The 47,539-nt window shown below is 54.7% G+C and carries 42 protein-coding genes (1 of these 42 only partly in view); 31 read left to right on the top strand and 11 right to left on the bottom strand.

Annotated elements, in window-relative coordinates; translation table 11 throughout:
- From CPA50_RS17375 to CPA50_RS17365, 3 genes are all read right to left on the bottom strand, one after another.
- Positions 1–400 (bottom strand): electron transfer flavoprotein subunit beta/FixA family protein (locus CPA50_RS17375; RefSeq protein ID WP_143750764.1); only part of this gene is annotated, 400 nt, incomplete at its 3' end.
- A gap of 143 nt (positions 401–543) precedes the next feature.
- Positions 544–1,653 (bottom strand): DcaP family trimeric outer membrane transporter, encoded by a 1,110-nt coding sequence (locus CPA50_RS17370; RefSeq protein WP_096783785.1) that lies wholly within the window; start codon positions 1,651–1,653, stop codon positions 544–546.
- A gap of 211 nt (positions 1,654–1,864) precedes the next feature.
- Complete coding sequence (locus CPA50_RS17365; RefSeq protein WP_096783784.1) at positions 1,865–2,887, bottom strand: LysR family transcriptional regulator; 1,023 nt, start codon at positions 2,885–2,887, stop codon at positions 1,865–1,867.
- Positions 2,888–3,152: 265 nt separating this feature from the next.
- On the opposite strand from CPA50_RS17365, the gene CPA50_RS17360 reads away from it, so the two are divergent.
- From CPA50_RS17360 to CPA50_RS17315, 10 genes are all read left to right on the top strand, one after another.
- Positions 3,153–4,292, top strand: a complete 1,140-nt coding sequence (locus tag CPA50_RS17360) for an acyl-CoA dehydrogenase family protein (RefSeq protein ID WP_096783783.1) — start codon at positions 3,153–3,155, stop codon at positions 4,290–4,292.
- Positions 4,293–4,368: 76 nt separating this feature from the next.
- On the top strand, positions 4,369–5,817 hold the full coding sequence (locus tag CPA50_RS17355; RefSeq protein WP_096783782.1) for a 3-oxoacyl-[acyl-carrier-protein] synthase III C-terminal domain-containing protein: 1,449 nt from the start codon (positions 4,369–4,371) through the stop codon (positions 5,815–5,817).
- A gap of 28 nt (positions 5,818–5,845) precedes the next feature.
- Positions 5,846–7,045, top strand: a complete 1,200-nt coding sequence (locus CPA50_RS17350) for an acetyl-CoA acetyltransferase (RefSeq protein ID WP_096783781.1) — start codon at positions 5,846–5,848, stop codon at positions 7,043–7,045.
- Between the two features lie 78 nt (positions 7,046–7,123).
- Positions 7,124–8,791, top strand: a complete 1,668-nt coding sequence (locus CPA50_RS17345) for an acyl-CoA dehydrogenase family protein (protein WP_096783780.1) — start codon at positions 7,124–7,126, stop codon at positions 8,789–8,791.
- A gap of 91 nt (positions 8,792–8,882) precedes the next feature.
- The gene (locus tag CPA50_RS17340) at positions 8,883–9,803 is read left to right on the top strand and encodes an SDR family NAD(P)-dependent oxidoreductase (protein ID WP_096783779.1); all 921 of its coding nucleotides are present in this window, start codon (positions 8,883–8,885) and stop codon (positions 9,801–9,803) included.
- An 82-nt stretch (positions 9,804–9,885) separates the two neighbouring features.
- Positions 9,886–10,743: a MaoC/PaaZ C-terminal domain-containing protein gene (locus tag CPA50_RS17335; RefSeq protein WP_096783778.1), complete on the top strand. Its 858-nt coding sequence runs from the start codon at positions 9,886–9,888 to the stop codon at positions 10,741–10,743.
- A gap of 19 nt (positions 10,744–10,762) precedes the next feature.
- Positions 10,763–11,989 (top strand): CoA transferase, encoded by a 1,227-nt coding sequence (locus CPA50_RS17330; protein ID WP_096783777.1) that lies wholly within the window; start codon positions 10,763–10,765, stop codon positions 11,987–11,989.
- 57 nt (positions 11,990–12,046) lie between these two features.
- Positions 12,047–13,177 carry a CaiB/BaiF CoA transferase family protein gene (locus CPA50_RS17325; protein ID WP_096783776.1) on the top strand — a complete coding sequence of 377 codons (1,131 nt, stop codon included), beginning with the start codon at positions 12,047–12,049 and terminating at the stop codon, positions 13,175–13,177.
- Between the two features lie 41 nt (positions 13,178–13,218).
- Entirely contained in the window at positions 13,219–14,016 is a 798-nt protein-coding gene (locus CPA50_RS17320; RefSeq protein ID WP_096783775.1) for an enoyl-CoA hydratase/isomerase family protein, read from the top strand.
- A gap of 42 nt (positions 14,017–14,058) precedes the next feature.
- The gene (locus tag CPA50_RS17315; protein ID WP_202971785.1) at positions 14,059–15,612 is read left to right on the top strand and encodes an acyl-CoA synthetase; all 1,554 of its coding nucleotides are present in this window, start codon (positions 14,059–14,061) and stop codon (positions 15,610–15,612) included.
- Positions 15,613–15,665: 53 nt separating this feature from the next.
- Here CPA50_RS17315 and CPA50_RS17310 read toward each other — a convergent pair whose 3' ends face one another.
- Positions 15,666–16,445: an enoyl-CoA hydratase-related protein gene (locus tag CPA50_RS17310; RefSeq protein WP_096783774.1), complete on the bottom strand. Its 780-nt coding sequence runs from the start codon at positions 16,443–16,445 to the stop codon at positions 15,666–15,668.
- A 198-nt stretch (positions 16,446–16,643) separates the two neighbouring features.
- Between CPA50_RS17310 and CPA50_RS17305 the strand changes: the two genes are divergently transcribed.
- The 10 genes from CPA50_RS17305 to CPA50_RS17260 all read left to right on the top strand — a co-directional run bounded on the left by CPA50_RS17305 (position 16,644) and on the right by CPA50_RS17260 (position 27,671).
- Entirely contained in the window at positions 16,644–17,714 is a 1,071-nt protein-coding gene (locus CPA50_RS17305) for a C4-dicarboxylate TRAP transporter substrate-binding protein (protein ID WP_096783773.1), read from the top strand.
- Positions 17,715–17,873: 159 nt separating this feature from the next.
- On the top strand, positions 17,874–18,311 hold the full coding sequence (locus CPA50_RS17300; RefSeq protein WP_096783811.1) for a PaaI family thioesterase: 438 nt from the start codon (positions 17,874–17,876) through the stop codon (positions 18,309–18,311).
- 147 nt (positions 18,312–18,458) lie between these two features.
- Positions 18,459–19,526, top strand: a complete 1,068-nt coding sequence (locus CPA50_RS17295) for a C4-dicarboxylate TRAP transporter substrate-binding protein (RefSeq protein WP_096783772.1) — start codon at positions 18,459–18,461, stop codon at positions 19,524–19,526.
- Between the two features lie 110 nt (positions 19,527–19,636).
- Positions 19,637–20,713: a C4-dicarboxylate TRAP transporter substrate-binding protein gene (locus CPA50_RS17290; protein ID WP_096783771.1), complete on the top strand. Its 1,077-nt coding sequence runs from the start codon at positions 19,637–19,639 to the stop codon at positions 20,711–20,713.
- Between the two features lie 127 nt (positions 20,714–20,840).
- A complete protein-coding gene (locus CPA50_RS17285; protein WP_096783770.1) occupies positions 20,841–21,440 on the top strand; it encodes a TRAP transporter small permease subunit in 600 nt (199 codons plus the stop codon).
- Positions 21,440–22,786 (top strand): TRAP transporter large permease, encoded by a 1,347-nt coding sequence (locus CPA50_RS17280; protein ID WP_096783769.1) that lies wholly within the window; start codon positions 21,440–21,442, stop codon positions 22,784–22,786. Before CPA50_RS17285 ends, CPA50_RS17280 begins: the two co-directional genes overlap by 1 nt.
- A gap of 22 nt (positions 22,787–22,808) precedes the next feature.
- On the top strand, positions 22,809–24,404 hold the full coding sequence (locus tag CPA50_RS17275; protein ID WP_096783768.1) for a class I adenylate-forming enzyme family protein: 1,596 nt from the start codon (positions 22,809–22,811) through the stop codon (positions 24,402–24,404).
- A gap of 180 nt (positions 24,405–24,584) precedes the next feature.
- Positions 24,585–25,745, top strand: a complete 1,161-nt coding sequence (locus CPA50_RS17270) for an acyl-CoA dehydrogenase family protein (RefSeq protein WP_096783767.1) — start codon at positions 24,585–24,587, stop codon at positions 25,743–25,745.
- A gap of 25 nt (positions 25,746–25,770) precedes the next feature.
- A complete protein-coding gene (locus CPA50_RS17265; protein WP_179397260.1) occupies positions 25,771–26,871 on the top strand; it encodes an acyl-CoA dehydrogenase family protein in 1,101 nt (366 codons plus the stop codon).
- Positions 26,872–26,888: 17 nt separating this feature from the next.
- Positions 26,889–27,671, top strand: coding sequence for an enoyl-CoA hydratase/isomerase family protein (locus CPA50_RS17260; protein ID WP_096783765.1), 783 nt, complete (start codon positions 26,889–26,891; stop codon positions 27,669–27,671).
- Positions 27,672–27,743: 72 nt separating this feature from the next.
- On the opposite strand, the gene CPA50_RS17255 is transcribed toward CPA50_RS17260, so the two are convergent.
- The 6 genes from CPA50_RS17255 to CPA50_RS17230 form a co-directional block, all read right to left on the bottom strand.
- Positions 27,744–28,709, bottom strand: coding sequence for an NAD(P)H-dependent flavin oxidoreductase (locus CPA50_RS17255; protein WP_096783764.1), 966 nt, complete (start codon positions 28,707–28,709; stop codon positions 27,744–27,746).
- Positions 28,710–28,745: 36 nt separating this feature from the next.
- Positions 28,746–30,173, bottom strand: coding sequence for a hypothetical protein (locus CPA50_RS17250; RefSeq protein ID WP_096783763.1), 1,428 nt, complete (start codon positions 30,171–30,173; stop codon positions 28,746–28,748).
- Positions 30,170–31,312 (bottom strand): acyl-CoA dehydrogenase family protein, encoded by a 1,143-nt coding sequence (locus tag CPA50_RS17245; protein ID WP_096783762.1) that lies wholly within the window; start codon positions 31,310–31,312, stop codon positions 30,170–30,172. Before CPA50_RS17245 ends, CPA50_RS17250 begins: the two co-directional genes overlap by 4 nt.
- 39 nt (positions 31,313–31,351) lie before the next feature.
- Positions 31,352–32,533, bottom strand: coding sequence for an acyl-CoA dehydrogenase family protein (locus CPA50_RS17240; RefSeq protein ID WP_096783761.1), 1,182 nt, complete (start codon positions 32,531–32,533; stop codon positions 31,352–31,354).
- A 74-nt stretch (positions 32,534–32,607) separates the two neighbouring features.
- A complete protein-coding gene (locus CPA50_RS17235) occupies positions 32,608–33,291 on the bottom strand; it encodes a nitroreductase (RefSeq protein WP_227519706.1) in 684 nt (227 codons plus the stop codon).
- Positions 33,292–33,417: 126 nt separating this feature from the next.
- Entirely contained in the window at positions 33,418–34,200 is a 783-nt protein-coding gene (locus tag CPA50_RS17230) for an IclR family transcriptional regulator C-terminal domain-containing protein (protein ID WP_096783760.1), read from the bottom strand.
- Positions 34,201–34,342: 142 nt separating this feature from the next.
- On the opposite strand from CPA50_RS17230, the gene CPA50_RS17225 reads away from it, so the two are divergent.
- The 6 genes from CPA50_RS17225 (at position 34,343) to CPA50_RS17200 (ending at position 41,231) form a co-directional block, all read left to right on the top strand.
- Positions 34,343–35,464, top strand: coding sequence for a C4-dicarboxylate TRAP transporter substrate-binding protein (locus tag CPA50_RS17225; RefSeq protein WP_096783759.1), 1,122 nt, complete (start codon positions 34,343–34,345; stop codon positions 35,462–35,464).
- 75 nt (positions 35,465–35,539) lie between these two features.
- On the top strand, positions 35,540–36,745 hold the full coding sequence (locus CPA50_RS17220) for a CaiB/BaiF CoA transferase family protein (protein ID WP_096783758.1): 1,206 nt from the start codon (positions 35,540–35,542) through the stop codon (positions 36,743–36,745).
- Between the two features lie 15 nt (positions 36,746–36,760).
- Positions 36,761–37,759: an NADPH:quinone oxidoreductase family protein gene (locus CPA50_RS17215; RefSeq protein ID WP_096783757.1), complete on the top strand. Its 999-nt coding sequence runs from the start codon at positions 36,761–36,763 to the stop codon at positions 37,757–37,759.
- Between the two features lie 11 nt (positions 37,760–37,770).
- Positions 37,771–38,274 (top strand): TRAP transporter small permease, encoded by a 504-nt coding sequence (locus CPA50_RS17210; RefSeq protein WP_179397259.1) that lies wholly within the window; start codon positions 37,771–37,773, stop codon positions 38,272–38,274.
- The gene (locus CPA50_RS17205; protein ID WP_096783755.1) at positions 38,271–39,578 is read left to right on the top strand and encodes a TRAP transporter large permease; all 1,308 of its coding nucleotides are present in this window, start codon (positions 38,271–38,273) and stop codon (positions 39,576–39,578) included. Before CPA50_RS17210 ends, CPA50_RS17205 begins: the two co-directional genes overlap by 4 nt.
- A gap of 312 nt (positions 39,579–39,890) precedes the next feature.
- Positions 39,891–41,231: a hypothetical protein gene (locus CPA50_RS17200; RefSeq protein WP_096783754.1), complete on the top strand. Its 1,341-nt coding sequence runs from the start codon at positions 39,891–39,893 to the stop codon at positions 41,229–41,231.
- On the opposite strand, the gene CPA50_RS17195 is transcribed toward CPA50_RS17200, so the two are convergent.
- Positions 41,215–42,174: a LysR family transcriptional regulator gene (locus CPA50_RS17195; protein ID WP_096783753.1), complete on the bottom strand. Its 960-nt coding sequence runs from the start codon at positions 42,172–42,174 to the stop codon at positions 41,215–41,217. The genes CPA50_RS17200 and CPA50_RS17195 overlap by 17 nt on opposite strands.
- A 164-nt stretch (positions 42,175–42,338) precedes the next feature.
- On the opposite strand from CPA50_RS17195, the gene CPA50_RS17190 reads away from it, so the two are divergent.
- The 5 genes in view from CPA50_RS17190 to CPA50_RS17170 are tightly spaced (at most 48 nt apart) and all read left to right on the top strand, a layout consistent with a single transcriptional unit that may run on beyond the window.
- Positions 42,339–43,175, top strand: coding sequence for an itaconyl-CoA hydratase (locus tag CPA50_RS17190; RefSeq protein ID WP_096783752.1), 837 nt, complete (start codon positions 42,339–42,341; stop codon positions 43,173–43,175).
- Positions 43,176–44,339, top strand: coding sequence for an acyl-CoA dehydrogenase family protein (locus CPA50_RS17185; protein ID WP_096783751.1), 1,164 nt, complete (start codon positions 43,176–43,178; stop codon positions 44,337–44,339).
- A 25-nt stretch (positions 44,340–44,364) separates the two neighbouring features.
- Complete coding sequence (locus tag CPA50_RS17180) at positions 44,365–45,570, top strand: CaiB/BaiF CoA transferase family protein (protein ID WP_096783809.1); 1,206 nt, start codon at positions 44,365–44,367, stop codon at positions 45,568–45,570.
- 27 nt (positions 45,571–45,597) lie between these two features.
- Positions 45,598–46,413, top strand: a complete 816-nt coding sequence (locus CPA50_RS17175) for an HpcH/HpaI aldolase/citrate lyase family protein (RefSeq protein ID WP_096783750.1) — start codon at positions 45,598–45,600, stop codon at positions 46,411–46,413.
- Between the two features lie 48 nt (positions 46,414–46,461).
- Positions 46,462–47,539 carry the 5' portion of an HlyD family secretion protein gene (locus tag CPA50_RS17170; RefSeq protein WP_096783749.1) on the top strand. The gene runs 35 nt beyond the window's last position, so only the first 1,078 of its 1,113 coding nucleotides appear in the window; its start codon is at positions 46,462–46,464; its stop codon lies beyond the right edge, outside the window.

Here is a 47,539-nt window from a genome sequence, read left to right as displayed (position 1 = left end):
GTGCAGCCAGCATCTGGCCAGTCTGGTTGTTATCGGAATCAATGGACTGTTTACCGAGAATGACCAGTTTCGGCTCTTCTTTCTCAACAATGGCCTTAAGCAACTTGGCCGCTTCAAGAGACTGAACCTCTTCGTCGGTTTCCACGTGGATACCACGGTCAGCGCCCAATGCCAGAGCGGTACGGATTTGCTCCTGGCAGGCCTTGGGGCCAATGGATACCACTAGGATTTCGTTAGCAACACCTTTTTCCTTTAGGCGAACCGCTTCTTCAACAGCGATTTCGCAGAATGGGTTCATTGCCATTTTTACGTTGGCGAGATCAACACCAGTATTATCCGGCTTGACGCGGACCTTTACGTTGTAGTCGATTACTCGTTTAACCGCGACCAGAACCTTCATCTGAGCCTCCGTTGAAAGTGCAGGGCGGAACCAGGCCTCCCTCGGTTACATTTTCGGGATGCTGCTGTCAGGGGCAGCTCCCGGCGGAATTTGCATATAAGGGCCCGGATTCTGCTAATCCGGGCCTGAAGACTGTGTACTGATCAGAAGTTATACTGGGCAGCAAACATGATGCGGTTGGCATCGTCATCGGTGCCATTAACGCGATCGGTGTACCAGTTGCTGAGTTCCACACCCATTTTCACGTTCTTTATCGGAACCCACTGGTAATTTACCAGGATGTTGCGGTTGGTTTCGGATTCTCCACCCACGGCAAGTCCATCAGCCAGAGCGTCATCCCAGTCTACCTTGGTCATGCCTACAACCGCGTTGATGCTGCTGCCTGCGTTCATTTTGAAACTGACGCCCAGGCTGCCGCCGTAACCAGAAATGTTTTCCAGGTTTCCGGTTCCATCAAGGTAAGCATCATCGGCGTTGGACTGGTACAGGTATTTATTGGCTCCGTTGGTGTAATTGACGGCACCCTGCAAAGTAACGCTGTCGCCCAGGGCGATCTTGCCTGCTGCGAAGGCTGCATAGGCAATGGCGGAGTCATCCGAAATACCATTGTCATGGGAATTCTGTTTTGTCAGACCTGCAACCGAGAAAGCACCGCCATCAAACTTTGATTCATAGCGGGCAGTCAGAGCCGGTGAACTGTCCTTGGCGACCATGCCATTACCGGAGTTCAGATCGCCTTTGGGGTCTTCCACAGAAAACGACATCTTTCCAGTGGTGTAACGCACCTGGGCCTGGCGGTGTTGAAGGCCAGCGTTACCGGCAGGGCCCTGGAAATCCAGCACGGAAGTGTTGCCGACAAAACTGGTGTAGTTGGACCAGGTCTGACCCGCCAGAATGCCGTTATACGCGCCGTAAGCATGGCGCAGGCGGAAAGTACCCGAGTAGAAATCGCCTTCTACATTTAATTTGACGCCATCAGGATTCTTCAGGCGGATACCGATACGGCTCTGGTTTGCACTGGCACCAAAGTGACCTGTGGCAGATGAGCCTGCGATTTTGGAGAAATGACCTTCCTGAGCGGGCCCCGCAATGTTCTCGTCGATGTCGTAGGTCATGTTCAGGCGGGTGTAACCGTAGATGCTTGCATCTACATCGCCAGCCTTGAAACTGATGGCAGATGCCTGGCTCGCCATTCCGAATGCGAGAACCGCCGTTGCTGCTTTTACTGCCAGTGCTAGTTTATACGTGGACATAGGGAGTACCTGTCTCAGATATTTTTGTTGGAATTATGTCCGCTGGCCCGGGTTTTTCTGATTTCTGCCCTGGTGCCTGCGGTGTCGCTCGCCGTTGCACGGCAGGAAACACGCTAGCAGCGGATAATGCCTCCAACAATTATCTATATTCGATAAGTCCTATGCGTCCACGGTATACCATGAGTTTGCCTTCCGCCCAGGCTGGTGCGAATTACTCGAGAATTTCCTGCACGTCACTGGTGTTCCCGGCTTTACCGGTTTCGCTGGCCGACTGTTTTATGTCTTTGGGATTAAAAAGAAGCTCGCCTTTCCAGGTGCCCGCTTTTACCTGTTCGGCCACCTGCTGCATGATGATTTCCGCCAGCTTTGTTGTGGCCACAGAGGAGGGCAGGTCAGTGGGTGTGACAAGGGACAGGGTGCGTTTGATTTCCGGGGACACAATGGGGACGGCGACGACTTCGTTGCGCTGAGTCATGTCATGAACGGCGGCTGATGAAAGGATGGTGTAGCCCAGGCCGCGACGCACCATGTCGGTCAGCATAGGCCATGCGCTGACTTCCAGGGCAAGGTTGAGGCTTTTTTTCCGGTCTGCCGCCTGTTTTTCCATGGCCACCCGCAGACCGTGTTTTTCTTCCGGCATGACCAATGGCAGGTCCAGCACTTCTTCAAGTGTGATCTCGGAGCGGTTAGACACCTTGGTGTTGGTTGGCGAAATCAGATAAAGCCGTTCCTCTATCAGCGGCCGGTATCGCAGGTTTTTGTGGTTGCTGTGGTGATAGGTGATGGCAATGTTAGCCCGGTGTTGCATGACCATCTGTTGCAGGGTGCCGCTCATGGCGGACCGGACTGCAAGATGGACCTGAGGGAATTGTTTGCGGTATTGCTCAACGATGGTGCCTGAAAAGCTGTGGGTTACCGTTGGTAGCAAGCCCAACACAACCTGGCCAGTAACCTCGCCTGCGACGGCGGTGACGTCCGCCTGGGTTCGTTCCAGACTCTGCAGCAGTGTCCTGGCTCTTTCGTAGAGCAGTTCACCGGCGGCTGTGAGTACTACGCCGCGCCCGTGGCGGACAAAAACGTCTACATTCAGGGCTTCCTCCAGCATGCGGATCTGGCGGCTCAGTGCTGGTTGCGCCACGAACAGTTTTTCGGAGGCGCGACTGAAACTGCCAGTATCGGCAACGGTGAGAAAGGTGTTGAGCTGGCGCAGGTCGATATTGAGGTTGAAGGCCATGAGGGGGTCTCTTCTATAACATTAAAGTATTCATTTTTCTTACTCTATATCACTTTTATCAGAAAGGCATAAGGATAATTGCGCTCTCAAGCTATGCTCAAATAAGATGGCAGATATAAAAAGTATATAATTGCTGTAGTTTTTCCTTGCTGATACGGTTGTTCATATCCGGTTTCCCCGCGCATTGCGGGCTCCGCTGCATCCTGCTTTGGGTGACTTAAGTTCGGAATCACACCTGATCAAACGTATTAAAGAGGGAAATTTTATGCAAAACCGTTCTATCTATAGCAGCGATCACGAGCTGTTCCGAGCGAACGCCCGCCGGTTTTTCCGCGAAGAGCTTGAACCTAATATCGAGCAGTGGGAAAAGGACGGCATCGTACCCAAAGCATTCTGGCGCAAGGCGGGTGAGAACGGTTTTCTGTGCTGTGGCGTGCCTGAAGAATACGGTGGACCTGGAGCCGACTTCCTCTACAACATGGCGCTGTCAGAGGAAACTGGATACGCCATAGGTGGAGCCAGTGTCGGTTTTTCGGTGAGTGCAGATATTGTCGCTTACTACCTGATGAATGCAGGTACTGAAGACCAGAAGCGCCGGTGGCTGCCGGGGATGGTTTCAGGTGAGGTGATCGCCTCAATCGGTATGACCGAACCCGGAGCCGGCAGTGATCTCAAGGCGATCCGTACCTCGGCTGTCCGTGACGGTGATGAGTACGTCATCAATGGCCAGAAAACCTATATCACCAACGGGCAAAACTCAGATTTTGTTCTGCTGGCATGTGTCACTGAGCCTGGTAAGGGTGCCCGTGGCATCAGCATGATCATCGTAGAAGCCGATCGCCCGGGCTTTGAGCGCGGCCGCAATCTGGACAAAATTGGCCAGAAAGCCGCAGATACCTCTGAAATGTTTTTTCAGGATGTTCGTGTCCCTGTCTCCAACCTGGTGGGCCGGGAAGGTGAGGGCTTTACCATGATGATGCGTGAGTTGCCCCGCGAGCGAATCACCATAGCCTGCCGTGCCCAGGCTGAAGCCCAGCGCGCTTTTGATGTCACTAATGCCTATGTTAAAGAGCGCAAGATGTTTGGGCAGGCACTGGCAGATTTTCAGAATACCCAGTTCACTCTGGCTGATATCAAGACCAATCTGGAAGTTGGCTGGGCCTTTCTCGATCAGTGCATCAAAAAATGTGCGGAAGGCACCCTGACGCCGGAAGAAGGTGCTATGGCCAAACTGTGGACCACCGAGAACGAAGGTGTGATGGTCGATAAGTGTCTGCAGTTATTCGGCGGCTACGGCTACATGAGTGAGTACCCGATTGCCCGCATGTTTGTCGACGCCCGCGTTCGCCGTATTTATGGCGGAGCCTCCGAAGTCATGAAGCTGGTTATCGCCCGCTCTCTCTAATCCGGCTATTAATCTGGCAATTCCGGCTATCAATATGAGTTGCCGGAATTGCATAACAAGAAAGGAAGGAAATCACATGTCTGGTATTACCGCCTACGGTGCCTACATTCCCCGGACCCGCCTGTTGAAGTCTGCCATTGCTGATGCCAATGACTGGTTTGATGCCAGTCTGCGCGGCCTGGCCAAGGGTGAACGTAGTGTCTGCAACTGGGACGAAGACACTATCACCATGGCTGTTGAGGCCGGTCAGGACTGTTTGTCAGCTCTGGGAACGGCCGATGTCAATTCCCTGTATCTGGCATCGACCACTCTGCCATTCCTTGACCGCCAGAACTCCGTTGTCGCAAGCCAGGCGCTGAATCTGGGGAGCAGTCTGCGCACTATGGATGTTGCCGCTTCCCAGCGTGCTGCAACCTCTGCGCTGATCTCCATGCTGGAAGCTGGCGCTTCTGCCAGGGGCAACGCTCTGTTGCTTGCCTCCGAGCACCGTCGCAGCAAGTGTGGCTCCCGTGCCGAGATGCTGTGGGGTGATGGCGCTGCAGCTATCGCAGTTGGAAATGAAGATGTGATTGCCGAGTACCTGGGCAGTGAAACCTACGTGACCGATTTTGTAGACCACTACAGGGGTGAAGATTCCACCATCGACTACGAGTGGGAAGAGCGCTGGATCCGTGACGAAGGTTATATGAAAAGTGTGCCACTGGCGGTATCACGCCTGCTGGAAAAAACCGGTGTGAAGGCTTCCGAGATTGCTCATTTTGTACTGGCTTCTGATCAGGCCCGTACCCCGGCTGCGGTTGCCAAGGCTATAGGAATTGCTGCAGATGCTGTTGCAGATAACCACATTGGTGGCATAGGTGTGACCGGCGTGGCTCACCCTGTTCTGCTGCTTACCAGCGTGCTGGAGAAAGCCAAAGCCGGTGATCTGATTCTGCTGACCGGGTTTGGTCAGGGCACCGACGCGGTGCTGTTGCGGGCAACTGATGCTATCGCAGGCAAGCGTCCGAAAACTGGTTTTGGTGGCGCTCTGGCCCGCCGTCGTGAAGATACCAACTACAACAAGTTCCTCAGTTTCAACAATCTGGTGGATCGTGAGGTTGGTAAGCGCGGAGAGCTGGACAAGCAAAGCTATCTGGCGGCCATGTATCGCCGCAAGGACCTGCTGACCGGATTCATCGGTGGTAAATGCCGCAGCTGCGGCACGGTTCAGATTCCCAAGGAAAAATACTGTGTTAACCCTGAATGTGGCGCCCTGGACAGCCAGGATGATCACCCGATGGCAAAGGCTAAAGGGCGTGTGATGACCTGGACGGCTGACCGCCTGACGTTTGACTGGAATCCGCCTGCCTACTTCGGCCTGGTGGAGTTTGAAGGCGGCGGTCGACTGATGATGGACTTCACCGAGGTGGAGCCTGGTGGCATGGATACAGGGGTTGAGGTTTCCTTGCACTTCCGTATCCGGCAGTTCGATAACCAGCGGGGATTCCGGAAATACTTCTGGAAGGCTACCCCGGTCCAGCAATAACACACGCAGCGAATACAGGTGAATAAAAATGGCTAGTGGAATCAAAGATAAGGTAGTGATCCTCGGAATGGGGTGCAGCAAATTTGGTGAGCGTTGGGATATGAGCCCGGCTGATCTGATGTCTGAGGCATTTGAAGAAGGGCTGGCTGATGCGGGTATCGAAAAGGGCCAGATTCAGATGGCATGGTTTGGTGCCGGTATTGATGCGTCCAATGTTGGTTCCAGTGCAATGCCTTTGTCCATAGCACTGCGTTTGCCGAATATTCCGGTGACCAAGGTCGAGAACATGTGTGCGACCGGAACTGAGGCATTCCGCGGTGCAGTCTATGCCGTAGCATCCGGTGCCTGTGATATCGCCCTGGCTCTGGGTGTGGAAAAGCTGAAGGACGTTGGCTACGGAGGCTTGCCCCAGCGTACTCGCGGTGTTGAAAACGATATGTACTGGCCGAACCTCTCTGCGCCAGGCGCCTTCGCCCAGCTTGCCAGTGGTTACCGCGCGAAGTATGGCATTGAAAAAGCTGACCTCAAGCGGGCCATGGCTCATATCTCCGTGAAGAGTCACGCCAATGGCGCAAAGAATCCCAAGGCCCACCTGCAGCGTGAAATCACTGAAGAGCAGGCTATCAATGCACCCTATATCGCGGAGCCCATTGGTCTGTATGACTGCTGTGGTGTAAGTGATGGTGCTGCCTGCGCCATCGTCTGCACGCCGGAAATTGCCCGGGCCCTGGGCAAGGCAGACCTGGTTTCCGTCAAAGCCCTGCAGTTGGCGGCTTCCAACGGTGAAGAGGCTGGCTTCAGCAAGTGGGACGGTTCATATCTGCAAACAACCCGGGTCGCTGCCCAAAATGCATACAACGAGGCTGGTATCAGCAAGCCACGTGAAGAGATCGACATGACAGAGGTGCACGACTGCTTCTCGATTACCGAACTGGTCACCATGGAAGACCTCCAGCTCTCCGATGACGGTCAGGCTGTTTGGGATGTGCTTAACGGTGACTTTGATGCGGACGGCCGGATTCCCTGCCAGATTGATGGCGGCCTCAAGTGTTTTGGTCACCCGATTGGTGCCTCGGGCATGCGGATGATCTATGAAAATTACCTGCAATTTCATGGTCGGGCAGGTGAACGCCAGCTGAAGAATCCGCGACTGGCTCTGAATCACAATCTGGGAGGCTTCCCGCACCAGAATATCTGCAGTATCTCGATTATCGGCCGGTACGAGTAGAGCTGTTTATCCGGGGCAGAGCACTGAAGGGTCTGCCCGGTCATTTTCACAGAATTCAAAGAGTCAGGAAGGTTTAGCATGAGTCTCGGTGAACAGACAGCAGCTCTTGAACTTGCAGACAGTAGCGTCAACACGGTTGAGCCGTTTGTCCGTCGGGCACTGAAGAATCTCAGGGTGGCCTGCACGGTGAATGGCAAGCTGGATGGGAAGCTGTTGGACGATCATCAACTGGGCTGTTACGAGCTTGCCTTCTGTACCGCTGAACTGGGCGCCGCCCGCGAGCTGTGCTCATACGCACGCAAGCTTGGAGATGTCGATCACGTTGCAACAGATACTGCTCTTGCGTTCACCGCTGAAGCGGTTGGTTCGGTTCTCCAGCGCCTGGTTACCCGGGCAGCGGATCTGGGCCTGGATGTTGTGGAAGTGTCTGCACTCTACGGAGCAACTGCCATCCGCAACATGAGTGCCCGCTACGGCAGTGCTGAGTTTCTCGCCGGTATTGGTACAGCTGTTACCGAGCGTGGCAGCAGTCGCCTGCCGAGCCTGTTGAGCGAAGACAAGGAAATGGTCCGTGACATGTTTGCACGCTTTGGTGCTGATGTGGTTGCACCACTGGCGGAGGAAATCCACCGCAAGGACCTCGATATTCCTGATGACATTCTCAGCCAGGCCGCAGAACTCGGTTGTTTTGGTATCAGCATCCCGGAGCGTTTCGGGGGGCTGCAGCCAGACGACCATGACGACAGTCTTGGCATGATTGTGGTTACAGAAGAGCTTTCAAAAGCTTCTCTGGGTGCTGCGGGTTCCCTGATTACCCGTCCGGAAATCGCTGCCAAGGCGTTGTTGCAGGGGGGCACACCAGCTCAGCAGGAAACCTGGTTGCCGCAAATCGCATCAGGCGAAAAGTTGTGCGCCATTGCTATTACCGAGCCGAACTACGGCTCTGATGTTGCATCTCTTGGGCTCCGGGCCACGCCAGTGGACGGAGGCTGGGTGCTCAATGGCAGCAAAACCTGGTGTACCTTTGCCGGCAAGGCCAGCCTGCTGCTGACCATGGCCCGTACCGAGTCCGATTCTGCGCTGGGGCACAAAGGGCTGAGTCTCTTCCTGGTAGAAAAGCCGCCTGCTTCCGGTCATGAATTTTCTCACCGGCAGCCCGGAGGCGGGGTGATTCAGGGCAAGGCGATTGCCACCCTGGGTTATCGCGGTATGCATTCCTATGATGTTTTTTTCGAGGATTACTTCGTACCTGCTGACCGACTGATTGGTGAGGAAAATGGCCGTGGTAAAGGCTTCTATTTCACCATGGCCGGCTTCTCAGGTGGCCGTATCCAGACCGCAGCGCGGGCTACCGGAGTTATGCAGGCAGCCTTCGAGAAGGCCTTGAGTTACTCCCGTGAGCGCAAGGTGTTTGGTAGCCCTGTGGGTGACTATCAGCTTACCCGGGTAAAACTCGGGAGGATCATGGCAACCCTGACGGCATCCCGCCAGTTCAGCTATGCGGTTGCGCGCATGATGGACGATGGAGCCGGGCAGATGGAAGCGAGCCTGGTCAAGTTGTTCAGCTGTCGTGCTGCCGAGTGGGTTACCCGCGAAGCGATGCAGATTCATGGAGGCATGGGGTATGCCGAAGAAACCGCGGTGAGCCGCTATTTCGTCGATGCCCGGGTGCTGTCTATTTTTGAGGGTGCCGAAGAAACCCTCGCGCTTAAAGTTATTGCAAGAAACCTGGTGAGTAACGCCTGAATGGTGGACGTACCAGATTCGATTTCCCCGCAGTGTTTCACTGCACCAATAAATCAATAATCAGACAATAAGAGACCTGTAGGAGGGTGTCATGAGCGATAAAAAACTTCTGGAAGGCAAAGTCATCGTGGTTACCGGAGCCGGCCGTGGTATTGGCCGTGCGACTGCACTGATGCTGGCAGAAAAAGGTGCCAGAGTGGTGGTTAACGACATCGGTGGTAACGCTGATGGTTCTGGTAACGATGCCACCCCGGCCCAGGAAGTGGTAAACGAAATCAAGGCTGCAGGCGGCGATGCCGTTGCCAACTTTGACAGCGTGACGTCCTGGGAAGGTGGTCAGAAGATTGTACAGTCGGCCATCGATACCTTTGGTCGTCTTGACGGTGTAATCAACAATGCCGGCAACCTGCGCGACGTGATTTTCCACAAGATGACCGAGGAAGATTTTGACGCAGTGCTTGCGGTACACCTGAAGGGAACCTTCAACGTAAGCCGTGCTGCAGCGCCGATTTTCCGAGAACAGGGCAGCGGTACTTTCGTCAACATGACGTCCACCTCCGGTTTGATTGGCAACTTCGGTCAGGCCAACTACGCTGCCGCCAAAATGGGTATCGTTGGGCTGTCCAAATCCATGGCGCTGGACATGCAGCGTTTCGGGGTAACTTCTAACTGTATCGCTCCGTTCGCCTGGAGCCGTCTGATCGGAACTATTCCTACAGACGACGAAGCTCAGAAGGCGCGTGTAGCCAAGATCCAGCAGATGACACCAGACAAGATCGCCACTCTGGCAGTGTCCCTGTGCAGCGACCAGGCCAAGAACGTGACAGGCCAGATCTTCGGTGTGCGTAACAACGAGATCTTCCTGTTCTCCCAGCCACGTCCGTTCCGCGCTGCTCACACGTCTGACGGCTGGACCCCTGAGACGGTTCTGAGCAGGGTGTTGCCTGCCTTTGAAGCGGATTTTTATCCCCTGAGCCGCTCTGCGGACGTATTCAGCTGGGATCCGTTCTGATCTCTGTCTGACCCCGGAACAGTATCCGGCCTGTTGGGGCCGGATACCTGGCCTATACAGTAATAATAAAAGGAGCGCCACGGTGGCCATCGATTACGATAAGCTGATGAACCGCAAGTTCGAGCGTCTTGAGCACACCTATACCGAGAAAGACACCATCCTCTATGCTCTGGGTGTGGGGCTGGGTATTGATCCGCTTGATGAAGACTGTCTGAAATTTGTCTACGAAGATGGCCTGAAGGCTATGCCGAGTATGGCCAATGTGCTGGCATACCCTGGTTTCTGGGCAAAAGAGCCGGACACCGGGATCGACTGGGTGAAGATTCTTCACGCAGGCCAGGAAATGATCATACATAAACCCCTGCCTGCCTCGGGCACGGTTGAAGCTACGACTAAAATGAACGAAATCGTCGACAAGGGCGAGGGCAAAGGTGCCCTGATCCTGTCAGAACGAACCGTTCGTGATGCTGCCACTGGTGAAGATCTGTGTACCCTGATCAGCACAACCATAGCCCGGGGTGACGGTGGTTTTGGTGGCCCATCAGTACCCTCGCCCAAGCCAGATCCGATTCCTGAGCGTGAAGCAGATCTGATCTGTGATCTGCCAACTCTCCCCATGTCGGCACTGATCTACCGGTTATCCGGAGATTACAACCCGCTGCATGCTTCCCCGTCGGTAGCAAAATCTGCAGGCTTCAAAGCGCCTATCCTGCATGGACTGTGCACTTTCGGGGTGGCTACACATGCCATTCTGAAGTCTCTGTGCGATTACGATCCAGCCAGGTTCCATCGCATCCGGCTTAGATTCTCATCTCCGGTTTACCCGGGAGAAACTATCCGCACTGAAATATGGCGCAACGGCAATGAAGTAGCCTTCCGCTGCCGTGTGACCGAGCGGGATGTCGTGGTGATCAATAACGGTTACGCCGAAGTCAGCTGACAGTCAGGAACTGAATAACATGCAGAACATTCTTTCAGGGCTTCGTATTGTTGAAGGCAGCGCTTTCGTAGCCGCCCCGTCTGGTGGTATGACGCTGGCTCAATTGGGCGCGGACGTTATACGTTTTGATCCCATCGGTGGTGGTATCGACTACAACCGCTGGCCGGTGACCGCCGACAGGAAAAGCCTTTACTGGCATAGCCTGAATAAGGGCAAGCGCTCCATCGCGGTGGACTTCCGCAGGCCCGAGGGTCAGGAGTTGCTGACCCGGCTGATTGCCGCCCCGGGTGATGAAGCCGGTATGTTTCTGACTAACTTTCCTGCCAAGGGCTGGTTGTCCTATGACCGGTTGAAAGAGCACCGGGAAGATCTGATTTACCTGAATCTGGTTGGTGACCGTCACGGTCGCGGCGCGCTTGATTATACCGTCAACTGCAAAGTGGGTTTTCCTGCCCTTACCGGGGTGGGAAAGAGCGGAGAAATTCCGCCACTGAACAATCCTATGCCGGCCTGGGATGTTATTACCGGTCAGCAGATCGCCCTGGGACTGCTGGCGGCCGAACGCCACCGTAGCCGCACAGGTCAGGGGCAGCTGGTGCGTATTGCTCTGGCGGACGTAGCTCTGGCGACGCTTGGCAATCTCGGTTATATCGCTGAAACCATGATAAATGGTACGGACCGTGAGGCCATTGGTAATGACATTTACGGCACCTACGGTCATGACTTCCAATGTCTTGATGGTGAGCGGGTGATGGTAGTCGGTGTCAGCCCGAACCACTGGCGGGCTTTGCTGGAAGTGACGGGAACTGAAGCGGAAATCACCTCCCTTCAGCAGCGTATGGGGCTGGACTTCCGTAAGGAAGGCGATCGTTACGAAGGCCGGGATGGTATTACCGGGATTTTCCGTCCCTGGTTTGCTGCTCGCCGTTTTGAGCAGGTAGCAACAGAGCTGGACAATGCCGGAGCCTGTTGGGGGAAATATCAGACCGTCCGGGAAGTGGTTGAAAATGATGTGGACTGCTCAGTGGATAATCCGCTGTTCCAGATGGTGGAGCAGCCTGGGATCGGTAAATATCTGATGCCTGATAATCCACTGCGTTTTACTTCAGTGGAGCAGGAACCGGTGCGGCCCGCGCCGGCTCTTGGTGAGCACACTGAGGAGATTCTTGCGGAAACCCTCAACTTGTCTGCTGGTGAGATCGCGAAGCTGTTTGATCAGAAGATTGTGGCGAGCTCTGGCCAGTAAGAGTCCTGCAAATAATAACAAAGGCCGCAGGACCTCTGCGGAACAAGGAGTTTTCAGATGGGACCACTGCACGGGTTTCGTATCATCGAGTTAGCCGGCATTGGCCCGGGACCATTCTGCGGCATGGTTCTGGCCGATATGGGTGCCGAAGTAATCAGCGTAGAACGCCCCGGAGCCAGAGCGCCAGATGTGGCACTGGATTGCAGCCGCCGGGGCAAACGCTCCATTGCTTTGGATCTCAAGAGCAAGGCCGGAGTAGAGGCGTTGCTGAAACTGGTGGAAAGCGCCGATGCCCTGTTCGAGGGGTTTCGCCCTGGCGTCACCGAAAAACTGGGTATTGGCCCGGATGAGTGCCTCGCCCGTAATCCCAAACTGATTTTTGGCCGCATGACCGGTTGGGGCCAGTTCGGCCCTCTGTCTCACGCGGCCGGTCACGACATCAATTACATCTCACTAACCGGTGCACTCAATGCAGTTGGGCGTGCCGGAGAAAAACCGGTACCCCCGCTTAATCTGGTGGGTGATTTTGGTGGAGGCGGCATGTTCCTGGCGCTTGGGCTGGTAGCCGGGCTCCTGGAGGCCCGGATGTCAGGAAAAGGCCAGGTAATCGATGCGGCCATGACCGATGGCTCTGCCATTCTCATGTCCATGTTTAATAGTGCTCATGCCATGGGGACATACTCCCTTGAGCGAGGCACCAACAAGCTTGATGGTGGCGCACATTTTTACGACAGCTACGAAACCCTCGATGGCAAGTACGTTTCCATTGGCTCTATTGAGCCTCAGTTCTATGCCCGGTTGATAGAGGTAGCCGGGTTGCCTCGCGATCAGTTTGCCGACCAGCTGAACACTGCCCGCTGGCCGGAGCTGAAGCAGAAGATCACTGAGGTTTTCCTGCAGAAGACCCGGGCTGAATGGTGTGAACTCATGGAAGGCACGGATATCTGTTTCGCACCTGTGCTGGATATGGAAGAGGCACAGAGTCACCCCCACAATGTTGCCCGCGAGACCTATATCCAGGTTGGCGGAATGATGCAGCCAGCACCAGCCCCGCGGTTCAGTCGTACCGCCCCTCAGGTCCGCCACCCTGCCCGTGCCTATGGGGCTGATACAGAAGCGGTGCTCAACGAGCTTGGGTACAGCGAAGAGCAGCGGGCGGCGTTACTCGGGCGGGTTGCAACCAGCTGAATGCTTCCCGAGTTAATCTAACTGAACGAGGATAATGATAAATGAACCACCTCCTTTACGAAGTACACAACGGCGTTGCCTATCTGACGATGAACCGGCCAGAAGCAAGGAATGCGCTATCCCTGAATATGCGTACGCAGATGCTGGAAGCCTTTCAGAACCTGGAGTCTGATGACTCGGTACGCTGTGTGGTGTTGCAGGGTGCAGGTGAGCATTTCATGTCGGGAGGCGACGTCAAATCGTTCAAGGAATTCACCAGGCTGACCCCGGAGCAGCGAAGGCTGACGTTTCTCAACCGGATCCATAATGGCCTGAACGGGCTGATGTATACCATGCGCCGGCTCAACAAGCCGGTTATTGCGAGTGTGCAGGGTGCTGTGGCTGGTGCAGGCGTCAGCCTGGCACTGAGCTGTGATCTGGTCATTGCTGCCGAAGATTCATTCTTCACCCTGGCATATAGCCATATCGCCAGCAGCCCGGATGGTGGCGCAACCTATTATCTGCCAAGGCTTGTGGGCACCAAGAAAGCCATGGAAATTGCGCTTCTGGGGGACCGTTTCAGCGCCGCAGAAGCCAGGGATATGGGGATGATCAATCGGGTTGTGCCTGGCGCAGATATAAAAGGTGAGACCCGGAAACTGGCTGAACGTCTGGCGAAGGGGCCGACCAAGGCTTATGGGAGCATCAAGAAGCTGATTCTCCAGTCGTCGGACAATTCGCTCGAACAACAGTTGCAGTCTGAAGCCGAGATTTTTGGAACAACCGCCATGGCGGACGATTGGGTGGAAGGCGTCATTGCTTTCAATGAAAAACGCAAACCGGAGTTTACCGGCCGCTGAGTTGTTAAACCAGGTGGCGGGGCGGTTACAGGAGATTGAGCAGTGACAAATACAACAATTGATAAAAGCAGTTTCAAGGGTATCGTATGCGGTAGCAGGCATATGACCCACGAAGCCTTCCAGAATGATGTCCGCTGTGCTGCAACAGGTTTCAGAAGCATGGGTGTTGAGCCGGGCGACTGTGTTGGCATTTTCATGCGTAACGATATCCCTTTTCTCACAGCTAACCATGCTGCCAACTATGTTGGTGCCTATGCCGTGCCTATCAACTGGCATCTGGTTGGAGAGGAACTGACCTATATTCTGAATGACTGTGGTGCCAAAGTTCTGGTTATCCATGCTGATCTGTGGCGAGTCATCCATGAGGCGATCCCGGAAGGTGTGAAGTGTCTGGTGGTGGAAACTCACGAGGATGTAGGGAGTGCTTTCGGCCTGGATCCCCAGGCCTGCAAAGTGCCGGAAGGCCTGACCAACTGGAGCCAGTGGCTTGAAGGCCAGCAGCCGATTACCGGGCCGGCTCAGGCCGGGCTGTCATCTATGTTGTACACCTCGGGTACTACAGGCCACCCTAAAGGTGTTCGCCGGTTTGCCCTTGATGAAGAGAAAGCGGCCCTGATGCGTGATTTCCGGTCACGGGTATACGGTTGTGCTCCCGGCGCCCGCTGCGTGGTGCCAGGCCCTCTGTATCACAGTGCACCCAATGGCTACAGCATGCAGGCATCCAGGATCAGTGACCTTCTGGTTATTGTGCCGCGTTTTGATGCAGAGAGCCTGCTTCAGCTTATTGAGGAATACCGGCTCACGGCAGGCATGCTGGTGCCGATCATGTTTATCCGTATGCTCAAACTTGCGGATGACGTTCGTAACAGGTACGACTTGTCGTCTCTGAAGTTTGTTATCCACGCGGCCGCCCCCTGTCCTGCAAATGTTAAAAGCCGGATGATCGAGTGGTTTGGACCAGTGATCAACGAGTTTTATGGCTCCACTGAATCCGGTGCCGTAGTTGCCTGTAACTCGGAACAGGCGCTGGCAAAACCCGGCAGTGTTGGTAAACCAGTGCCGGAGGCCAGTGTTCGTATCCTTGATGAAAAAGGCGAGGTCCTGCCTGAAAATGCCATCGGTGAAATCTATTCGCGCTTTCCAATTAATGATTTTACCTACAATGGCAGGCCGGAAGCGCGGGCGGAAATCGAGCGCGATGGCTATATCACCTCTGGTGACATGGGCTATATGGACGATGATGGTTTTCTGTTCATTGCTGACCGGGCGAAGGACATGGTGATCTCCGGCGGTGTGAATATCTATCCGGCTGAGATCGAGGCGGTATTGCACAACTATCCGGGTATCAGGGATTGTGCGGTGTTCGGCGTGCCAAATGAAGAGTTTGGAGAGGCCGTGATGGCGGTGCTGGAAGTCGAAAGCGAGGAGGGGATCTCCCTTGATGAAGTCAGGGGCTATCTGCGCGAGCATCTTGCAGGTTTCAAAGTGCCCAGAACGATCGAGATCGGCAAGGATCTGCCCCGGGAAGATTCCGGCAAGATTTTCAAACGCAGACTACGTGATAAATACTGGCAGCAGGCCGGTCGCATGATCTGAACCGGAACTTGAGCGGCCCCGAAAACGGGGGCCGCTGCTTTTCGTGAAAACGGTCAGTGGCCTTTGAACTCCGGTGATCGTTTTTGCTGGCGGGCCTCGATGGCTTCAGCGAAATCTGAAGTGTTGAATGCCGTTTGCTGGCATTCAGCTTCCAGGTCGAGTACTGAGTTCAGGTCCAGCGTTGCGGCCATTGCAATCTCCTTCTTGATAAGGCCGAGAGCGGTGGTAGGGCCGGAAGCCAGTTGTTTTGCCAGTTCGTTTGCCTCTTCCCAAAGCCGGTCGTTGTCGACCACTTTATGGGCAAGCCCCCAGGACAGAGCTTCTTCCGCCCGGAAGTTGCCTCCGGTCAGTGCGAGGGCTGCGGTACGACGGGCACCTATGGCCCGGGTCAGAAACCAGGAGCTGCCGCCATCCATCACCGCGCCAATGCGGGCAAAGGAAAGGTGGAATGCGGCATCCCTGTTTACCAACATGAGGTCAGATGCCAGGGCAAGGCTGACGCCGGCTCCGGCAGCTGGGCCGTTGACAGCGGCGACAACCGGTACTGGCAGGCTGGTGATCAGCTTTATAACCTGATTAATGCCCTTTTTTACCTGTTCTCCGATGTTTGCGCGGCGAGCCAGGATCTGTTCCGGCTGAACATCTGCGCCGGTACAGAAACCCCGTCCATTGGCCCGGATAACGACGGCACGAACACTCGGGTTTGAGGTCTGCTGCGTTAGAAGTTGCATCAACGATTCACGCATTTCGTTGCTCATGGCATTAAGTCGGTCTGGCCGGTTCAGGGTAATGGTGAGAATATTGTTATTTGTTTCATGTAATAAATCGGCCATAACTATTCCATTTGTTTTACAGGTTTTGGAAATTTTAAGAAATATATTTTTTGCCCTCTAAAAATAGCCCCTAACCTGTTTTAAATCCCCTTTTTAGACATATCTGATTGGCATGGAGAATATAGATAAATTATAAAGGTGCGCTTGTCGGCAGGGTGTTAGCTTTAAGGCTCGGAAAATAATGCACGGAGCTTTAAAATGACAAGAATAAAATTTCTGCGCAATTTTAGCTGTTATCTCGCTGTGGGTATTTTATCCACGTCTGTATTTGCCGAAACCACTCTGAGGTTTGCTGAGGGGGGGCCGAACCGGGGCGCTCGCGCACAGGCGGTTGAACGTTTCATGAGCAATGCCAGCGAACTGAGTGGCGGCGAACTGAAGTTCGATATTCACTGGGGGGGCGCCTTGTTGGACTACAAAACAGTTCCGACTGGTGTTTCAGTGGGAACCGCGGATCTGGGTTCGGTGCTGGCAGTCTATTCGCCAACCAAACTCAAAGCCCTCGCTATTGGTGATATTCCCCATCAGTCCGCCGATCCCTGGGTGGGTATGCGTTCTATGTATGAGCTGATGACAACCAACAAAGATCTGCAACGCATGCTGGGAGAGGAGAATCTAATGTACCTCACTGGCTTTTCCAGCAGTGGAGTGCAGTTTGAATGTGCAGGCGATAACCGGATTGATTCAGTAGAAGATATCAAAGGCAAGAAGATCCGGGCTGTGGCCATATACAGCAAGGTTCTGGACGACATGGGTGCCGATATTGTCGGAGTTACCGCAGGCGAGATATACCAGGCGCTGGATACCGGCCTGGTTGATTGCAGTGCCAGTTACCTGTACACCGTCCGGGCACTGAAAACCTTTGAGGTGATTGACCACCTGTCGCTGGCTGACTGGGGGCAGATCGCAGGCTTTGCGGTGATGATCAACCAGGACACCTGGAACGATCTCAATGACAACCAGCGGGCGGCGCTGGAGCAGGCCGGGTCGGACTCCATTGATTACTTCGCAAGGCTGCAGGTGGCGGAGATGGATCAGGTCGTAGAGGGGCTCACCAGCGGTGAGATTGGCAGCAAGGTGCCAGTTAGCCGCTGGAGCGCCACCGAACGCCAGAAGCTGATCGACGGCTCTGCAAAGTATACCCAGGACTGGGTGGATTCCATGAATCGCGCCGGAGTCGACGGCCAGGGTATATGGGATGAGTATATGACGATTGTTGCCCGGTACAATGCCGAGAAAGAAAGCCTTGGTTATCCCTGGGAGCGTTGAACGTGCAGATCCGGGGCGGGGGCATCAGGGCTTTTTCCTGCGATGCTCCCGCTGCGGGACAGAAACGGTATCCGGTTTTGCTATGAGGCTTGCCGGATTTATACAAAAACAGCCGCCGTGGCGGCGTCCCGGCCACGGCCAGACAACCAAGTGAGCAATATGACTGAAACGAGTTTGCAGTTGGACACCGGGAATATAAGTGGTTTCAGGGAGGTTCTGGGGTTTTCGGTGACAGAGTGGGAGCCGGAGCGCGCAGTGCTCACCGCCCAAATGACGGAGCGGCACCTCAATCGCAACGGGTTCGTCCATGGTGGAGTGTTCGTCTCCTTACTGGACAGTGCTTCCGGGCTCTCGGGCACATACTGTCCGGTGCCGGGTAACATCCGCCGCTGTATCACCATCTCTCTCAACACCCACTTTATGAACCCGGTAAAAGACGGATTTCTGGAGGTTGAAGCCCGCGTAGTCAGCCGTGGTCGCAAGATTTTCTTTGTTGAGGCGAAGATTACGTGTGAGGGCACTTTGATCGCAACCGGGCAGGGGACCTTCCGTTATGTTCTCGGTGGTGAAAATGAGGAGGGTGTTCCAGCGGACTGAAATCCGTTTATCCATGCCAGCAAGGCATGGGTTCTATAAAATATGGGTCGTTGTTGATATTGGTTTCCGGTGATAGTTTGGTTGCGTGTGGTGGGTGTTGTTCATCTGCCACGGCTAACAAAAACAAAACCCCTCGGGAGCAATGTCATGGTAACAACACTCAGATCTCTGGTTTTAGGGTTTATTCTGGTTATGGCAGGGGCCGTTCAGGCCCATGCAGAAGTTGTGTTGCGATACGCAGAAGGTGGGCCTAATCGGGGCACCCGTGCCGCAGCTGTTCAGTTTTTTGCCGATGAAGTTGAGCGTCTGTCCGGTGGCGATATCAAAGTCGATATCCACTGGGGTGGTGCGCTGCTCAAGTGGAGCGGTGTGTTGGACGGTGTTTCTGCGGGTAGTGCTGACCTTGGCACGGTACTGTCATCCTACGAGCCGCAGGAACTGAAGGCACTTGGCATTGGCGATATCCCCCTCGAATACGCAGATCCCTGGGTAGGTATGCGTGCAATGTATGACCTCATGACCACCGAGCCCCAGCTCAAAAAGTCCCTTGCCGAACAGTCTCTGGTCTATCTCAGTAATTTCAGTACAACAGGTGTCCAGTTCGAATGTACCGCGGGCAACCAGATTCTTACTGTTGACGATATCAAGGGCAAACGGATCCGCGCTACCGGCACCTATACCAACGTGTTGGCAGACCTTGGGGCTGACACCGTGAGCATGACTTTCGGTGAAGTCTATCAGGCGCTGGATACAGGTCTGGTGGATTGTCTCGCCAGCTATTTCTACACCATGAAAGCCTACAAGACATACGAAGTAGTTGAGTCGGTAACCCGGGTTGACTGGGGCCAGTTGCTGGGTTTTGCCATCGTGATGAACGATTTTGTCTGGTCTGATTTTGATGAGAAGCAGCAGGCGATTCTGATGCAGGCTGGTGACAACATGATCGATCATTTTTCCCAGCTGACAATCGAAGATGCGGGCGAAGTTGCCAAGAGTCTCGCCAGTGGCGGGTTTGGAAAGGTGGTTCCGGTTACCGATATGGCTCCGGAAGAACGCCAGAAAATTCTTGATGCGACTCTCAAGTTCCGTGATAGCTGGATTGAAGACGTCAATCGTCGCGGGATGGCTGGTCAACAGATCTGGGACCACTACATTGAACTGCTGAAAAAATATCAGGCTCAGGTTGATTCCAAAGGTTACCCCTGGGAGAGCTGATACCTGGCTGGCAGGCAAGGATGCTCCCTCCTTGCCGAACCTTTCAGGTATGCCGTTGGAATGGCGGATGATCGAATAAATTGCCCTTAAAAACAAAGGATATAATAAAAATGAATATCAATAATATATGCAAATCTCTGATAGTAGGTTCAGTTCTTTCTCTGACGACACTTGCGCCAGCCATGGCTGAAACAACCCTGCGTTATGCCGAAGGAAGTCCCAACCGGGGCGCCAGGGCCGCAGCTTTGCAGTACTTCGCCGATCAGTTGAAAGACCAGTCTGGCGGCGACCTGAAGCTGGACATTCACTGGGGCGGCGCCTTGCTGAAGTACAGTGCGATTCTCGGTGGCGTCAGCTCCGGAACCGCGGATATGGGATCAGTACTTTCCGCTTATGAGCCGCAGAAGATGCGTGCTCTGAGCGTCGGCGATATTCCGGTGCCCCAGTCTGATGCCTGGGTGGGCATGCGGGCCATGTATGAACTGATGACCACCAACGAGCAACTGCAACAGCAGTTTGACAATAACGATGTGGTTTATGTCACCAACTACTCCACCAGCGAGATGCAGTTCGAATGCGCGGGTGATGTACGTATCGAGAAGCTGGAGGACTTTGCCGGCAAGAAAATCCGGGCCTCCGCCATCTACGCCAAGATCCTCGATGAGGTTGGTGCGAATATGGTGAACTTCGTTTATTCCGAGGTATATCAGGCTTTGGACACCGGACTGGTGGACTGCTCTGGTGGCTACCTGTATGCCATGCGCGCCTTCAAAACGCCGGAAGTTACCACCAGCGTGGCACTTATGAACTGGGGGCAGATTGCCGGCTTCGCGATGGTCATGAATAAATGGTCCTGGGATGACCTGTCTGCTGAGCAGCAGAAACTGATGCGGAAGGTGGGGTCGGAGATGGTCGACTTCTATGCTCAGAGGCTCGTTGCTGAAAACCAGGATGTGACCGAAAAACTGCCTACAGGTGAGCTTGGCAACAAGGTTGAAGTCATCAAATGGTCTGATGAGATGCGTGCCGGGTTGTTTGCCCAGTCAGACAAGTACATAGACGCCTGGATCAGTGACATGAACAAAGCCGGGCTTGATGGCAAGGCGATCTGGGACGAATACCAGGCACTGCTGAACAAGTACCAGGCTGAACTGGATGAGAAAGGTTATCCCTGGAACCGAAGCTGATTGCTGATCCTGCTGCCGGCGGTGTTGCTGTCGGCAGTTCCTGAACGGTCAGTTTGACCGGAAAACACCATCATTCAGAAATCGTGATTTGCCCAGAGCCTGGGCAGGTCCCTACCGGGAGGTGCATATGGTTGTCACCGAGCGTACGGAACCACTTCAGACCCATAGCCCGACGTCTGCGTCCATGAAGGCGCTTGGCTGTGCAAGAGGCTCACTGGCCTGGCTGGAAAATATTTTCCTGCTGGTCGGAGTGGTTTGCATCATGGGCCTGTGTCTGATTATCGCCAGCAGTGTCCTGTTGCGTACATTTTCATCATCCGGCATTCCGGATGAAATTGTCATTGTGGGCGAAATGATGATTGGCGCCCTGATTCTGCCGCTTGCCTTTGTTGCAGCGGACCGCGGATTTATTTGCGTTGAAATCTTTACCCAGAGGCTGGGGCCGAAGTTCCAGAAAGGACTCAATGTACTGACAGCAATAGTCGGCGTGGTTGCGGTGGCACCGATTACCTATGCGGCTTGTCTGTCCATGGTGGACGCCTTTGAATCCGGAGCCTATTTCTTCGGTTTGATGGAACTGCCGAAATGGCCAGGGCAGACGTTGTTCTTTCTGGGATATTTCCTGTTCTTTATCCGGCTGGTTGACCTGGCCATCCATGACATCCTGGAAGCGTTTGGTGTGATTAACAGCAAGCTGCCGGAAACCAATGATGAGGTAACTTACTGATGGAAGCGTCCATTATTGGCGGCTGGGGCTTTGCTATCGCGCTGGTTCTGATGATCATGCGGGTGCCAATCGCATTCGTACTGGTTGGTGTGGCTTCGGCTTGTTCGCTGGTTACTTATGCATGGCGCCCTGGTGGTGAATTCATGTTTGAGCGCGGATTGCGTCCGGCTATGGCCCTGATCGAATCCAATGCCTTCGATTTTATCCACTCCTATTCCCTGAGCATGATCCCGCTATTCATCGCGGCAGGACATATTGCGTATCACTCCCGTATCACTACCGATATTTACGCGGCGGTCCGGGTCTGGCTGGCCAAGATGCCTGGTGGCCTGGCGATTGCCTCTCTGTTTGGTTGCGGTGGCTTCTCGGCCATCACCGGGTCCAGCCTGGCATGTGCCTCGTCCATGGGCAGGATCTGTGTGCCAGAGATGCTACGGTTTGGTTATAACAAACAGCTGGCAACATCCACAGTCGCCATGGGCGGAACCCTGGGTTCGCTTATTCCGCCCAGTGTACTGTTCATCCTGTACGGCATGTTTACTGAGCAGTCTGTAAACAAGCTGTTCCTGGCAGGCGTACTTCCGGGCATTCTTACTATTGGCGGGTTTATTCTGGTGGTGGTCATCTGGGCCATGGTCAAACCGGAGCATGCGCCGGCACCCAAGGATCTTAACTTCACCAATCGCGACCGGCTCAAAGCCGCTCTTAAAGGCTGGCCCGCGCTAGCCCTGATGACCATTATCATCGGTGGTATCTATGGCGGGTTCTTTACTGCTACGGAAGCTGCAGCGGTGAGTCTGTTGTTTGTAATTGGTTTCGGCGCACTTTCAGGCCGGCTGAGCTGGGCAGATTTCCTCAGCTCCATGAAGGAAACCGCTTTCCAGTCCGCTGCGCTCTTTTTCATTGCAGTTGGCGCAAAGATCTTTGTTTCCTTTGTATCGCTGACCGGAGTTACCGGCGCCTTTGTCGGCTTTGTCGACGGACTGGGCCTTGAGCCCTGGATGGTGCTGTTCTTCATTGTTCTGCTGTACATCGTTCTGGGCATGTTCCTGGACTCCATCGGAACCATGCTTCTGACCTTGCCATTTGTCATTCCTCTGGTGGAAGGCATGGGAATGGATCTGATCTGGTTTGGTGTTGTTGTAGTCAAGCTTCTGGAAATCGGACTGGTTACTCCGCCTCTGGGCATGAATGTGTTCGTTATCAGCAGCGTAGTTGGCAAGGAGATCAAGGTGCACACCATCTTCTTCGGGGTAATGAAGTTCCTGGTGGCAGATCTGGTTGTGCTGGGTCTGATCGTCGCGTTCCCGATTATATCTCTGCTAATTCCCAACAGTATGGGTTGACCAGTTTCGGAGCCTGAATTTAATGATCAGTGAGAATACAGCTAATACAAACCGGAAACCGGCAGCCATAGCAGTTCATCACCTGCTGGAAAAAGCTGCGGAGTGCTGGCCCCGGAGTCCTTCAGTCAGCTTTGAGGGCAGGACCTTCAGCTGGAGGGAGACTTATAACCGTTGCCAGGGGCTGGCGAATGCCCTGGCTGGACTGGGAGTAGGCCCCGGTGACCGGGTTGCTTATCTGGGCTTCAATTCGCACTGGTGCTTCGAGTTGTTCTTTGCTGCACCTATGGCCGGGGCCATCGTTGTACCAGTGAATTTCCGTCTGTCCGGTGGTGAGATGATTGCTTGTATAGAAGATGCCGAACCGGTGGTTCTGCTGGTAGACGAGCATCACCTGAAACAGGCTGAGGCCATCGCAGATGCCTGTCCCGCCTTAAAGTCTGTGGTCTTTGCGGGGCCGGCAGAGCAGGCACCTTCGCACATGATGGCGTACGAAAGGCTGGTGTCGGAAACTGAAGAGGCTGAGCTGGAACCCAGTGGCAATGACGATACTCTGGTTATCTTCTACACCGGCGGCACAACGGGTCGTGCCAAGGGGGTGATGCTCTCCCATATCAACCAGTTTACCAACGCCCTGGGTGGGGTTTCCTGGTACCGCATGGTTGAGCGCGAAACCCACCTGCTTGCCGGCCCCATGTTTCATACCGCAGCGGGGTCTCGTGTTTACACTGCGACCATGACCGGAACCCACACGGTGATTGTGCCTCGTTTTGATGTTGTTGAGGTGATGCAGCTGGTGGAGAAATACAGCATCAATACCTTGCAGCTTGTGCCCACAACGCTTCAGATGATGTTTGACCATCCGGGATTTTCGGATTTTGACCTGTCGAGCCTCCGGCTTGTTACCTATGGTGCTGCCCCGATCCCGGTGGCATTGCTGGAGCGGGCTCTGAGGGTGTTGCCAGGTGTGTTGTTTACTCAGTCCTATGGCATGACGGAAGCGTCGCCGGTTGTGACTGTGCTTGATAGCGATGATCACTCTCTTGATCCGGAACATTTGCCACGACTGGAGTCTGTAGGTCGCCCGATATTCCACAACCATGTCCGGATAGTGGATGGTGAACGGCGCCCCCTGGCTCCTGGAGAGGTGGGGGAAGTTGCGGTCAAAGGGTCCAATGTCATGACAGGCTACTGGCGCGCTCCGGAGCTGACAGATGCGGTGCTGCAGGACGGCTGGTACTACACCGGAGACAGTGGGTACCTGGATAAGGATGGTTATCTTTTCCTTGTTGGCCGGATCAAAGACATGATCGTCAGTGGTGGTGAGAATGTGTACCCCATTGAAATTGAGAATATTCTGTCCCGGCATCCGGATATAAGTGAATGCGCGGTGATAGGAGTGCCCCATGAAAAATGGGGCGAATCTGTCCATGCGGTAATACGACTGGTAGAGCCCGGCCGGGTTACTGAAACTGACATCAAGGATTATTGCCGGGAGCGGATTGCACATTATAAATGTCCGACTGGTGTTACTTTTATGGAAGAGGCATTGCCTGTATCAACAGTTAATAAAATACTGAAAACCGAAATCCGTAAAATGATAGTTGATGATATGAAGTAATGTCAGAGTTATATCGGGTTTATGTTTTATTGATATTTGTTTGCTGGATTGAAATGCCTGATATTAATAACTCGTTGTTGTTTGTTGGCCCCTTTTAAGGTTGAGTCCGGGTTTTCTGGTGATTCAGAAAACCTTTTTTTTGCCTGACCAAAATACTAATGATTTATATGGGTGCTCATTATGGAAAGTGTTCGTTTCAATTTTCCCGCTCCGCAGATTGATGAAAGCGTAGATGAGCTTCGCAAGGAAGTGCGAGCCTTTCTTGAAGAGGAAGTCCGTGGTGGTGGTTTTACTCCGGTAACGGACTGCTGGTGCGCCGGGATTGACCCGGAGTTCAGCCGGAAACTTGGTGAGAAAGGCTGGATCGGTGTTACATGGCCCCGGCAGTACGGTGGCCGTGAACTGAGTGCCCTCCATCGCTACGTGATTACTGAAGAAATGTTGGTGGCGGGAGCCCCGGTACATGCCCACTGGATTGCTGATCGCCAGAGCGGGCCGCTGATCCTGGCTACCGGAACTGAAGACATGAAACAGAAAATCCTGCCGCAGATTGCCGCAGGTAAGTGCTTTGTGGCGCTGGGTCTGAGTGAGCCTGAATCCGGTTCAGACCTTGCCTCTGTCCGCACGCGGGCGATCAGGGTAGAAGGGGGCTGGGAGGTTACTGGTACCAAACTCTGGTCATCTGGCGCACAGCAATGCCAATACATGACAGTACTCGCACGCACCGGAGAGCGGAATCCTGAAAAGCGCCATGATGGGCTGACCCAGTTTTTCATTCCACTGGATTCTCCCGGGGTAACGGTGCGGGGTATCCGGGACATGAGTGGCGTAGAGCACTTTAACGAAAGCCATTTCGAGAAGGTTTTCGTGCCGGACGATGCAGTATTGGGTGCTGTCGGTGAGGGCTGGAAGCAGATCACCAATGAGCTGGCGCTGGAGCGCTCGGGACCGGAACGTTTTCTGAGCACCTTTGTTGCGCTGGAGAAAGCATTGCAGCAGGGCGCGTCGAACATGACCGGGCACCAGGCCGCGGTTGTGGGCAGTATTGTTGCCCGTATCCGTGGGTTACGTGCCATGTCCCTCGGGGTTGCCGCTTTGCTGGGGCAAGGGCGTTCCCCTGAAGTGGAGGCCGCACTGGTCAAGGATCTGGGAACCCGGTTTGAGCAGGATATTATTGAACGGCTACGGGAGTTCTGGCCGGTACGCATGAAGCAGGGTTATGGCGATGAGCTGCAGAATCTCATGGCCGACAGTTTGCTGCGGTCACCCTCGTTCACCTTGCGGGGCGGTACCAACGAGATACTCAAGGGCATCATCGCCCGTGGCATGGGGTTACGCTGAGCTAGCGGCTCACGGGGGATTTATTATGGGATTTGATATGGAAGAAACGGATCAGCTGATTCGTGATACTGCTCACCGCCTGTTTACTGATCAGTGTGATGCAGAGACTGTTAATGGCTCTGAATGTGGTGAGGCTCCTGCACGCCTGCAAAAGGCTGTCCTTGAGGCAGGCCTGACTCTGGCGTGGGTGCCTGAGGTTGCTGGTGGTGTCGGGGGGTCGCTGGCCCTGGGTTTCAATCTGATTCGTCAGGCGGCCGGTTTTGCTCTGCCGGTGCCTCTGGCTGATACGCTGGTTGCCAGTCTGTTGCAGGCTGAAAGCGGACTTGCGATTACTGGCGGTTGGGCGGCGTTGGCGATGGATGGCGGCGACCTGCCAGTGCTGGCGCAGGGGGAAATCAACGGTGTGGTAGAAGCAGCCACGGGAGTGCCTGAGGCTGAGATCCTGGTAATGCCAGTAACAGAAGGCGGCCTGATCCGCATAGCAGTGTTTGCCCCGTCTGACGTGGACGTTCAGCATTATGAAAGCCTGGCTGGTGAGGCACGCTCACGGGTTACTCTCAATTCAGCGGTTCCTGACCAGTTGTCTGAGCCGGTAGAAGGTATGACGGCAGATGGTCTGGTGCAGTTTTGTGCACTGGTGCGTGCATGCCAGATTGCTGGCGCGCTGGAAAAAATGGGGGAGCTGACGGTTGGCTATGTCAAAGAGCGTCAGCAGTTCGGCCGCCCATTGGGCAAGTTCCAGGCGGTTCAGCACAAGGTCGCGGATATTGCGGGTGAGAGTGCCATTACCGGCGCAGCGGTTGAACAGGCAATTCGCATGATGTCTTCGCACCCTGCGCCGTTCAGTGGAAGCATGGATATTTTGCTTCCGGTGGCAACAGCCAAGGTAGTGGCTTCAGAGGCTGCAGGCAAGGTGCCCCGTGATGCACACCAGGCCCATGGTGCCATGGGATTCAGTTTTGAGTACCCGTTGCATCAATACAGTCGCAGGGTCTGGAGCTGGCGGGAGGAGTTTGGTTCAGAGTTCTATTGGTCTGAACGACTCGGTATGGCTGTCGCATCTGAAATTGATACTCATGGGTCCGGCAAGGCCGCTACCCGAGCCTGGGATGTTGTATCCCGATAAAGTGAGCAGGAGAACCCATGAATAAATTTGAAGATGTTGTTGTAGAGTGGCATGGCCATGTGGCACTGGTGGAAATCTGCCGGCCACCACTTAACTTTTTTGATGTGACGCTGATTGAGCACCTTGCGGAAACCTTTGAGGTTCTTGATCAGGATGACCGCTGCCGGGCCATAGTTCTCGCAGCCCAGGGGAAGGCTTTCTGCGCCGGGGCGGACTTTTCTTCCAGCGGCAATGATCTTTTCAAACCGGGTTCTGATAACAGCGCCATTACGTTGTATAAAGCAGCCGTCCGGTTGTTTGAGTGCAACAAGCCGGTGGTTGGAGCAATTCACGGTGCAGCCATTGGTGGTGGGCTAGGTTTGTCGCTGGTGCCGGACTTCAGGGTGATCTGCCCCGAGACCCGCTTTGCTGCGAACTTCGTGCAACTCGGCATTCACCCGGGGTTCGGGATCAGTCTGGTGTTACCGCGACTGATTGGCCAGCAGCGGGCACGGTTGATGCTCCTTACCGGTCGCCGGATCAAGGGCGAAGAGGCTCTTGAATTCGGGCTGGGTGACGTGCTGGTTGCGGCGGACAAGGTTCGTGATGAAGCACTGGCACTGGCCTCAGAGATTGCCCTTTGTGCTCCCCTGGCAGTGGAGTCTACCCGGGCTACGCTCCGCCAGGGACTCGGTGAGGAGTTGCGGGTGCGCCTCGAACATGAGTTTGCAGAGCAGGCATGGTTAGCCAGAACTTCTGATCATAAGGAAGGGATGGCGGCTGTAAAAGAACGGCGGGAGGGGAACTTCAGCCGGTCGTGATGCAGTAATCAGGGTTGGAAGAGTAGATAAAAAAAGGGCTTTTCGGCCCTTTTTTTATTTCAGGATTCTGAATTAGTTATTGCTGGTGATCTGTTGCTTCGCTGTTTCATATTCGTCCCTCAGCTCAGCCACAGTGTCGGCCACGGATTTCTGTTGGGTGATGCCTCCTACGCCCTGACCAGCGCCCCAGATGTCTCTCCAGGCTTTGCTTTTGGTTCTGTCGGAACCGAAGCTCATTTTGCTTTTATCTGATTCGGGCAGGTTGTCGGGGTCCATCCCGGCCTGCAGTATGCTTCCTCTGAGGTAGTTGCCGTGAACACCGGTAAACAGGTTTGTATAGACAATTTCAGAGGCTGAGGATTCAACAATCATATCCTTGTAGGACTGATCGGCGTTGGCTTCCTCTGTGGCGATAAACCGGGTGCCCATATACGCCATGTCTGCGCCCATAACCTCGGCACTGAGAACGTGGTTGCCTTTGGTAATGGCTCCGCCGAGGATTACAGGGCCATTAAAGATCTGGCGGATCTCCGACAACAGTGCAAAGGGGCTGAGGGTTCCTGCATGGCCACCGGCGCCGGCGGTCACCAGAATCAGTCCATCCACACCCATGCTAAGTGCCTTTTTTGCATGGCGAATATTGGTGACGTCGTGAAAGACCAGACCACCGTAGCTGTGTGCCGCCTCGATAACCATCGGGTTGGCCTGCAGGCTGGTTATGATGATTGGCACCTTGTGTTTCACACACACTTGCATGTCGTGTTCGAGGCGGTCATTGGTAGGGTGTGCAATCTGATTGACCGCATAAGGGCCGACTTTCAGGTCTGGGTTCTCTGCCTGGTAAGCGGCGAGTATCTCGTCGATTTCGGTCAGCCATTCATCAAGTTTTTCTGCCGGGCGGGCGTTAAGTGCCGGGAATGAGCCGATGATACCGGCCTTGCACTGCTCGATAACCATCTTTGGGGTAGAGATGATGAACATCGGTGAGCAGAGCACCGGGAGATTCAGCTTGCCTTTCAAAGTATCCGGTAGACTCATGTTGAGGCTCCTTTATGGTTTATATCGGGTGGTGCTTCACAGCACCAGGTAAAGAGTCAGGTACATAATTGCCAGAACGCTGATGCTGAACCAGCCATTCCAGAACACTCCGAAGCGCAACGGAGATATGCCCGAAAAGCTGGAGATGAAACGTAGAGACGCTGTAAACGGCGAGGCTCCTGCAAAAACAGCCCAGGTGATAGCGATAACCGAAGCCTGTACCAGAGGCGAGATGCCCAGGCCGGGAATCTGTTGTAAGGTTCCCAGCATCAGGGTGACGGTGATAATGGCGTTGATCCCCACGAAAGAGCAGACCAGCATGACCAGGGATATGCCAACCATTATGGATGCATTGCTGATATTGGCCTGGGTGAGCAGCGTGCTGGCTGTTGTCGGGTCAATCAGCGGAATCAGAATGACACCTATAAAGCCCGAAGTGGTGAACAGGATTACTTCGTTACGCTGATTGGTAAAGGTTTTCGGGAATGATCGTTTCAGCCGTCTTGTGAACAGTCCGGCTTTGAAGGCCACCGGCAGCCCCCGGTATTGTTGCCAGATCCAGGCCAGGCCAATAACGGGAGCGCACATTAACAGAGTCGGGAACAGCTCCAGCCCTGTCAGCCTGGACAAGCCGTAAGCAAGTCCCGGAACCAGGGCGACCAGGCCGGCCAGTGGAATAAGCTGGCTCAGGTTGCCATTGGCAAGGGTGCGGGCGGGTGAGCGCGGGTAGGCCAGCCAGTCCAGCAGACCGCCCCAGAGAATAAACAGTAGGGTCCAGAGCAGGCCAAGCGGTGCATATTGCTCCCAGCTCAACTCAGGAATCCCTGACAGAACCAGCAGCATGGTTACTGACGTTGGTGCCCAGAGAGGGACGCCGCAAAAACCCCGAAGGGTTGCTGTGAGCATGCGTCGGCTGCGGATGTTAGCAATACGCTGGGCTTCCGTGTCCAGGCCTGGACGAATAGCCCGGCGAACCATGGTGCCCAGTACGTTGAGGGCTCCGATATTCAGCATCACGCTGAACAGGTGAGAGCCGAAAGCCATCAGCATATAGCGCCGTGCCGGAGGCTGATTGACCAGTACCTTGCCGCATTTGCGAACGAGCGTTGACGATTTGGCGGATTCCCTGAGCACGGCCAGGGACGTAATAAAGAGAGTGAAAAATGCAGCCCGGTCGGCGCCGTCGGCAATGGCTTCGCCGTCAATCTTTCCGCTAAGCCAGAGTCCTGCGGCAAGTGTTGGAGCGAGGATTGCGAAGAATCTGTAAGTCGGGCTGACTCCAGGCCACTGCAGAACCACAAAAATCAGCAAGGCTGCTGCCGACAGGCTGCTGAGCAAGTCGGTAGTGACAAACTGTTCGATGATCGCGCAGGTGCAGACCAGCAGCAGGCAAAGTGTTGCAAGGTTGCACCGGTCCAGGAACCAGCTTTTATTCCGGGTATGCTGAAGGGTCAAAGTACTCACACAGGTAGCGACAGGGTCGCCAGTTGTTGCTGATGGTAGTCGGCGTCTCCGAACAGGGAGTTGAGTACCATCAGGTGTTTGACATAATGCCCCACGTCCAGCTCGTCGGTAATACCCATGCCGCCGTGGAGTTGAATAGCGTCATTGCCCACCCGTTTCCCTCTGCGGCCAGTGATTACCTTCAGTGCATGAAGGTTCCGGAGGTGTTCCTGGGTGTCTGGCTTGTCAGCTGAACAGACTGAGCGGTAAATAAGAGAGCGGGTTTCCTCACAGGCGGTAAACATATCCACCATGCGATGCTGCAGCGCCTGGAAGGAGCTGATAGGTACCCCGAACTGTTTACGGACCTTCGTATATTCGATGGTGGTATTGGTCAGGTGGGTCATCAGCCCAAGAGCTTCAGCACAAAGCCCGGGCAGAGCCTTGTTGATGACCCCCTGCAACAGAGCGAGCCCTTCATTTTCCTGACCAACCAGCTGGCCGGATGTAACCTGTACGTTGTTCAGCCGCACGTTGGCAACCTGCTGGCCATCCATCAGTCTGTAGCTGGTCAGTTCCAGGCCGGGTGTTGTCGTGTCCAGCAGGAACAGGCTGATGCCCGATTCGTCCTGCTGGCTACCTTCTGTGCGGGCCGACACTATGAGTTTGTCGGCGACAGGGCCGTTGAGCACCATGGTTTTTTCCCCGCTCAACCCGAAGCCGGCAGATGTTCGGCTGGCGCGGGTGCAGGTATCGTTGAGTGCATAACGCGCCTGGCGTTCCATGAATGCGACACCGCCCTGTAACTGGCCCGCGATAAGGCGGGTAAGCAGGTCGTCGCGCAGGTGACCTTCGGTTCCGGCTTCCACCAGTTTGCCAAACAGCAGAACAGTAGCTACATAAGGTGCTGCTACCAGCCCCTTGCCCATCTCTTCCATCAGCAGCATCAGGTCAGTTGCCTCGCCACCAAAGCCGCCATTCTCTTCCCGGAAGGCTATTGCCAGCCAGCCCAGATCTGCGAATTGCTTCCAGAGCTCCGGGTCGAAGCCAGTGGCACTGCCAACATCCTGCTGCCGGCGTTCGAATGAGTAGCTCTGGCCGACAAGGCGGGCAGCGCTGTCCTGAAGTATTTGTTGTTCTTCGGTGAGAGAAAAATTCACAGCCCAATCCTTTTTTTGATAATCCGCCGCTGATTGTGATCAGAGGCCGAGTACTCGCTTGGCGATAATATTTTTCTGGATCTCGTTGGATCCCCCGAAAATTGTCGATGCCCGACCGTACATAAAGTCCTTGCGGGCCTGGTCACCAAAGCTGTGCCCGATATCAGCTGACGAAGCCTCGTCATCGGCGATCATGCAGCCATAAAGACCTGCCAGTTCGATGGTCAGTTCATGGAGGGCCTGCTGGATTTCAGTGCCCCGGATCTTGAGCAAAGACGATTCGGCTCCGGGGCTACGGTTACTTGCCATAGCGGCCAGAACCCGAAGTTCCATGTATTCGAGGGCCATCAGTTCTGTTTCGATAGTAGTGAAGCGGGTGCGAAACGCTTCGTCCATGATCATGGGGCGTCCGCCCTGGTGTTCGCAGGAGGCAAACTCGCGCAATCTGTCGAGCCGGCTCCTGGAATCGGCAACCCGGGCTATGGCTGTGCGTTCATGGGCCAATAGCGATTTTGCATAGGTCCAGCCCAGGCCTTCTTCACCAATTCGATTACTTTGGGGAACGCGAACATTTTCAAAGTGAACTTCATTGAGTGAATTAACGCCGTTGATGCTGGGAATGGGCGATACAGTGATGCCCGGCGTTTTCATGTCGATCAGCAGGAAACTGATGCCTTGCTGGGGTTTGCCGGAGTTGTCTGTGCGGACCAGACAGAAAATCCAGTCAGCGTACTGGGCATAGGTTGTCCAGATTTTGGAGCCATTAATAATGTAATCGCCGCCATCCCGGTCGGCGCGGGTTTTCAGCGCCGCGAGATCAGAGCCGGCGCCTGGCTCAGAATAGCCCTGGCACCACCAGTCAGTGCCATCCAGAATGCCCGGAAGGAAGCGTGCTTTCTGCTCGCTGTTGCCGTAGGTGTAGATAACCGGACCAACCATTTTCAGTCCGAAAGGCACCACGTCCGGGGCCTGGGCGACGACTCGTTCGCACTCGTAAATGTATGACTGGGTTGCGGACCAGCCGGCACCGCCATGTTCACGTGGCCAGAAGGGGGCTACCCAGCCCTGGGCAAAGAGTTTTTTCTGCCACTGAATGACTCCCTGCTTGTAGGTGCGGGGATTATTGAGCAGTTGCCGGGAGTCCTCCGGTGCAGCATTAGCAAAAAAAAACCGGACTTCGTCCCGAAACTTCAGATCGTCTGTTGAAAACGTGATGTCCACGGCACTGGCTCCAGATAGCTTGCTTATTGTTATTGCCAGAAATAGCCCGGCGGGCCGGGCTTTTCAGTAGGTTGTCAGCCTTTGAATATGACTGCGTTGCTCAGAGGTTCACGTAGAGTTCGCGTTCTGTTGGCATCAACGTCTGGGTCCTCATAACCAAAACTGATACCTAGGAGGATGCCGGTGTCTTCGCCGAGACCGAATGCTTCCCGCACCAGTTCCGGGTATGCCCGCATGCTGCCCATGGCGCAGGAACCGATACCAAATGCGTGCATGGCGAGCATGAGCGTCTGGGCATAAATGCCCACATCCAGCGAGATAGTGGCGCCGAAGTCACGGTTCATGCCCAGGAAAACAATATGGGGGGCGTCGAAGAGTTCGAAATTGCGACGGATTGCCTGGTGGCGGCCCACTTTGTCATCGCGGGCTATGCCCATTTCGTTATAGAGCGCAACGGCACAGTCCACCTGACGTTGACGGTATTCTCCTTCCCAGCGGGAAACATAGGGGAAATCCGGTTGCCCCGGCACACCCTGTTCCAGCCGAGCAACGAGCTGATCGCGAAGGCGGTCCTTGACCTCTCCTGAGGCAACAAACACTTTCCATGGTTGAGTGTTGCAGTTCGAAGGTGCCTGTTGGGCAATTTCGAATACATGCTGCATGACATCCTGGGGGACCTGGTCAGGCAGGAAACCCCGGGTGGAGCGCCTTGACGTGATCGCATCAACCAGGGACATGGTGGGTTTGGATAAAACCATAGTGTTCTCCGACGGGCGCTTGAAGTTGTTATTGCGTACACGTTACCAAGTTAGCGTGCTACAGAGAAAAGCATATTTGTTATCAGAGCTATGCTTTTGGTGTATAGGGGTACGGTTTCCGGATATTTATTGTCGCCGGGCAAGTTCGCGGTGAATCTGGCTGGCGGTTTCCTGAAGCTGATCCCGCAGGTAATCCAGTACGCCCGTTTCTGCTGCCTTGCTTGGGGGCAGAGTGATATTGATGGCCGCGATTGTTTTGCCCTGTGGGTTGTGGATGGGGACAGAGATGCCACACATGCCTTCTTCCAGCTCACGGTCAACCACTGACCAGCCTTTGGCACCATCTTCCCGGATGATCTCGCGTAGCCTGTTTTTGTCTGTGACGGTAAACCCCGTGTATGGCTCGATGTTGGCCGTTTCAAGGAAATGGTCGAGCTCGTCATCCGTAAGCTCTGCAAGCTGTATCCGGCCAAGGGAGACCACATGGGCCGGAAGCGTCGAGCCAACGTTCAGGGTGCTTTTGAGCAGTTTTCGGGTTGGAACGCGCATAACGTAGTAGATGTCATATCCGTCAAGCACTGCAATCGAACAGGACTCGTGTACACGCTGTACCAGCTCCTCCATGCAGGTCTGTGCGAATGACCAGATCTCCATGGAGGACAGGTACGAGAAACCCAGTTCCAGAATTCGGGGGGTCAGCCAGAACTGTTTTCCATCTGTGCGTGCATAGCCCTGGTCACAAAGAGTATGCAACAGCCTTCGCGCACTGGCCCGCGAAATGCCCGCCCGGCTGGCAACCTCAGACAGCGAAAGTGTCGCGGCCCCTTCCCCAAAAGTTTTTATTACTTCCAGGCCTCTTATAAATGATTGAACTATAAGCTTTTGTTCTTTTTCCTGATGCAGGGTCATCCTTGTCTCTCTCCAGAATTATTTTGACACTGGGTGATATATAAGCTTTTCTTCTTACGTTCTCATAGAGAACATTATGTGCGCACAGCGAACAAATAACAAGTAAGTCGCTGTGCAATCCTGGAAACTGGAGATAACTACAATGTTAAAAAAGAATCCTGGCCTGTTTATATCAATGAGTGCCGGCTGCCTGCTGGTTGCTGGATCCCTCACGTCTGCTGGTGCCCTGGCGCGCGATCTGACCTATGGCAGCTACCTGCCGCCCCAACATCCCACGAGTGCAGGGATAGCCACGTTTATTGAAGAGGTGGAAGAGCGCACGGATGGGAGTATTGAATTCAAGTTCTTTCCCTCAGGTGCTGCTGCATCGGGAAAGGAAATGTTATCTGCGGTTCGTGACGGGATGATCGATGGTGGTTTCCTGGTGACCGTGTATTACCCGACAGCTATACCGGCGAACACGACAATCAGTGACCTTTCATTCTGGAACCAGAACTCGCTGGTTGCTACGGCGGCGAGTATTGATACGGTTCTCACTGGCTGCCCTCAGTGTCTTGAGGAGCTGGAGGAGAATGATGTTCACTTCCTCGCCAGTTACGCCACGCCTCCCTACCAGGCCATATGTAAAAATGATTTTGCATCCGGTTTTGAGCCTGACGGCATGAGAATGCGGGTTGCCGGTGAAGAAATAGGTCGCTGGGTAACCCAGATCGGTGGTATTCCGGTCAATATTCCCAATAACGAATCTTATGAAGCGATGGAGCGCAGTCAGCTCGACTGTGTGATAGGGGCCACCAGTTGGCTGAAGTCCTTGTCCCTGAATGAAGTTGCCAGCAGCGTTGTCGAACTGCCGATGGGGGCTTTCCTTGGTGGCTCGCTACTCAATATCCGTGATTCTGTCTGGCAGGATCTTACAGATCCCGAGCGCAAGGCGATTATCGAAGCTGCTCCTGTAGGTGTGGCCAGAACAATTTTCGAGTATCAGAAAGAAGAGGCCGAGGTGCGCAAGGCAGCCGGTGGTCAGGGTATCCGTTTTATTGAGGTATCTGACGAAATGAGAAAAGTACGCGAAGCTTTTATGCAGGCTCAGGTAGAAAGGGCTGCCGCAACTGCCTCTGACCGGGGCGTTAAGGACGCGGATCAGATTGTTACGAACTTCATAGCCAACCTTGAAAAATGGGAGAAATTGCTGGCTGACCCGAACATCACGGAGCCGCAATACGCTGCGTTGTTGAAAAGCGAAATATACGACAAAGCCTTTTGAACCCATGTCATTCCGGGCGCGGAGCTCCAGCAGCAAGCTGTTGTCCGTAGCCCGCTATTCAAGGTGAGCTGATCAATGAGTAATAAAACGCCTGAGCTGATGCCGTTCCGTGGTATCCGGGTACTGGATGTAAGTCAGGGGCTCGCTGGCCCCTATGCAACTCAGATGCTGGCCATGATGGGGGCCGACGTTTTGAAAGTGGAGCCGCCACAAGGAGACTGGGGGAGACTGATGGGGCTTCGAAAGGAAGGTCACAGCACATTGAGTGTGTCGGCTAACTGGAACAAGCGCTCGATATGTGTTGACGCCCGAACGGAAGAGGGCGTTGAGGTATTGAAACAACTCGCAACCCAGTCTGATCTGGTTATGGAAAGCTTCCGGCCAGGGGTGATGGACAAGCTGGGCCTTGGATTTGACGTGTTAAGTGCACTCCGCCCGGGAATTATCCTGGGGTCCATCAGTGGTTTTGGCCGGTCGGGTCCCTACGCTGGAAGGCCCGGGTCTGACAGCATTCTGCAGGCGGCTACCGGGATGTCTTCCATGAACTCTGATGCTGAAGGCCAGCCGCAGCGGGTTGGAATGCTGGCAGTGGACATGATTACCGGCCTTTATGCAGGGTACGCGCTTTCTGCCGCGTTATATCAGCAGAAGCTGACCGGTGAAGGGCGTCATCTTGACCTGTCTTTGTTGGCAGGGGCCTCGGCCTTCCAGGCTATGCCGATGATGGAGTCTTTTTTGCGGGGCGGTCAACGCAGTGGCCCTGTCACTGTGCCTTCAGGTACGTTCGACACGAGTGACGGTCCAATTTCAGTGGTGTGCATCCGGAATGAAATGTTTTATGCCCTCGCTGGAGTACTGGGGCATCCGGAGTGGGAACATGATTCCCGCTTTACTGACAACGAGTCCCGCCAGCGCAATGCTGCTGAAATTCACCGCCTGATAGCTGAGGTGTTTGCCTCCCGTCCAAGACTCCACTGGATTGACCGGCTCAATGCAGCGGGTGTGCTCTGCGGTCCGTTGAATGATTACGCCGATTTGCTCCGGGATCCTCAGGTTCAGTTTCTCGACCTGGTACCCGAAGTCAGTCACAAGGCTTTTGGCAAGGTTCCGCTTCCCCGGTTCCCGGGTGCGGAACCTGTTGCAGAGGATCTGAGGCCGGCCCCCGACATGGGCGAGCACACCTGTGAAGTGCTGCGAGAGGCCGGCTATGACGAAGAACGAATTACTTCGTTGGTTCAATCAAAGACCTGTATTCAGGCTCTGGCTTCAGATAACAACTAAAAAAGAGGGCGCGTCATGAAAGCGATTCTGTGTGACCAGTTTACGGGCTTTGAAGATTTGAAGATGGTTGATGTGGCGCGACCGGACATTGCGCCAGGCTGTGTCCGGATCAGGATTCATTATGCCAGCGTCAGCTACGCCATCTCCCTGATGGTAACGGGCCGCTATCAACGGAAGATGACGCTGCCCTTTATTCCGGGGACCGAAGTGTCCGGGGAGATCATGGAGTGTGGCCAGGGAGTGGATCACCTGGAGCCCGGTGACCGGGTGGCTGCCATTGTGGACGCGGGAGGCTTTGCCGAAGAAGTTGTTATCGATGCCGCAACAGTTTACCCGGTTCCCGATAACGTCTCACTGGAGCGTGCTGTCGGAATTCCCTTGTCTTTCGGTACTGCTGCAACCGCGCTGAAGCGCGGTGATGTAAAAGCGGGCCAGCGGGTACTGGTTTGTGGGGCGGGCGGAGCCCTTGGTCTGGCGGCAGTTGAGGTTGCCAGACTGAAAGGAGCGACGGTTTTTGCCGCAGCAAGTTCTGAGGCCAAACTGGAAGCAGCCCGGCTGGCCGGGGCTGACCTGCTCATCGATTATTCATCCCGGAACCTGCTGGAAGCCGTTCGGGCAGAAACCGGGGGCCAGGGCGTGGATGTGGTATTCGACCCGGTGGGTGGCTCTGCCTTCGAAGACCTTATCCGCTGCACGGCAAACGGAGGCTGTATTCTTTCACTGGGTTTTGCCAGCGGCGTGATCCCTCAGGCGCCTGTAAATCTGCTTCTGGTAAAGAATATCAGCCTGCACGGCGTGAATTTCTCCGATTGCATCGGTTGGGGCAAGACTGATCGTCGTCATGAGTACGCGCCTGAGATGCATGTCCTGATGGACTGGCTTTTTTCGGCTGCCTCAGCCGGCAATCTCAATCTCAGAGAGCCTGAGACGTTTGAGCTCGCGGATGTGAAGCAGGCAATTGCCCGGGTCGTTGGCCGGCGCTCGGTCGGCAAAGTTGTCCTCAGGGTTTGCTAATGGAGGCGGTTATGGATACCTGGCTGAAAAAAATCAGTAACGGAGCAGCTGTGGCTGTGGGGGCGGTAACAGTCTTGATGGTGGTGCATGTTACTGCAGAAGTTTTGCTCAGGGTTCTGTTCGGGATGCATATTCCGGGAACCATGGAAGTGGTCACTTATTACTACATGGTGGCTGCAGTATTTGTGGGTATTTTTTCCTGTACCGCAGATGATGTGCATATTCGGGTTGATGTGGTTGCCCAGTTTTTTCGCGGGCGCTTCAGACGGGTGGTTGATGGTATAGGCATGGTTGCAATAACTGTCTATTTTGCCATCTTCTCTTACGGCCTTTATCTCCAGGCTGTGCGCAGCTGGAAGCGGCAGGAAACAGTGGATGCAATCGTTGCTGAGCTGGCGGTCTGGCCATCCCGATGGCTGGCTGTTATCGGAATTTCCCTTGCCTTGATGGCCTCTTTGTACTGGCTGTATCAGTTTGTCTCGTCATGGGGCAGTGATCAGGAGGACAGCCTGTGAGCCCTGTAGAAATTGGCCTTTCCTGTATAGGTATGTTGTTGCTGTTGCTTGCACTGCGTATACCTATCGGCATCGCGTTAGGTTTGACCGCTTTCACCGGGATCTGGTGGCTGCGCGGATCCAGCGCAGCGTTTTCGCTGATGGGAGCGACCACCTTCCAGTTCATCGCCCATTGGTCGCTGACTGCAATCCCGATGTTTATTTTAATGGGCGCGATTGCCTTCCATACCGGTTTGACCCGCACTCTCTTCGACGCTGGACGTGCCTGGCTCAGCTTTTTGCCTGGAGGGCTGGCGATTGCCACTAATGTCTCAAGTGCCGGTTTTGCCGCGGCAAGTGGTTCCAGTGTGGCGATGGCCGGAGCAATGTCCAGGCTGGCCGTCCCTGAGATGCTGAGGGCGAAGTATGATCCGGGGCTTGCCACGGGTATCGTTGCAGCCTCCGGAACCCTTGGGGCGTTCATACCGCCCAGCATTCCGTTTGTTCTCTATGCGGTATTCATGGAGGCGTCGGTTGGCCAGTTACTTATGGCAGGAATAATACCGGGGTTGCTGACAATGCTGGCCTACGCGGCAGTGATCATAATCCGGGTGAAACTGAAGCCGAGTCTTGCGCCACGAACCAACGATAAACTGGAAATGCCGGAAAAACTGCTTTTGCTGGCCAGATCCTGGCCCTTGCCCGTGATTGTTGCGGGTGTAGTGGGTGGTTTGTATACGGGCATTGTAACTGCCACAGAGGCCGGTGCTTTCGGAGCGTTTATCGCGGTGATTGCTGCCGTTGTCCAGGGCTCGTTCAGCTGGGATGCAATGAGGAATGCGGTCTCTGAAACTGTGCAAAGCACGGCTTCTATTTTCCTTATTGCCATTGGTGCTGTGCTGTTCAGCAGGATGCTTACATTGAGCCAGATACCGATGGGCATTGGGGACTGGGTCGAAAATTATGCTGTGGCGCTATGGATATTTCTCATAATGGTAACGATCTTTTATATCATTCTGGGTATGTTTCTCGATCCTATAGGGTTGATGCTCGTAACGCTTCCGGTTTTGGCTCCATTTGTTATTGCTTTCGATATCAATGTCATATGGTTTGGTGTGCTTGTGGTGAAGTTTATTGAAATAGGCCTGCTGACACCTCCGATAGGGCTAAATCTTTTTGTTGTCAGTGCGGGCGTCGGAGACACGGTTCCTTTCGGCACAATCGTTCGGGGAACCTTATGGTTTCTGGCGGCAGAGGCTGTAGTGCTTGCTCTGCTGATGTTCTTTCCGCAGATCTCGCTTTTCCTGCCTTCCTTGATGTACTGAGTTACCAGCCAATGGAATGGACGCAGGGAGCGCGTCCGGGCCGGAAGCTGAAACGAGGTATATAACTCCGGTATGGAGTTTATAGAAAAATGGTTTAACGGGAAGGGTATGATTCGTTGACCTGCTTCTATAGACGGTTTAGGTTTCGTAGCCCAAAAGAATCTCCTCACGGCGGCCCGCAGATAATCAGCCGAGTTAACTGCCAACTCCATGCTGGTGAGCAATATGTGACGTCGCCGCTCCCGGTGAGCGCATGATGTGGCAAGTCCCATCTAAAACCTCAGAAAAATTTCGATCATAAGTGGATGGGATATGAATCACTCCTTTTTGCGGCCGGATAGCTTTTCCGGACTTCGCTCAGTTCTTGCTTACCTGGCATTATTCACCGGTATCGCGACTTTTCTGCCGGGCAACACCTATATTGCTACGGTTCTGATCTGCCTTGCTATTCTGTTGGGTTGGGGGAATCTGCGCATGGTGGGGCGCATTATCCTGGCGCTGATCTTAATTCTGACATTTGCCGGGCTCATGGCAGATCCGGCAGCGGTGCCGAAGGCAGCAGGTAACATGTCCAGAATCGGGGCGTTGATTATTACAGTGATGCTGCTCTCCGCAGTGCTGGGCCAGTCTGATGACCTTAAACGGATTTCCCGTAGTCTGTTTGCCGGCAAATCCTTGTTCCGTTATGTCGGTATGACTTCCGGTACAGCATTGCTTTCCGTGCCCCTCAATTTCGGATCTGTAGGTGTGGTCGCTACCATGATCGGGCTGCAGGTCAAGGAGCAGGGCGACAGCCCGATGGCACGTAATGCTGCGCGGGCAGTTGTCCGGGGCTTTGCCGCATCGCCTATGGCATCACCTCTGTCCATCTCTGTTGTTATGACAGTGACCTTTCTTCCGGGACTGTCGAGCTGGAAGCTTATTGCTCTAGGGCTTCCGTTTGCCTTGTTTTACCTTTTCGCTGGCGCCCTGGCGCGGGAGGATGAGCCGCCGCGTGAAGAGTTGGCGATTGATGCCGCTGGGGATGAGTCGGCAATGCTGTCGTGGCTCCGCTTTATCGGCATTATTGTGTTGATCTGCCTGGGAGCTTTCGCTCTGAGCGTAGGCGGGGGGCTGGTTTATTCACAGGCGGTTACGCTGAGTTGTCTTACGGCTGTTGTTATCGGGCTTTTCTACCGTCGTGTCCATGATGGTGTGGTGTCCATGCCGTCAATGGCCATGGCAAACAATGAACTGGCCATTATGGGTGGGTCATCGTTTCTTGGCGGTATTATTGGCACCATAGCGCTGAGCTGGCTGGGCATGGAGTTCAGTTTGCCGGTATGGGCCTATCCGATGGTGGCCATGGCAGTACCCTGGATGTTCTTCATCGGAGGAACTGTGGGAGTCAACCCGATCATCTCCGGTACCCTGTCGGGAAGCATCCTGGGGCCCATCTGGCCTGAGTATGGTCTGTTGGGGTTGGGGCTTGGCATTATAGCCGGGTGGGGAATTACCATCGCGGGCACGCCGTATTCCGCTAACGCCCTGCTGCTGGAGCGTTGTACTGGCTATGATGCCCGAACGGCGTCCTATGGCTGGAGCCTTAAGTTCTCGCTGGTTATGCTGGTAATCTGTAGCCTGGTATGTGCTGTATTTACCCTTCCTTTTTAATGCCTTGAACAAGGGAAGGCTCGCCTTCCCCTAACTTGAACGTAGCATCAGGCGAGGCGAGATTTCGTATTTTCTCCACCAGCTCTTTGCCGCATTTGGGCAGGGCATCAAACTCACGGACAATCAGGCTGCGTTCCCGCTCCGCCCAGTCATCTTCCAGATCGATGGTGGCAATATCCAGAAAATCCGCGTATCTGTGAGCAATTGAACGGGGCAATATGCTTATGCCCACGCCCCGGCTGACCATCCGGCAGGCTGACTCGAAACCAAAGACCTGGATTCTCATCTGAAGGGTTGAGCCGGTTTTGCTGGACTGCTCCTTGAGGAAGTTGAACAGGGTGCTGCCTTCCCGCAAGCCGATGTGGGGGTAGCGGAGGGTTTCGGCGAATGAAACCCTTCCGCGTGTTGCCAGTTCATGATCTTTCGGGGTTACAACTACCAGCCGGTCGACGCTGAACGGAATGATTTCGAGTTTTTTGTGGGGATTTACCGGGCCTGCGACGACACCCAGGTCGGTTGATCCATCAACTACACCACGAATAATGTCATTGGTCAGGCGCTCCTGCAGGTCAATGCTGACGCCTGGCCGTTTGACCAGAAAACTCGCCAGCACATCTGGCATGAAATCGCTTACCGCTGTGGTATTGGCGAAGATTCGCAAATGCCCCGACTCGCCTTCGGCATACTGGGAAAACTCTTCTTTGATGTAATCCACCTGACGCATGATTGCGCGCGCATGGACCAGTAAGTCATGGCCTGCCGGCGTCAGTTCTACGCCCTGGCTGTCGCGATAGAACAGTCGGCTGCCGAGTTGCCCCTCCAGCGACTTGATTCGCATGCTGGCCGCTGCCGTGGACAGGCAGGCCCGGCGGGCTCCGCCGGTCAGACTATTGGCTTCGGCTACATGGATGAACAGTCGGAGATCCGGAATATCAAAGTGCATGGTTCAGATAATCAGCAGGCTAACAAAGAGGCTGTCAGTCTAAACCACTGGGGTGTTCATGGAAACAAAACGCACCCTTGTGGAAAAACGAATACTCCCGAGCGTTGTATAACGGCATTCTTACCATTGTTCGAAAGCCAGAATAAAGACTGATAAGAGGATGTGTGATGTCAAGCTCTCCCGAAGGCTGGATCGGCAAGCAGGAATCCTGCAGGGATCGCCTGGACCCCTCTCATGCCGGTCGTATTGCAGCCATGCTGGATCGCCCGTTCCCCGGGGAAGGTGATGAGCTTGCAGCTCTGTGGCACTGGGCATTTTTCCAGATTCCAGTACCGCCTTCCGCTACGGGGCCTGATGGTCACATAGCTCCGGGTGGCTTTTTGCCGAAGTCTGAGGGCAACACCCGGATGTGGGCCGGGGGGCGCGTTAATTTCTTGCAGCCTTTCACTATAGGTCAGCCAGCTGAGCGCCAGTCCAGCATTAAGGCGATCAATGAAAAAACGGGTCGTTCCGGCAAGCTGCTCTTCGTCACGGTGGAGCATGAATACCGCCAGAATGGAGTGCTGTGTCTGAGCGAGGAGCAGGACATTGTATACAAGGCGCCGGCGGCGCCACGGTTGTCGCTGGACAAGCCGGTCGCAGAGGCTCAGTGGAGCCAGTCGGTTCAGCCGTCACCGTTGCTGTTGTTCCGTTATTCGGCGGTTACATTCAACGGCCACCGCATCCATTACGACCATCCTTACACCACCGAGAAAGAAGGTTATCCGGATCTGGTGGTTCATGGGCCGATGATAGCCACTCTGATGGTACAGGCCTTTGTGGACGCCAACCCGGGGCTGACGCCGGTAAGCCTGTCCTACCGTGGGTTGCGGCCATTAACCGTAGACAAGTCGTTCCAGGTTGCAGGGCGGATAGAGGGTGACGGTCATGCATTGCTTTGGGCTGCCAATGAAGACGGCCCGGCTCACGAGGCAGAACTTGTGTTCAAGGAGAACAAATAGATGACCAGTCCATCACTGGAGAAGTATCAGGATATTCGCGACGGTGTACGTGGCTTGTGCGCGGAGTTTGACGCTGCATACTGGCGTGGCATAGACGAGAGGAAAGCTTTCCCTGAGGAGTTTGTTGAGGCGATGACCCAGGCTGGCTGGCTTGCCGCGATGATTCCGGAGGAGTATGGCGGTTCTGGCCTTGGGGTAGCAGAAGCTTCAGTTATCCTTGAAGAGGTCAATCGTGCCGGTGGTAATTCCGGAACCGTACATGGCCAGATGTACAACATGTTTACCCTGTTGCGTCACGGCAGCGAAGAACAGAAACAGAACTACCTTCCAAGAATTGCCGCAGGTAAATTGCGCCTGCAATCCATGGGTGTAACCGAGCCAACCACTGGAACGGATACTACCAAGATCAAGACTACAGCGGTCCGTCGGGGCGACAAGTACGTGATCAACGGCCAGAAAGTATGGATCTCTCGCATCCAGCATTCTGACCTGATGATCCTGCTGGCCCGCACCACGCCGCTGGAAGATGTCAAACGCAAGTCAGAAGGCATGTCTATTTTTATCGTCGACCTGCAGCAGGCCATAGGTAATGGTCTGACAGTTCAGCCTATTGCCAATATGGTGAACCACGAAACCAATGAACTGTTCTTCGATAACCTGGAGATTCCCGCTGAAAACCTGATTGGCGAGGAGGGTAAAGGGTTTCGTTATATTCTCGACGGCCTCAATGCCGAGCGTACTCTGATAGCCGCCGAATGCGTTGGCGACGGGCGCTGGTTTATAGACAAGGCACGCAAGTACGCCAGTGAGCGGGAAGTGTTTGGCCGTCCGATTGGCAAGAATCAGGGCGTTCAGTTTCCCATAGCCAAGGCCCATATCAACGTAGAAGCAGCGGATCTGATGCGCTGGCGCGCCTGTGAAGAATACGACAGCGGCCGGAACGCCGGCGCCAGTGCCAATATGGCGAAGTATCTGGCTGCCGAATCCTCCTGGGAGGCTGCGAATGTATGCCTGCAGACACATGGCGGGTTTGGCTTTGCCAATGAGTACGATGTGGAGCGGAAGTTCCGGGAAACGCGCCTGTATCAGGTAGCGCCCATATCTACCAATCTGATTCTCTCCTATGTGGCTGAGCATCTGCTGGAGTTGCCGCGGTCTTTCTGACTTCTGGCATCCAAGGGAAGGTTTTGTGACAGGAAATAGCAGAAAGCCCCTCCCCCTGGAGGGGGTGACCGTGATCTCACTGGAGCAGGCTATTGCGGCTCCTTTGTGTACGCGTCAGCTTGCGGAGCAGGGTGCGCGGGTGATCAAGGTTGAGCGCCCTGATGGTGGGGATTTCGCTCGGGACTATGATGACAGAGCCAATGGACTTTCCTCTCACTTTGTATGGGCAAACCGGTCGAAGGAAAGCCTGACCCTGAATCTGAAGGCTGCCGAGGGGCAGAAAATCCTGCACCAGCTGCTGGCAGAAGCAGACGTTCTGGTACAGAACCTCGCCCCCGGTGCCACTGCACGGATGGGCCTGTCCTTCGACGAACTTCATGAACAGTATCCGCAGTTGATTGTTTGTGATGTTTCCGGTTATGGCGAGGGCGGCTCCCATGGTGGCAAGAAAGCCTATGACTTGCTGATTCAGAGTGAGAGTGGCTTTTTATCAGTGACCGGGACGCCGGACGCAGATGGTATGGCGAAAGCTGGCTGTTCAGTTGCGGATATTGCTGCGGGGATGTACGCAAGCAATTCCATTTTGTCAGCGCTGTTGTTGCGGGCTCGTACTGGCGAAGGCAGTCATATTGATGTGTCGATGCTGGAGAGTCTCGTGGAGTGGATGGGCTATCCCATGTACTACAGCTATAACGGCGCACCGCAACCGACCAGAGCGGGAGCTTCCCATTCAACGATATACCCTTATGGCCCCTTTCCGGTCGGAGATGGCACAACGGTGATGCTGGGGTTACAGAACGACCGTGAATGGCAGGGCTTTTGTGAGCTGGTACTGGAGCGCCCGGAGCTGGCCGGAGACCCTCTTTACCTTGATAACCCCCGGCGATCTGCTAACCGGGATCAGCTCGGGGCGCTTATCCGGGAGGTCTTTTCCGGGATGACCCTTGGCGAAGTGGTACGCCGCCTGGATTCGGCTGGTATCGCTAATGCTTCGGTCAACAACATGGCGCAGGTCTGGAACCACCCGCAACTGGCGGCACGGGACCGCTGGCTGGAAGTGGCAACACCGGCTGGCCCCCTGCCTGTCCTGAAGTCTCCGGGCCTGTGTTTCCCTGATGCAGTTTCTGCTGTGCCAGCTCTGGGCGAGCACAACGCCGGAATTCTCGATGAGCTGGGCATTGGCCAGGACCGGATCCGCCAGTTACAGCATAGCGGTGTGATCGGACACTAACGTAATACAGAAAACAGGAATCTGACCATGACAGGCAGAGATTTGAAAACCATGCTCTTCGTGCCGGCCTCCCGCCCCGAGCGAATTCCCAAAGCTATCGCCAGCAATGCCGGGGCGGTAATTGTGGACCTGGAAGATGCGGTGCCGGCTGATGCCAAGGATTCTGCCCGTCAGGCGCTGGATGCCTTCCTTTCCAGCCATGAAGGTGCGCCGATATATGTGCGTATCAATGCCCGGGGAGCCGTGGGTTTTGAGGCAGATCTGGCTCTGTGTACACGCCATGCGAAGGTAGTCGGCATCATGTTACCGAAAGCTGAATCCGCGGATGATATTCACGCTGTGGCCAGCGCCGGAAAGACCATTATTCCGCTGATTGAATCTGCTCTGGGCCTGGTTGCTCTCAACGAGATCGCTGCGGTACCGGGAGTTGAACGGCTGAGCTATGGCGGCCTGGACCTCAGCGATGATCTGGGAATTGAAGGTAATACCGAAGCCGCAGAAACCGTTATGGATCAGTGCCGCTATCAGCTTCTGGTCAGCTCCCGGGCTGCCGGTTTGCTGGCGCCAATCGATACGGTGTTTCCGGTGTTTGATGATGAGGACGCGGTTCTTGGCAGGGCCCGCCGGGCCCGGAACATGGGGTTTGCCGGCATGCTGTGTATTCACCCGAAGCAGATTGCTCCAGTACAGGCAGGTTTTTCACCGGATCCGGAGCAGGTGGCATGGGCTCAAAAAGTCATGGCAGCGGCCAGATCTGGTGATGGCGCCTTCAAAGTGGAAGGCCAGATGGTGGATGCACCGGTCATCGCTATGGCCAGAACGATTCTTGACCGGGCCGGATAGGCCGGCGGCCAGAATGTCATAACAATCATAACAAGGGCTATATCCGGTATGACGGTGTCGAGATCCCGTAAGCGCTATCTGCCACGCGGCGGCGTTGTAAAGACAGTTGCCGTGCTGGTACTCGTTTTGATCCTGCTGGTATGGGTAAGCCAGTGGCTGGTCTACCGGATAAACCACGTGCATGTAGTGGATGCCCGAATCAAGACAGATATGGTGGCTATAGCTTCCCGGCTGCCCGGCTGGGTTAGTTCCATTGAGGTGGAAGAAGGCGACTCTGTCAGTGAGTTTCAGACGTTGCTGGTGATTGACAGTAGTGAGCTGGAGCTTGAGCTGGCGGTGATGTCTGGTCGCCGGGTGGTGCTGGAAGCGGATGCCGCCCGGATTCAGGCGGAACTGGATTATGCCAGGGCTGTGGACAACACAGAACTGGAACTGGCTGACCAGGCGCTGGCTACAGCGCGTCTGAAACTTGCGAGGCAAAAACTTGAGCTGACCAAGGCCGATGCAGATCTCATGCGCCTTCAGGGTATGACTGCCAATGCCATGGTATCGGCACAGCAACTGGCCGATGCCCGCCACCTGCGTGACGGTTCGCAACTGAACCTGAAACTGGCTGAGGGAGAGTCCCGGGCGGCCAGGGCTGGCAGGTCCCGGGCAGAGGCCCAATCGCTCAGACAGAAAGTGCTGGCCAGGGAGGCAGATGTGATTGCCGGTCGTCTGGCCGGGCTGGCAGCGGAAGAGCAGACTCTGCAGTTGCGGCTTCGGGACCACCAGTTGCGCAGCCCGGTAAATGGCCGCATAGCCCGCACCTTTGTTGAGGCCGGAGAGTATGTGCAGACCAGCCAGAACCTGATGCTGGTTTTCCGGCCGGACAGTCTCTGGGTAGAGGCAAACGTCAAGGAAACAGCAGTAAGAAAGGTAGAGCCGGGGCAAAAGGTATCAGTCGAGGTTGATGCATTCCCTGGAGAGGAATTTCCCGGCACGGTGGCGCGGGTCGGATATGCGGCAACCAGTGAATTTGCATTGATACCCAGCCCTAACCCTAGCGGTAACTTCACCAAGACGACCCAGAGGATTCCGGTGAAGATTGTTTTTGATAAGCCTGACAGCCGGTTGCGCCCGGGGA

Origin of the sequence: Marinobacter sp. ANT_B65, assembly GCF_002407605.1 — a bacterium.
GTDB lineage: Bacteria > Pseudomonadota > Gammaproteobacteria > Pseudomonadales > Oleiphilaceae > Marinobacter.
This window is presented reverse-complemented; position numbering and strand designations above follow the sequence as displayed.

Excerpts from the sequence above, each read along its gene's own strand:
- CPA50_RS17370 (WP_096783785.1), bottom strand. The coding sequence starts at position 1,653 with ATGTCCACGTATAAACTAGCACTGGCAGTAAAAGCAGCAACGGCGGTT.
- CPA50_RS17365 (WP_096783784.1), bottom strand. The coding sequence starts at position 2,887 with ATGGCCTTCAACCTCAATATCGACCTGCGCCAGCTCAACACCTTTCTC.
- CPA50_RS17360 (WP_096783783.1), top strand. The coding sequence starts at position 3,153 with ATGCAAAACCGTTCTATCTATAGCAGCGATCACGAGCTGTTCCGAGCG.
- CPA50_RS17355 (WP_096783782.1), top strand. The coding sequence starts at position 4,369 with ATGTCTGGTATTACCGCCTACGGTGCCTACATTCCCCGGACCCGCCTG.
- CPA50_RS17350 (WP_096783781.1), top strand. The coding sequence starts at position 5,846 with ATGGCTAGTGGAATCAAAGATAAGGTAGTGATCCTCGGAATGGGGTGC.
- CPA50_RS17345 (WP_096783780.1), top strand. The coding sequence starts at position 7,124 with ATGAGTCTCGGTGAACAGACAGCAGCTCTTGAACTTGCAGACAGTAGC.
- CPA50_RS17340 (WP_096783779.1), top strand. The coding sequence starts at position 8,883 with ATGAGCGATAAAAAACTTCTGGAAGGCAAAGTCATCGTGGTTACCGGA.
- CPA50_RS17330 (WP_096783777.1), top strand. The coding sequence starts at position 10,763 with ATGCAGAACATTCTTTCAGGGCTTCGTATTGTTGAAGGCAGCGCTTTC.
- CPA50_RS17325 (WP_096783776.1), top strand. The coding sequence starts at position 12,047 with ATGGGACCACTGCACGGGTTTCGTATCATCGAGTTAGCCGGCATTGGC.
- CPA50_RS17320 (WP_096783775.1), top strand. The coding sequence starts at position 13,219 with ATGAACCACCTCCTTTACGAAGTACACAACGGCGTTGCCTATCTGACG.
- CPA50_RS17310 (WP_096783774.1), bottom strand. The coding sequence starts at position 16,445 with ATGGCCGATTTATTACATGAAACAAATAACAATATTCTCACCATTACC.
- CPA50_RS17305 (WP_096783773.1), top strand. The coding sequence starts at position 16,644 with ATGACAAGAATAAAATTTCTGCGCAATTTTAGCTGTTATCTCGCTGTG.
- CPA50_RS17300 (WP_096783811.1), top strand. The coding sequence starts at position 17,874 with ATGACTGAAACGAGTTTGCAGTTGGACACCGGGAATATAAGTGGTTTC.
- CPA50_RS17295 (WP_096783772.1), top strand. The coding sequence starts at position 18,459 with ATGGTAACAACACTCAGATCTCTGGTTTTAGGGTTTATTCTGGTTATG.
- CPA50_RS17290 (WP_096783771.1), top strand. The coding sequence starts at position 19,637 with ATGAATATCAATAATATATGCAAATCTCTGATAGTAGGTTCAGTTCTT.
- CPA50_RS17285 (WP_096783770.1), top strand. The coding sequence starts at position 20,841 with ATGGTTGTCACCGAGCGTACGGAACCACTTCAGACCCATAGCCCGACG.
- CPA50_RS17280 (WP_096783769.1), top strand. The coding sequence starts at position 21,440 with ATGGAAGCGTCCATTATTGGCGGCTGGGGCTTTGCTATCGCGCTGGTT.
- CPA50_RS17275 (WP_096783768.1), top strand. The coding sequence starts at position 22,809 with ATGATCAGTGAGAATACAGCTAATACAAACCGGAAACCGGCAGCCATA.
- CPA50_RS17270 (WP_096783767.1), top strand. The coding sequence starts at position 24,585 with ATGGAAAGTGTTCGTTTCAATTTTCCCGCTCCGCAGATTGATGAAAGC.
- CPA50_RS17265 (WP_179397260.1), top strand. The coding sequence starts at position 25,771 with ATGGGATTTGATATGGAAGAAACGGATCAGCTGATTCGTGATACTGCT.
- CPA50_RS17260 (WP_096783765.1), top strand. The coding sequence starts at position 26,889 with ATGAATAAATTTGAAGATGTTGTTGTAGAGTGGCATGGCCATGTGGCA.
- CPA50_RS17255 (WP_096783764.1), bottom strand. The coding sequence starts at position 28,709 with ATGAGTCTACCGGATACTTTGAAAGGCAAGCTGAATCTCCCGGTGCTC.
- CPA50_RS17235 (WP_227519706.1), bottom strand. The coding sequence starts at position 33,291 with ATGGTTTTATCCAAACCCACCATGTCCCTGGTTGATGCGATCACGTCA.
- CPA50_RS17230 (WP_096783760.1), bottom strand. The coding sequence starts at position 34,200 with ATGACCCTGCATCAGGAAAAAGAACAAAAGCTTATAGTTCAATCATTT.
- CPA50_RS17225 (WP_096783759.1), top strand. The coding sequence starts at position 34,343 with ATGTTAAAAAAGAATCCTGGCCTGTTTATATCAATGAGTGCCGGCTGC.
- CPA50_RS17220 (WP_096783758.1), top strand. The coding sequence starts at position 35,540 with ATGAGTAATAAAACGCCTGAGCTGATGCCGTTCCGTGGTATCCGGGTA.
- CPA50_RS17215 (WP_096783757.1), top strand. The coding sequence starts at position 36,761 with ATGAAAGCGATTCTGTGTGACCAGTTTACGGGCTTTGAAGATTTGAAG.
- CPA50_RS17210 (WP_179397259.1), top strand. The coding sequence starts at position 37,771 with ATGGATACCTGGCTGAAAAAAATCAGTAACGGAGCAGCTGTGGCTGTG.
- CPA50_RS17200 (WP_096783754.1), top strand. The coding sequence starts at position 39,891 with ATGAATCACTCCTTTTTGCGGCCGGATAGCTTTTCCGGACTTCGCTCA.
- CPA50_RS17195 (WP_096783753.1), bottom strand. The coding sequence starts at position 42,174 with ATGCACTTTGATATTCCGGATCTCCGACTGTTCATCCATGTAGCCGAA.
- CPA50_RS17185 (WP_096783751.1), top strand. The coding sequence starts at position 43,176 with ATGACCAGTCCATCACTGGAGAAGTATCAGGATATTCGCGACGGTGTA.
- CPA50_RS17175 (WP_096783750.1), top strand. The coding sequence starts at position 45,598 with ATGACAGGCAGAGATTTGAAAACCATGCTCTTCGTGCCGGCCTCCCGC.